This window comes from Sungkyunkwania multivorans (assembly GCF_042675645.1).
GTDB classification, from domain to species: Bacteria; Bacteroidota; Bacteroidia; order Flavobacteriales; family Flavobacteriaceae; genus Sungkyunkwania; species Sungkyunkwania multivorans.
The window spans coordinates 401,998-449,316 of the sequence record NZ_JBHTJH010000004.1; the positions used below are offsets into that span (position 1 = coordinate 401,998).

Below are 47,319 nucleotides of genomic sequence, written 5' to 3' on the forward strand. Positions count from 1 at the left end.
CAAGATATTCAATACGTACGGTTCTTCAAAAATATCTCTATCGTCTAAACATGATTCAATAGGAAGAAAGGAAAACAGACCAAATCCTAAGGTGCCAGTTGCTGTACCATTTGTATTAGTGGCGTATGTGAAGCACTCTGAGCCTCCATCCACGCGATAGCTATCTGAAACACTTTCGTAGGAGAACCTTAACGAAGGGCTAAAGTTTTGAAAGGCCTCAGGCGCATTCACCAAAGAACCAGATAGGCTATAATAATGTAAATACCAATCTCCAAGTAAGGCATCATCTTGAGAGAAGGAATGAATAGGGATTGAAAATAAGAATGATAAAAAAATTACTCGCATGATAAAAAATGCTGCGTTCAATCAAATATATAGTAAGTTTTCCTAATGATTCAAATTGAGCCAAGCATTGTTGGTACTTTACTCAATCAAAAATCAAAAATCGTTATTGCAATCACCCATGCATTGTCTCCTTCTTGCCCAAATTGCTCATCAATTCGGCCTCATAGGTAAGGAGGTCTTGCCATTTCTGGTTCACTTCATCTAAGTTCTCACCATATTTGCGAGCAAATGTTAAGAACATCGTATAGTGATTGGCCTCGCTCACCATCAAATTTCTATAGAAAGTCGCCAATTCTTGGTCGGCGATATTTTCAGAAAGCAATCGAAAACGCTCACAACTCCGAGCTTCGATAAGTGCTGCATATAGCAGCTTATGGACCAAATGGGTAGTTCGGCTGCCACCTTTGGGGAAGAATTTCATCAATTCAATGACATACGCGTCCTTGCGTTCTCTGCCCAAGGTCCATCCTCTTTTGACGATATGGTCATGTACCAATTTGAAGTGTGACATCTCTTCCTTCACCAAGGCGATCATTTCTTGGACGAGTTCGGTCTTTTCAGGAAAACCGATGATCAGCGAGATAGCAGTACTTGCCGCTTTCTGCTCGCAGTAGGCATGGTCCGTAAGGATCTCTTCGATATTCTTTTCTACGATATTTACCCAACGAGGATCGGTGGGAAGTTTTAAGCCAAGCATGAATCAATTGTTTTGACAAAAGTAGTTTAAAATGATGATCCGAAAAAAAGGTGGAGGCGTTAGAGGTCCAGATCGAATTCCTTTCGCAATTTATCGATCAGCGGATTCTTTTCGCGTAGTTTTTCGTATTTCTCCAATGGGGTGAAGGCATATTTCTTCGTGGCCTCTTCATTGACTTCGATAACGAGCGTTACATCATAGTTTTGGAGTTCTTTTCGAATATGTTCCATCAGTGGATATTGCGCCCGCTCCAATTCGACCTTCATAGTGTCGTTGGGAAGTGAGAGATGGATCTCTGTCTCTTTCTTAAGAACAGGAGTATCGACCTCTAGGATCGAGGCCATGATCTTTTCTCCTTTTTGATGAACCTTCTCTACATAGCTGGCCCAGGCTTTTCGCATCGTGTCTTCCGTAAATGCTTCTGTTGGAAGCACCTCCTGTTTCTTCTCTTGGGCATCTAATTTTTCTTGATGGGCCTGTTTAGCCTTGATACTGGAAAGCGACAATCCAGACACTCTTTTTCCAGGAACTTTGATGTCTAGCTTTACGGGTGCCGTTACTGGTTTTTCAATAACAGCGGTGGTTTCTGAAACCGATGGATCTGCCACAAGCGGCGCTTCGACCACAGTTTCACTCTCGGATCGCGATGGTGGTCGTTCTTCTTTTTCAGGGAGTGTGACCTTAATACCTTGCTTTCCAACGTGGGAGGCAGGAATTATGAAGGACTTGCTATTTTTTTTTTCTCCATCAAAAGTGATAGAGGCCAACTGCATTAGACATAACTCCACTAGCAACCGCTGATTCTTGCTGGTTTTGTACTTAAAGTCACATTCGTTGGCAAGGGCAATCCCTTTCATCAAAAATGGCAAGGACGTTTTTTGCGACTGCTCCAAGTATTTTTGTTGCGTGCTCTCACCAACTTCCAATAATGGGATGGTCGCTTCGTTCTTACAGACCATCAGGTCCCTAAAATGACTGGCCAAGCCCGCGATAAAGTGATGCCCGTCGAAACCCTTTGCCAAAGTGTCATTAAAATCGATCAATAGCTGAGGGATATTGTTCTCAAGGATAAGCTCGGTCGCTTTGAAAAAAGTCTCATAATCGAGCACGTTCAAGTTTTCAGTCACGGCAGCTCTAGTAAGATTCTTTCCAGAGAAGCTCACAACGCGATCGAATATCGACAGCGCATCGCGCATGGCACCATCGGCCTTTTGGGCAATGATATGCAAAGCATCGTCCTCGGCTTCCACACCTTGACTTTCTGCAATGTATTTTAAATATTCTTTGGCGTCCTTGACGGTAATTCTTTTAAAGTCGAATATCTGGCAACGAGAAAGGATCGTCGGAATGATCTTGTGCTTCTCGGTCGTTGCCAATATAAATATGGCATGCTTCGGAGGTTCCTCCAAGGTTTTCAAAAAAGCATTGAAGGCCGCCGCAGACAACATATGCACCTCGTCTATAATGTACACCTTGTATTTCCCAACCTGTGGAGGGATACGTACCTGGTCGATGAGGTTTCTTATATCATCGACGGAGTTGTTGGACGCAGCATCGAGTTCAAAGATGTTAAAAGCAAAATCTTCATCGGGATGCTCGGTCCCGTCTTGATTGATCTTTTTAGCCAAAATTCTGGCACAGGTAGTCTTACCCACACCACGCGGTCCACAAAACAATAATCCTTGGGCCAAGTGATTGCTGGCTATGGCATGCTCCAAAGTATTTGTTATAGCCTGCTGCCCCACAACATCTTTGAATGTTTGGGGTCGATATTTACGGGCAGATACTACAAAATGTTCCACAGACAGTGCGTTATCGTATATAGACAAAGTTAAAAATTGAATTAAAAACAGCTATAAAAATGCGAAGAATTGATACAGGAGTTATCAACAAGAGGGAAGTCTACTTTTTCAAGACCACGGAATTTCTGAGGTATATCTCTGATAGTCAACCACAATATTCGAAGGTTCACATGGTTTTTCTAGGCGTTCACAAAGTTTTGGCTTGATTGTTGTTTCTTTTCTTTATGTTTGCCCGCTTTGCGAATGCATAAGTAATTACATTCTTAATACGTGTTTAGAACGTATATCATAATAGGAACTGGTTGAGCGATTTGTTTGTGATGATTCAGATGCTCCAATCTTCCATGAAAGTCGGTGCGGTGGTATCGACTTTCTTTTTTTATATAAAATTTTGAAAGTACAAATTACGTACTTTTGCAGACCAGCAGGCCACCTTATCGCTTCCCTGAGTGATCAGGGGGGAGGAAAGTCCGGACACCGTAGTGCAGCATAGCGGGTAACGCCCGTCACTCCGAGTACTCGGGGGAGGACCAGTGCAACAGAAAGGATGTACAGTTCGGCTGTAGTGAAATCAGGTAAACTCTATGCGGTGCAACGCCATGTAAACCCACATTTGAGGGTTGCACGCCCAAGGTGGGAGGGTAGGCGGTTAGAGGTAATGAGTAATTGTTATCCTAGATAAATGATAAGGCTCGACAGAATCCGGCTTATGGCCTGCTTATTTTACTGAGACAGCAAATCCTTGTGCCGTACATGTTGCGGTATGTGATTTGCGCGGTCGAACCTGCCCGTCCGCAGGCGGTTTCACCCTGATGGAGGTCTGGGTCTGCCTTATCCTTTACCTCGTCTTTGATACCAGATGCTACCACTTGGAGAATAGTTCTATTTTTCTTCTCGCTTTAAAACGGAAGCTTTCCCAGATCCACATTTCCACCCGAAAGTATAATGCCAACTTTTTTTCCTTTAAAAGATGTCCTTTCACGAAGGAGTGCTGCAAAAGGAACTGCGCATGAGGGTTCGATGATGATCTTCATCCGTTCCCAGATCAGTCGCATGGCCTCGATGATCTCTTGCTCTTCTACACGAATGATGCGATCGACATATTTTTGAATGATCGGGAAATTGATATCGCCGAGTTGCGTCTTTAATCCGTCGGCAATGGTGTTGGTCGTTTCATTGAACTCGATCTTTCCGCTTTTTAGCGATCTGTAGGCGTCATCTACCTCAAAAGGCTCACCACCGATGGTCTTACAATCATTTCCAAAGAAATGGGCCGCTAGGGCCGAGCCAGCAATGAGTCCGCCACCACCGACTGGGGTAAAAATATTATCTAGATTGGGTTGATCTTCTAATAATTCCTGCGCCGCGGTACCTTGACCAAGGATCACATCAAGATCATTGGATGGATGGATAAAGGTGGCGCCATATTTTTCTACGATTTTTTTGGCTGCCTTTTCTCTGGCTGTTAAGGTGGGTTCGCATTCTATGATCTGTCCGCCATATCCTTTCACCGCATCTTTTTTTACTTGTGGTGCGTTATTAGGCATAACGATATACGCGTCAACACCTAAGGACCTGGCCGCGAGAGATAATGCTTGTGCAAAATTTCCTGAAGAATGCGTTACAACTCCTCGCTGTTGTTGTTCTTTGGTCAATCGACTGATGGCATGTGCTGCTCCACGCATTTTAAAAGCACCCATCCGCTGAAAGTTCTCACATTTAAAGAAAAGTTCAGCACCAGAGATCTCGTTCAGTAAGCGCGAAGTCAATACTGGGGTTCTGTGAATATGTTCGGCAATCCGCTGATGACAATCCAGTAGATCCTGTTTTTGAAGAGCTTTCATGGGCAAAAGTTACGGATTCCATTCAAAAAAACTAAACACGCTACCGCCATATTTCTTCGCAAAGCTGAACTTCGGGAGTTCGGAAAGATCGGTGTGCTTGCTATGTTCAATGATAAGATATCCTTCGGCTCCCAAAAGCTTATTTTCAAAGACAAGTTTTGGGATCCTTGCAAACTGATCGTGTTCAAAATCGTAAGGGGGGTCCGCAAAAATGATATCGACCTCCAACTTGGCCTTTTCTAAAAACTTAAAAACATCACTCTTTATCGCTCTGATGTTCAACTCAAGCATTTGCGCCGTTTTACCTATATATTGAATGCAACCGGCATTGCTGTCCACACAGGTGATGTTTTCGGTACCGCGACTACCAAATTCGTAGCTGATGTTTCCGGTGCCGGCGAAAAGGTCCAACAACGCCACCTCGTCAAAATAGAAGTCATTGTTAAGAATGTTGAAAAGGGCCTCTTTGGCAAAATCGGTCGTTGGCCTCACAGGAAGTTTCTTTGGGGCGATCAGTCGTTTGCCTTTATATTTTCCCGAAATGATACGCATTATAAATTATTGATCAGGGTATAATGGTCATATCCTCTAACCTGCTTGAGATGCTCGTCGATAGAATAGCGGTCGTTTCGATTTCCGAATTGTACATGTCGGATATAGGTATAGGCCAGTTTGTAGCGTTCGTCTTCTTCGTCGATATCTCCCAAAAAGTATAGTGGTAATTCCTCGGTATTTAATGCCAGCTGTTCAATGGTGAAGAGCAAATAATAAATAAAGTCTTCTTTTGTTTCACAGGTAAAGGAATTATAGAAGTTCAATTTTTTCCCTTTGATCACTATGATCTCGAACTGCTTGCTTTGGATATTCACATACATGGCCGAATGGTCAAAATTGGTGCTCTTGGTCAATACGTTTGCCACTAATATGGTCGCGAAATGCTTGTATTCAAATTCGCCAAAGCAGTCTACAAAATAATTGTTCAAATTCATATAAGGGACATAAACGTTTACCATGTCGTTATTGGGGACAATGTCGAAGGTAATGTAGTCGTTTATGAGGATCTTATTGTTGAACTTGATATAGTCTGCCAACTTTTTGTCATTGAAAAGCGCTTTAGGGACAAAGGTCGCCAGTTCATTCACATAGGAAACGGCCACATGTTGGAAGGATTGATCGAGTAGCTTAGCGTCTTCGAAGATCTCGGATACTTTATTCTGCAGCTTTTCCAAATGTGTCGTCTTATCGAATGGATGATGCTGTAGATCAACGATCGTTTGGGTCGTCGTATCCAGAATACAAAAAGAAAGTCCATTCAAACCAACTTGAATGGACAATTTCTTTAATGTACTATCTATATTATTGCTCGTCTGCTGAGTCATAGGTCGATGGCCAGTTTCCGTTGGTGCTAACTTCTGTTAACGAACCTACGATGATCTCGGGTCCATTGACACCTTCAACAGAAACTAAGGCATTCTCTTGCGCCAATAAGGTCTTGTTTTGGTCGTATAGAATAACATCTTTTTTCACTTTGGCTTCAAATACCGGCAGTGTAAATCCACTTTTTTCCACGGTACCTGCTTTCATAGTGAATTTCTCGTTGTTCTGAGCAAAAGGAACATCCATCATATTCTTATAACGGTTGTCCTCGCCAAACAAAGAGTCTTTTACCGGAACAAATCCAAGGGTGTCTATGATAACGATCTCATTCAGTCTGTCAATTCCGTATGCTTCGTCAAAAGCCATGTAGCTGGAATCTCTACGCTGCGTGATCGTAAATTTTGCAGTATCAATGAAAGTTACCAATGAGTTGAAATCATTTGCGTATTTTCCGGTGACAGTCTTATAAGCAACCTGTGAATCTCTAATATCTTTTAATTTATCGATCACCTTGGCAAATCTTGCCTCTTTGGTTTTATTAAATTCAATAGGACCGTTGATTGACTTGTAGATCATGTATCCGAAAAATGCACTTAATGCCCACAGAACAATTTGTATTGCTATTTTCATTGGTTATGAATAAATTTATTTGACGTTATATAGCAAATCTACAATTTTTTTTTATTTGCCGAAGTTTTTAAGGGAAAATTGATATGTATCTTTGAGGCCAATAAATCATATATGGACGCCAGTTCTTTCTATAAGTTGCTTGTAGCGAAATTTCCTTTTCAGCCAACACAAACACAAGATATTGTATTGCAGCAGCTTGCTGAATTTTTATTTGCCAAAGAGCCCAATCGATTATTTCTCTTGAAAGGATATGCCGGTACTGGAAAGACGACCATCATCGGGGCATTGGTTCAGCATTTATGGCATACAAAAATGAAGTCGGTTTTATTGGCCCCCACCGGGCGTGCGGCCAAGGTGATCACCAGTTATTCTTCAAGGACAGCGTTTACAATTCATAAGAAGATCTATTTCCCGCGAAAAGAAAAAGGAGGAGGTGTAAAATTTGTATTGCAGCCCAACAAGCACAGAAATACCGTCTTTATTGTTGATGAGGCTTCAATGATCCCCGATGCACCCTCGGATTCAAAGTTATTTGAAAACGGATCGTTGCTGGACGACCTAATGATGTATGTGTATTCTGGCAACAATTGCAAGTTGATACTGATCGGTGATACTGCCCAGTTACCTCCCGTGAAGTTAGACATGAGCCCAGCATTGGATGAGGATCGTCTTTCGCTCAACTATAACAAGGATGTGACAAAAATAGAAATGGATGAAGTAATGAGGCAGGCAGAAGGCTCAGGAATCCTTATGAACGCCACCTCCCTTCGCGAACAACTAGAAGAAGGTTTCTATGAGGATTTCAAATTTGAGATCAACGGTTTTTCGGATATAGAAAGATTGGTCGACGGACATGACGTTCAAAATGCCCTGATGGGATCCTACGAAGCGAATGGAAATGAAGATACGGCGATCATCGTACGTTCTAACAAACGCGCCAACCTATTCAATCAACAAATTAGAAGCCGCATACTCTTTAACGATAACGAGTTATCTACAGGCGATTATTTAATGGTGGTGAAAAATAATTATTTCTGGCTCAAAGAGACTTCTGAAGCTGGCTTTATCGCCAATGGTGACATTATCGAAGTAATGGAGATCTTTGCGATCAAAGAGCTTTACGGGTTTCGTTTCGCGGAGGTCAAAGTGCGAATGGTGGATTACCCAAATCAACGCCCTTTTGAAACCGTGCTGCTTCTAGACACGATCATGGCAGAGACTCCTTCGCTTTCCTATGAGGACGGCAACCGCCTGTATCAAGAGGTTTTACAGGACTATGCCGATGAGCGTGCCAACTATAAACGATTTCTTAAAGTGAAGAACAACAAATTTTTTAATGCACTACAAGTGAAGTTTTCCTATGCAATCACTTGCCATAAATCTCAGGGAGGGCAATGGAATACCGTATTCATCGAGCAACCATACCTTCCAAACGGGCCAGACAAGGATTACCTGCGATGGTTGTACACGGCAGTGACCAGGGCTAAAGACAAATTATACCTGATTGGTTTTAAAGATGATGCTTTTGTTACCCATTAAAAATCGTAACTTTCCAGGCTAAGTGTAACTAAACCAGTATTTGCACAACCTATTAGAAAAGGATCATATGGCTTCAGAAACTCTTATTAGTATCTTTCTAGGTGTTGGATTGGCGGCATCGGTCGGTTTTAGGGTGTTTGTCCCTCTTTTTGCATTAAGTTTGGCGGGCTTCTACGATGTTATTCCTTTGAATGACAGTTGGGAATGGGTGGGGAGCCTGGCGGCGGTCATCGCTCTTGGCGTTGCCACTATCGTAGAAATTTTCGCGTACTATATTCCTTGGGTCGATAATTTGCTCGATACTATCGCAGTGCCCTTGGCGGCAATCGCTGGTACGGCAGTCGTAGTTGCCACTGCAGCAGATCTAGACCCCGTGGTAACATGGGCATTGGCCATCATCGCAGGTGGGGGTACAGCAACGGCCATCAAAGGAACCACAAGTGCCGCACGCTTAACGTCCACAGCGACTACCGGGGGTGTTGCCAACCCGGTGGTAAGTACCGTCGAGACCGCGACGGCCTCAGTAATGTCGGTAGCTTCGATCTTCGTTCCCATTATAGCCATTATTCTGGTTGTCTTGATTGCAATTTTGTTTAGAAAAGTATATCGAAAGATTCGCCCTAAAAAGGTCCGAAGCGAAGAGTTCTAAAAAAAAGTGATCTAAAGAGAAAGATACTGGGTTGTGTGAAGCAGACAGGTTTTCATCTTTTAATAAATTCACTCAAGCTTTTTAAATGCAATTCGAAGCGCATCTTGCTTCGCTCGTACATTAAATTGTATTTTTACACCTCCAATGATAAACTTTTATGAAGGCAATTGCAATGATTCCCGCGCGTTATGCTGCTTCCCGATTTCCTGGTAAATTGATGAAGGACCTGGGAGGGAAGACCGTTATCTTACGAACGTATGAAGCTGCAAAGGATACCGGACTTTTTGATGAGGTCTACGTTGTCACCGATAGCGATGTCATTTATGATGAGATCACTACACACGGTGGGAAGGCCATTATGAGCAAAAAAGAACATGAATGCGGTAGCGATCGTATTGCCGAAGCGGTCGAAGAAATGGATGTAGATATCGTAGTGAATGTGCAAGGGGACGAGCCTTTTACCGAAAAGGATAGCCTACAGAAAGTATTGGAGGTATTCAAAACCGATGACAAAAAAGAAATAGACCTCGCATCACTAATGGTTCATATCACAGATGAGGAAGAGATACGAAACCCCAATTGTGTGAAAGTCATCGTGGATAATCGAGGTTTTGCATTGTATTTTTCAAGATCGGTAATACCATTTCCGCGAGCGGAGAATGTTGGGGCCAAGTATTACAAGCACAAAGGAGTATATGCCTTTAGAAAAGAGGCCTTGATGGACTTCTATCGCTTACCCATGTTACCTCTTGAAGCGTCCGAGAAGATAGAGGCCATACGATATTTGGAATATGGCAAAAAGATACGGATGATAGAAACTACCGTCCAAGGAATCGAGATCGATACTCCCGAAGACCTGGAACGCGCAAAAAAACAACTCAATGTATAATCACATCAAGGTGATTGGCTTTGATGCCGACGACACCCTTTGGGTCAACGAAACCTATTTTAGAGAGGCCGAACATCGATTTGCCAAGCTCCTTTCGAAGTTTGAGACCGAGAATAAGATCGACCAAGAGCTTTTTAAAATGGAGATGCAAAATCTACCCCTATATGGATATGGAGTTAAAGGTTTTGTACTTTCGATGGTTGAATCTGCTCTAGAACTTTCTAACCATAGTGTTTCCAATAAGACCATAGATAGCATTCTCAATATAGGTAAGGATATGCTCAATAAACCTGTGGAGCTTTTGGATGGAGTAGAAGAGGTTCTAAAAACCTTATCTCCAAAATACCGGCTTATTCTTGCAACCAAAGGCGATCTTTTGGACCAGGAGCGCAAGTTGGAAAAGTCCAATTTGAGCGATCATTTTCATCACATCGAAGTATTGAGTGACAAGAAAGAGACCAATTATGCCAACTTGTTGAAGCATTTGGATATCAAGCCCTCCGAGTTTTTGATGGTGGGCAATTCGTTAAAAAGTGACATTCTACCCTTGGTGGCAATCGGCGCCAATGCTGTGCATGTACCCTTTCATACGACCTGGGCACACGAAGAGGTGACGAAAGAAGAGACCAATGGCAAACAATATAGGACCATCAATAGTTTAAAGGAACTTCTAAAACTTTTGCCATAAGTGAGGTATTTGGATATCGATAGTTGGAATAGAAAACAACATTTTAGTTTTTTCAATACTTTTTCGGATCCGTATTTCGCGGTGACGGCGGCCGTCGATGTCACCAATGCATTTAAGTATGCGAAGGAAGAAGGATTGAGCTTCTTTGCGGTATATCTTCATGCCTGTATGAGGGCGATCAATGCGATCGAGAATTTCAAATATCGGATCCATGACGAAGACCAAGTGGTCGTATATAACGTCATCCATGCCTCGCCTACCATCCTACGAGAAGATACTACTTTTGGTTTTTCGTTCATCCATTTTAACGAAGATCTCTCTTTTTTCTCGGATAATATTGCAAAAGAAAAGGCCCGTATTTTTAACTCAGACGATCTCTTCCCGCCAACAAACACAGATGATTGCATCTACTGCTCGGCCATGCCATGGATAAACTTTACAGGACATAAAGAGCCTGTAAATGGCAACATCAGGGAATCGGTGCCCAAATTGGCCTTCGGGAAGGCCGAGTTGGTTAATGGGAAGCGATTGATGAATGTTTCTGTGAGCGTCAATCACGCGCTGATGGACGGATATCACGTGGGATTGTTTTTTGAAAAGTTTCAAAACTTCCTCAATCATATAAATTAATATAACTTTGAATCTGCTTTTAAAGCATATTGAATATTTTTGCAAGTGCAAAAGGCAACCGATAAAGCAACGACTGAATGACGTTTAAGAATTTTCCGATGGTACCTCGTGTGGTCTACGGGCGAGGTAGTTTTGATCAGCTCCAAGAAATATTAATTCCAAAGCGGACTCAAAACGATGCGCCTTTTGTGTATTTGGTAGATGATTTTTTTGAGGGGAGAGAAGCTTTTCTAAAGCGCATCCCACTTGAAGAGAACGATATGCTGATATTTGTGTCCGCCAACGAGGAGCCAAAGACGCAGCAGGTAGATACATTGAGAGATAAGATACTAGCAGATTCGACGGTTTTTATCGCGGGTATTATTGGTATCGGTGGCGGAACCATCCTAGATCTTGCAAAAGCGGTAGCCTTGATGCTCACCAACCCCGGGAGTTCTGCAGATTATCAAGGATGGGACCTCATAAAGAACCCGGCAGTATATCATGTTGGGATACCTACCATCTCTGGAACAGGTGCCGAGGTTTCTCGTACAGCGGTTTTGACGGGCCCTGCAAAGAAACTAGGCCTAAATTCAGATTATACCACTTTCGATCAGGTAATTTTGGATCCTGAGTTGACCACAACGGTCCCAAAGGACCAATGGTTCTACACCGGTATGGATTGCTATATCCATTGTATTGAATCCCTCAACGGTACTTATATCAATGCCTTTAGTCAAAGCTATGGCGAGAAGGCCTATGACCTCTGCCAAGAAGTATTTTTAAAAGATATCCTTTCGCCAGAAGAGGCACAAAACAAGTTGATGATGGCCTCATGGCATGGAGGCATGAGTATTGCTTACAGTCAAGTAGGGGTTGCCCATGCTATGAGTTACGGACTTTCCTATTTACTTGGAACTAAGCATGGCGTTGGTAATTGCATCGTTTTTGACCATCTGCAAGAATTTTATCCCAAAGGAGTTGCAGAGTTTAAAGAGATGGTCAGGAGACATGGGGTAGCCATTCCAAAAGGGCTGTGCAAAGACCTTACCGACGAACAGTTCGATGTGATGATCGATGTGGCCTTAAGTCTCGAACCACTTTGGGAAAATGCCTGTGGCGAAGATTGGAAAAAGGTGATCACCAGAAAAAAATTGCGTACCTTATATCAAAAGATGTAATATGCGTTGGCTTGCAAAGGTCATTTATCACAAGCTTTTAGGGTGGAAGTTGATCGGTACCTTTCCCAAAGTGGACAAATGCCTGGTCATAGTTGTTCCACATACACATTGGATGGATTTCCCAATTGCCGCTTTGGTACGATCGATCATCAAAGAAGAGATCAATTTTATCGGAAAGAAATCCCTCTTCAGACCACCATTTGGTTGGTACTTTCGCTGGATGGGTGGCGCCCCCGTAAATCGTTCTGAAAATCAAAATAAGGTACAGGCCATCGCGCAGATATTCAAGGAACGAGAGAAATTCCGATTGGCACTCGCTCCCGAAGGAACTCGAAAGAAAGTGGATGAATGGCGAACAGGGTTTTACTTTATTGCCAAAGAGGCGGAGGTGCCTATCTGTATGGCAGCTTTGGATTTTGGTAAGAAAGAAGTAAAATTCTCCGAGCTTTTTTATCCAACAGATGACATGGAGGCCGACTTCAAATTCATGCATCAATTCTATGAAGGCGTGGTAGGGAAGGTGCCAGAGTATACGTAGTTAGGAGTTGAGCGTTGAGCGTTTAAGAGTGCTTCTTTCCATGAAATATATTTTAACCGTCAACTGTCGACTAACAACTGACAACTGATAACTTACGACTGATAGCTGACGACCGTCACCCGTCACTTGCAAATCAGCTTCAGATCTTACTTTTATTTTCTTCTGGACTGGAGCGTTCCTCTTTCTTTGTATTGCCAGGAAAAATCAGGTTGGTGCTGGAAAAGGAGACGCCAAATGTGTTGTTCGCATAATAGACCTGTGAGATAGCATCTTCTACCTGCTCTGAACTCAACTCTCTTAAGGGATGAATAAAGACCGACCAGACGATCTCATCACTGACGGCATATTTGACGTCCAAGGCGGTATGAAAGTTAGCTACCAAAGAATTGAGCATCAATTCCTCGGTAAGTTTCGAAGCTTCTACGATGGGCGAAATAATACGCATGCGATTGTGATTTTCGTCCGTAACACAGATAAGCATGGTCTCTTTGATCAAAAATTGCCAGCGACCCTCATCTCCTTGCACGGTATCTGCCACTTGGTTGATGATGACTCCCAGTTTTTTGTTGTTCATTTCTTGGGCTTTTCCTGAAAAAAGGATGCTGAAAAGTAAGAGAGGAAGAACGATCTTTTTCATAGTAAAAGGTAATTGACCATGCATTGGTCGTACTAACTTATGAAAACCAACGATACAAAACGAAAAAAGACCTCAGAAAAATACCGAGGCCCTTCGAATGTTTGGATAGTTAGATTGCGTTAGTTATGGCTTAATCTGCAGTTTCCTGCATGGTGTGATATACGTTTTGGACATCGTCATCCTCTTCGATCTTTTCTAGCAACTTTTCGACCTCGGCAGCTTGTTCTGGGGTCAATTCTTTGGTCACTTGTGGAATGCGTTCGAAACCAGAAGAAAGGATCTCTATATTCCTCGCTTCCAATTCCTTTTGGATGGCACCAAAGCTTTCAAAGGGCGCGTAGAGTAGAATACCGTCGTCATCTACAAAGACCTCTTCCACACCATGGTCGATAAACTCGAGCTCCAATTCCTCAGCATCTTGTCCTTCTGGATCGATCCTAAAATTACAGGTATGGTCAAACATGAAGGCCACCGAGCCCGATGTCCCCAGACTACCACCACATTTGTTAAAATAGGAGCGAACATTGGCAACGGTACGCGTGTTGTTATCGGTGGCGGTCTCTACCAAAACAGCAATTCCATGAGGGCCATAACCTTCAAAGACCACTTCTTTGTAATCTCCTTGGTCTTTGTCAGAGGCGCGTTTTATAGCCCTTTCGATGTTGTCCTTGGGCATGTTCACAGCCTTCGCATTCTGAATCACCGCACGAAGACGCGAGTTGGAGTCCGGATCAGGGCCACCTTCTTTAACGGCCATTACAATGTCCTTGCCAATTCTTGTGAATGCCTTGGCCATTGCCGACCAGCGCTTCATCTTACGTGCCTTTCTAAATTCGAATGCTCTTCCCATGAGTCAATTTTGATATTAACAAAGGCAAATTTAATAAAATAGAATTGCTAAAAAAATGGCTGTGGATAAAGTTGAAAATGTTGTGAATTAGGCCATACGAAACAGATCAATTGCCATCATCGATCACATCTTCGATCGCTCTGGCCAATTCGAAGTCCTTTTTAGTGACTCCTCCAGCATCATGGGTGCTTAACCTTATCGATACATTGTTATACACATTGCTCCACTCTGGATGATGATTTTGAGACTCCGCCTCAAAAGCGATCCGCGTCATCACGGTGAAAGCATCTTTAAAATCCTTGAACTCTAGAGAGGTTTCGATGGCATTGTCTCTATATTCCCATCCTGGAAGGCTTTCTAAATGCTGCTGAATTTCTTTTTCATTTAATTTTTGCATGTTGGTCAATGATTAGTTCGCATAACTAAAGTTAATAAATAAATTATTATAAATCAGAATGTTACAATCTGGTGTGAGAAATAGGACTTGTTTTAGGTTACCCGTATTTATTTCACCAAATGTCTTAACACGTCTTGGTAAGAGCATTGAAGATGCTTAGGGAGCTTATGGTCTTTAGGCAACACGGCGAGAAAACGGTCGAAATTGGAAGTATAGACGTTCTTATAGATCGGCTTTTTTAATCGCAAAGATTCCACAAGCTCCTCTATAAAATCATGATGATGCACCAAATCGGTGCTGCCGAGATGATAAATCCCGCTGAGGTCCCTGTTGATGATATAATGTAATTGTTGTGTGAGTTTGTAATCGCTGATCACGTTCATTACCAAATTGGGGAACACCTCATAGGCGATATTGTTCTCTAGATGCAGCTTTAGTTCCTTTACTCTAGGTGATTTCACGCCGAATACCATGGGTAGTCTTACGATACTCCATTTTTTTTGTGGTAGCCGCATCAGCATGTTCTCTATCTTGATCTTTAGGCGGCCATAGATACTTTCGGAAAGGGTTTTGTCATATTCGTAGCTAGGGTAGTTGGTAAAGGCATCAAAAACGTTCGCTGATGAAAGAAAGATGACCTTGCAATGATGGCTTTTTACATAGTCGCACAAATATTGATGCATGGAGATCTGTGCTTCAAAATTACCTCGAATGGCCGAGACAATGATGGTAGGTCGCAGCTTGGAGACGATATCTTCGATCGAATCCCGTTCCACATCAAAATTGAAGAAATGTTGATTATTTACGAACGATTTATTCGTGAAATAAGTACCATAGGTGTCCACGTAGGCACATAGCTCTTTATAGAGCGCATTACCTATAAATCCACTGGCTCCTATGATCAATACTCTGGTCAAGTTCTAATAGACTTTTGGGCTACGTTGGTAGCTATTTTTTATAAAATGGCGGTCTTACGACCTTGGCGGGTACGGCATTCTTTCTTATCTGAATATAAATATTGCTTCCCTCATCGGCGAAGATCGCAGGTACATATCCCATTCCTATTCCTTTACCAAGGGAAGGAGACATCGTGCCCGAGGTTACCTCTCCGATCTTATTTCCGTTGCTATCCACAATATCATAGCCGTGACGAGGAATGCCACGGTCTTCTAACTCAAAACCGATAAGTTTACGCGCTGGGCCTCGCTCTTTTTCTTTCTGCAAATTTTCTGAATTGATGAAATCTTTGCTGAATTTGGTGATCCAACCAAGACCTGCCTCGATAGGCGATGTTGTGTCATCTATGTCGTTCCCATAAAGACAATAGCCCATTTCTAACCTAAGCGTATCTCGTGCCGCCAGTCCGATCGGCTTGATACCAAAATCGGCTCCTGCCTCTAGCACCTTGTCCCAAATTTGCTTCACCTCACTATTCTTGCAGTAGATCTCAAATCCACCAGAACCGGTATATCCAGTTGCCGAAATGATCACGTGTTCGATACCGGCAAAATCCGACACTTCAAAATGATAGAATTTTATCGCTGAAAGGTCTATAGAGGTCAGTGACTGCATGGCCTCGACGGCTTTCGGTCCTTGGATGGCCAATAAGGAGTAGTTCTCTGAAAGATCTCTCATTTCTGCTCCGACATCGTTGTGAGCGCTTATCCAATCCCAATCTTTTTGAATGTTGGAAGCATTGACGACCAATAGATAGGTTTCTTCCTTTACGCGATACACGATGAGGTCATCAACAATGCCACCCGTATCATTGGGGAAACAACTGTATTGCGCTCTACCCACCGTTAGTTTGGATGCATCATTTGAAGATACTTTTTGAATCAGCGCTAAGGCATTTGGACCTTCGACCAAAAATTCACCCATATGGCTAACGTCGAAAACACCAACCGCATTACGGACGGTTTCATGTTCTATGTTCACTCCTTCATATTGTACTGGCATATTGTATCCAGCAAATGGAACCATTTTGGCACCAAGGGCGATATGCGTATCATTAAGTGCTGTATCTTTCATAATGACCTAGTATTTTTTGGGTGTATCGATCACATTTAACCCATTGTTGATTTTCAAAAACTCGCGCTAAGGTATTGAAAAATTATGGTTCGATTTTTCCATTCTTCCACAAGTTTATTGTAAATAAATGTTAAGGGATTCGTGCGCTTCACGATAGAATTAGTAATTTTCTAGTTCAATCGTTAAGATATATCATGAAATCAATTATTGCAGCTATTTTTCTCTCTTTCATGGGGGGTGTGTTTGTTTTTGGACAAGAGGTGCCACAAGATTATCTGTCGGCAGATTTTCATAAAGGCCGAAGGGAGGCGGTACGCAACATGATGCCTCAAAATAGTGTGGCCGTTTTCTTCGCAAATCCAGAGCGCAACCGATCGAACGATGTGGATTATATATATCATCAAGATCCAGATTTCTATTATCTAACAGGTTATAAGGAGCCAAATGCCGTGCTGTTGATCTTTTCTGAAGATCAGCGTGACGCAACGGGCAACACCTATGATGAGATGATCTTTGTGCAGCCAAGAGATCCGAGAGCGGAACAATGGAACGGGAAACGACTCGGAGTGGAGGGCGCAAAGAAACAATTGGGTTTTGAGGTGGCGTTCGAGGGAAAGGACTTTTTTTCTGTGGGCATAGACTTCAAGTCCTATGATAAGGTATTGTGCTACGAGTTCAAGAACGATTATCGAAATTCTGATCGCAACAATGCGGACTTATTCGATCTGGTGAAGCATTTTAAGGTCAAAACCGACTATCCGTCAGATTATGACCCTACAAAGCAACGCATTTATACCACCATCGCAGCTACGGATATAGAGAACAGTGCGAGTGTGGCCCAAAATCTAGGCCGCTATCTTAGCTATTACAAGAGCTTGAGGGAAGATGAACTGCTCAATGGTTATGCCAACGCTGTCGATAATGCCAGCAGGAAGGAATTCAAGGACAAGATACAGTTGAAGGTGCAGCATAGCAATATTGAGACGGCCGCCCTTGAAGAGATCATGAACACCTTGCGCGAGACCAAGTTGCCCGAGGAAATGGCCTTATTAAAGAAGGCAGTTGAAATTTCGGCGGTGGGACAAATAGAGATCATGAAGGCCATGCATCCCAATATGTCTGAAACCGAGATACAGGGAGTGCATGAATTTGTCTATAAAAAGTATGGCGCGGAGTATGAGGGATACCCGTCGATTGTAGGTGGAGGTAATAACGGATGCATCCTGCACTATATTGACAATAATAAACCCAAAGTAGGAGAGGACTTGGTTTTAATGGACCTTGGAGCTGAATATCATGGATATACCGCTGATGTTACGCGTACAATTCCTGCAAGTGGCAAGTTTACCGAAGAGCAAAAGACCATCTACGATCTCGTTTACGAAGCCCAAGAAGCGGGAATTGCTGCATCGAAAGTAGGGGCACCATTTCAGGCTCCTGGTAATGCGGCGAGAAATGTGATCAATAAGGGGCTCATCGCTTTAGGCATCGCTAAGAATGACAATGACGCTCGTCAATATTTTCCTCATGGGACCTCTCATTACCTAGGATTGGACGTGCACGATAAGGGCACCTATCAGCTGTTCAAAGAGAATACCGTGATCACAGTAGAGCCTGGAATCTATATCCCAGAGGGAAGTCCTTGTGATGAGAAATGGTGGGGTATTGCCGTCCGCATTGAAGACGACATCCTAATCACCAAAGATGGGCCGGTGAATCTTTCTTCGATGGCCCCTCGCAAATCTGAAGAGATCGAAAAGCTCATGGCACAGAAAAGTGCGTTGGACGATTTTGTTCTACCGAAATTAGATTGAATCATTAGTACCTTAGAATAAAAACGCCTCCAATAGCGGAGGCGTTTCTTTTCAAGTAAGCTTTTTATCAATGTTTTACAAGCTTGGTCGTGGTCATCATGCCATCGACCATAACGTTGCAAACATAAATACCCTTACGCAAGCGTCTGCTGCGCATATCAAGGGTTATCCGATGTTTACCTTTGGCCAAAGTCCCTTGATAGATCATGGTGGAAGTACCCATGCTATTGGTCAATTGAACCTGCACGTCACTTCGCTCTTTTGCCACCTCTAAGCTGAGTGTGGCAGTCTCTTTGAAAGGATTAGGGGAAAGCGCTGGTTTCGTTAGTTGAAGGGAACTATCATTATTTAGACTTCTGGCTGCAGATGGAAAACTACTTGGCGGATTGGTATTCCATCTATTATTATAGTAATAAGGTTTGTTGTTACAGCCATAGAGATCTTGCGTTTGGTTACCACCATTATTGCTGAAGATAATGTTGGTACATGCCGCGCCATTGAGCGTGAAGCTTCTCCAACCATTGCCAAGAGATTGCATTTGCGTCCCTGGCCAACCACCAGAAGTCGGTTGATTGTTTGCCCAAGTATAAGCATGGCTTTTATTGCGAACATAAAGCGTTACCGAATTTCCTCCAGTTCCGGGCTTATCAGCATAGAACTGTCCTTCATAATAATAAGGCGCCTCTTTGCAAGCCACGAGATCTGCAGTCTGTCCAGCACCATTGTTGCTAAATATGATGTTTGTACAGTCCCCAGGAACTGTGGTTCTATACCAATTTCCGCCATCGCTGGTCATATTGGTACCTGGCCACCCACCCGAAGTTGCCTGTTGCTGGTCATTCCAAGTGTATGCTGTCGTATAATTGTATGCATATACGGTAAAGGATGAGGGAGGAGGTATATTTCCTTCTTTCCAAACAGCATAGTTATTTCCAGAAGCTACCAATTGCCAATTGCCTTGTGGGCTCCAGTTATCGGGCCCCATCTTTACGGCGATTCTATGATTGTCACCCGAAACTATAGCTGCATAGCGTCCATTTTCGGCTGTCACAATTTCTAAAGCACTTTGGCTGTGGATACCAGCTGCTTTTCGTACTCCGATAAGGTCTACAATTTGCTGTTTCACGCCGTTCCCCCAATCAAAAAGATGTGGCCAGTAGATACACGGTACTCCAGGATGTGTAAGGAGATAGGCATAGGTTTGTCCTACATTATTTCCGTTCAAAACATTGTTTGGAGTGTCATAGCGCGGTGTGTCGTGGTTTTCTACGAAGGTGGTATAATTTCTTGGATCCCATCCAATACCACCAGATGCTTGCCCGTTAGTGGCCAAATAAGAGTAATTGTTATCCCGTATGCTTGCTTTTAAGGTGAAATATGTTGGAAAATCGAAGGCGTTAGAGCCTGTAGCGTCGATCCAGTCCTGCACTACTTGTTTGTTGCTATTGTAATTTTCTCCAACAGAGTAGGTTGGGCTAGTGGCATTGTTATACTCCGTAAAATAAGAGGTATCGAAGCCGTGCACAAAGTCATATCGCCATCCTTTGTATCCTATTGCCTTAAGGTTATTAAGAAAATCTTTGATGCTTTGGCGTACATAGGTCTGTGTGTGATCGATATCACGTGCTGCTTCATAGGGTGTACCAGTATCACCGTTTCCTCTCGGAAATACATTCGAATATTCTGGTTGGCTCCATACTTCGTCATTGTTGGTGATCGAATTGGTTCCCCATTGTGGGTTCATGAAATCCACCCAGTTTGTATTTCCCACACGATGATTGATAACGATATCGGCAATAGGCTCGATTCCTTTAGAATTCAAAGCCGAAAGCATGGCGGTGTGTTCTTGTAGATTCCCGTAGCTATTGCTGAAGTTGTTCAGTTCGCGCGGAAGATACCCTTCTAGGGAACCTGCATCACTTGGTGGTGGCAGCCAGATCATATCGATACCCATGTTGGAGATCTCGGTTGACATAGCATTGACAATATTGTACCAGTCACCGGGATTGTTGGCGGCTGCCTCCCAATAAAAGCCTTGGAGAAGTACACGGTCGTCATTCGGGGTCTGCGCATAAGAGTAAGAAAAGAAAAAAGAAGATGCTACCAACAGTAGCGCTTGCGAAAACGTTATTGTGCGCTGTAACGTTTTCGCTAAGGGGTTCATAAAATTTGTCATGGTTAATTAAGAATAATTTAGTTATTGGTATGCTTACTTGAGTTATTGGCAATTTAGATATTAAAAATTAACAGGAAAAGCAATGAAAATTACTACAACGTTGTAGTGTTAAAAAAAAGCTTCGAAATCGTAAAATAAAACAAAAAAGAAGATAAAATGTTAGAAAAATGACTGCCGAAAACGTTTGCATTTGGTAAGATAAAGGTTACAAATACACCAAACGTCGATGTACAATTGTTGAGATCATTAGATGTGAAGATGATGTAATTTGAATTGACCCCGATCTCGAATCGGGGTCTGCCAAGACTCTTGGGAGTCTTTCACGGATGTTCACAGAAGCAGAGAACCACCACTGGAAGTGATGGTTCTCAAACAAACAACTCAATGAAATTTATGATTCATGAGCTTTGATAGATGAATTGTACAAGTTGAATTGACCCCGATCTCGAATCGGGGTCTGCCAAAACTCTTGGGAGTCTTTCACGGATGTTCACAAAAGCAGAAAACCATCACTATAAGTGATGGTTCTCAAACAAACAACTAAATTCTAAAACCTTCTAAAAGATTAAAGATATCGTGAATGTCAAGTTCTCGATACTTCGCTTCGCGAAACTCGAACTGACATTAAATATATGGTTAGAAATAATATCCATTCTCAGCGGCAACTTTGTCTGCAATCTGGGTACGTAATGCAACAACATTAGGATGGTTTGCATATTTCGTGAAACGTTTTAATCCCATTAGCATCATGCGTTGCTCATCACCTTCCGCAAAAGAAATGATCACTTCTTTTCCTTTGGTATTGATCGTTTCAACAGCGTTGAATAAGTTCAACTTTGTCATGGCAATTTGAATGGCTTGAGAATCTTCTCCAAAGCGCTTAGCATTCTTTTCTGTTCTAAGCAAGGCAGATTCAGCCATATATATCTGAATAAGAATATCAGAAGCGGCCATCAATAATTGTTGGTGCTCTTCTAATTGAGGCCCAAATTTCTGAACTGCAGAACCTGCTACCATCAAGAATGCTTTTTTCAATCTTTTTATGATATCTTTTTCTTCAGCAAACAATTCGGAATAGTCGGGAGTATCAAAAGAAGGAATTCCCATCAGCTCATCAGCGACTTTCATTGCCGGTCCTAATAGGTCGATATGACCTTTCATTCCCTTTTTAACAAGCATCCCTACGGCCAACATCCGATTGATCTCATTGGTTCCTTCATAGATACGGGCGATACGTGCATCTCTCCATGCAGATTCCATCGGAGTGTCTGCCGAGAATCCCATTCCCCCAAAGATCTGGATTCCTTCATCCGTGCTAAACTGCACATGCTCTGATACGGCTACTTTAAGAATCGAACATTCAATGGCGTATTCCTCCACACCTTTTAATTCGGCTTCTTGATGCGAATTTCCTTCGGCATGACGGATAGCGATACGGTCTTCGATATCTTTTGCAGCGCGGTATGAGGCAGACTCATCCACATAGCAAACCGTCGCCATTTCGGCAATCTTAGATTTGATGGCACCAAAATTAATGATCGGTGTCTTAAACTGAACGCGCTCATTTGCGTATTTGGTAGCCTCACCAATAATTCTACGCTGGGCATCCAAACAAGCTGCAGCCAATTTGATTCGTCCAACATTCAAAGCGTTCATCGCTATCTTAAAACCGTTTCCTCGCTCAGAGAGCATATTTTCTACAGGTACTTTGCATTCGTTAAAAAATACCTGACGCGTAGAGGAGGAGTGGATACCTAATTTCTTTTCCTCATCACCTAACGTAATTCCATTGCTTGGATCGTTCTCTACAATAAAGCCGGTGATATTCTTGTCGTCTTCAATTCGAGCAAAAACGATGAATAGGTTGGCAAACCCAGCATTGGAGATCCACATTTTCTGACCAGAGATCAAATAATGCTTTCCATCATCGGATAATACAGCCTTCGTTTTTCCGGAATTCGCATCAGATCCTGCGCCTGGTTCTGTTAAACAATACGCACCAAACCATTCGCCAGTAGCCAATTTTGGCACATATTTTTTCTTTTGTTCTTCATTGCCATAAAGAGTGATCGGCATGGTGCCGATTCCCGTATGTGCTCCAAAAGCAGTGCTGAACGATCCTGTAGCTCCCGAGATGTAATCGCAAACTAACATGGTCGAAACGAAGCCCATTCCAAGTCCATCATATGCTTCTGGTACAGAAACGCCTAATAAGCCAAGCTCACCTGCTTTTCTCATACACTCTTCGGTGTAGGCATAGTCTTTCTGTTCAAAACGCTCCCAATGTGCCCAGATCTCACGATCTACAAATTCTTTGGCGCTATCTCGCATCATCTTTTGCTCCTCAGAGAAGTCCTCTGGAGTAAATACATTCTCGGCCAAAGTTTCTTTTACTAAGAATTCTCCGCCGCGTGTTAAGTCCTTTTCTATAGTGTCCATTTTGATCTATTTTAAATTTTGTGTTTTGAATGTTGGATTAGTGTATTAAATTTTCTTGGGATGTCTTCACAATTTTTGTAATAACATTGATAATTGAATCTATTTGTTTTAATTCTTCATCACAATCTATATCTACAATCTTCGAAGCTTTAATAAGTCGCAACCAATATTTAGTCTCTCTAGCTTCTTTTGAGGCAATTGCCATTTTTGAAATAAAATCTTTTTTTGATTGTGCTGCTGTTGCTTCACTAACATTTGCCCCTATGCTTGTTCCACTTCTTAAAAGTTGTTTTGACAAAACAAACTCGTTGTTAGATTTTAAGATCTTCTAGAGTTCAATGATTGAAAGTGCAAACTGAAAAGACAAATCGACTATTAAATTCTCTTTCTTCATTGAATAATTACTCATTCAAAATCCAACATTCATCATTTATAATTAATTTAAGAACTCAAAGATCCCCGCTGCGCCTTGTCCGGTACCTACACACATGGTGACCATACCATATTTCCCTTTCATGTCACGTCGACGCATCTCATCGAATAGTTGAACGGAAAGTTTTGCTCCCGTACATCCAAGTGGGTGACCGAGTGCAATTGCCCCTCCATTTACATTGATGATATCTGGATTAAGGTCGAGCTCTCTAATGACGGCCAGCGATTGCGAGGCAAAGGCCTCATTCAGTTCGATCAAGTCGATATCGTCCTGTTTTAACCCTGCTTGCTTCAATGCCTTTGGGATGGCCTTTACTGGGCCTATACCCATGATCCGAGGTTCTACACCTGCTGCCGCATAATTCACCATTCGGGCGATAGGTTCTAGATTCAACTCCTTTACCATTTCTTCGCTCATGATCAACACAAAGGCAGCGCCATCACTCATCTGTGAAGAGTTTCCAGCCGTAACACTTCCACCAGCGGCAAATACCGGACGAAGTTTGGCCAAGGCTTCTTTATTGGTACCCTTTCTGGGTCCTTCATCTTTAGAAACCGTATACGATCTTGTGGCTTTTTTACCATTTTCGTCCACATAGGTTTCTTCTACCTCGATAGGAACGATCTGGTCTTGAAAACGATCTTCAGCTTGTGCCTTTAAGGCTTTTATATGGGAGTTAAAGGCAAATTCATCTTGGTCTTCGCGAGATACTTTGAACTGGTTGGCAACGGCCTCCGCCGTGTTCCCCATTCCCCAATAGTAGTCCTCGTGACCAGAATTTACCAGGTCATAGTTCAATTCGGTCTTATAGCCTGTCATTGGCACGGCACTCATACTTTCTGCGCCACCAGCAATGATACAATCGGCCATTCCAGCTTGGATCTTCGCCGTTGCCATCGCGATGGTCTCCACTCCCGATGAACAAAAACGGTTCACGGTCACTCCAGGAACGTCAACAATGTCCAATCCCATCAAGGAGATCAAGCGCGCCATATTCAATCCCTGCGAACCTTCGGGCATTGCGTTGCCCACAATGACGTCATCGATACGCGTTTTGTCCAATTGTGGCAGTTCTTTCATCATGTATTCGATGGTCTCTGCTGCCAGCTCATCCGTTCTTTTAAATCTGAACAACCCACGTGGTGCTTTCCCAACGGCTGTTCTATATGCTTTAACTATATATGCTGTTTTCATTTGTTCTTTTTTTGAATAAAGACGAAAAGAGTAAAGAAGAAAGACTAAATGTCTAAACCTCCATGGAAACCTGAAATCATCTTTTGCAATTGTTGAATTCTATTTTCTAATTCTTCGAAAGTTTCTTTAGTAATATAACTTTCAATGGCAGCGACATTAAGTTGTGTTTCCCATTCAAAAGCAGAACCTAAGCTATTTTCTAAATATTTTCTGAAATGCTTATCAGTACTTTTGCTGCTTCCTTCAGCGATATTGGAAGGTATTGAAACAGCACATCGTATCATTTGAGATGTAAGGTTGAACCTTTCAATATCTGGAAAATCTCTTACCATTTTATAAGTTATTGTAACGATTGACATTGCTTCCGTCCATATTTTCAGTTTTCTGAAGTTATGCTTCATCGCCACCAGTCTTTAGTCTTTGTTCGTTCTGTCTTTTTTCTTAGTTGCGTAAAGGTTTCCCAGTTTTTAACATATGCTGGATACGCTCTAGCGTTTTTCTTTCGGTACAAAGTGAAAGGAACGCCTCACGTTCTAGGTCTAAGAGATACTGCTCAGATACTCTGGTCGGTTCAGAAAGGTCTCCACCAGCCATAACATAGGCCAATTTGTTGGCGATCTTCTTGTCATGCTCAGAGATATAGTGACTCGCTTCCATGGAGTCTGTACCTACCAAAAACATTCCCAAGGCCTGCTTACCAAGTACTTTGATGTCCTTTCTTGCCGGAGGTTGGGTATATCCTGCTTCGGCCATCAGTAAGGCATGCTTCTTGGCTTGAGCGATCTGACGATCTTTATTAACAACGATGACATCTTTTCCTTTTTGAAGGATCCCTAGATCATAGGCCTCATAAGCCGATGTTGCTACTTTGGCCATCCCGATCGTGAGAAAGTACTCTTGAAGTACGTTTAGCTCCACGTCGTTCTTTCTGAAAGTATCTTGTGCTCTTAAAGCAAATTCTTTAGATCCACCCCCGCCAGGAATTACACCGACACCAAATTCTACCAATCCAATATAGGTCTCTGCTGCCGCAACTACTTTATCGGCATGCATCGAAAGCTCACAACCACCACCAAGGGTCATTCCGTGAGGAGCTGCTACCGTTGGGATTGCAGAGTATCGCATACGCATCATGGTATCTTGAAACATCTTAATGGCCATGTTGAGCTCATCATATTCTTGCTCTACAGCCATCATAAAGATCATCCCAATATTTGCTCCAACCGAAAAGTTTGCTGCTTGATTACCAACGACCAATCCTTGGAAGTCTTTTTCAGCAAGGTCAATAGCTTTATTGATGCCTTGAAGAACGCCACCACCGATAGTATTCATCTTAGAGCGAAATTCTAAGTTCAAGATGCCATCACCAAGATCATGAACAACCGATTCGGCATTCTTCCAAACCGTTTTGCTCTCTCGGATATTCTCGAGGATGATAAATGCATCTTGCCCTGGCTTTTTGGTCTGCGTCTTTGCAGGAATATCATAATAATATGTTGCGCCGTCTTTAACTGTATAAAAGGAAGTGTTCCCAGCGGCAACCATTTCGGTCACCCAAGCAGCTGGCTCTAGACCTTCGGACTTCATTAACTCAATTCCTTTTTCAACACCAACCGCATCCCAAATCTCGAAGGGTCCATTTTCCCAACCGAAACCAGCTTTCATGGCATCGTCTATACGATATAATTCGTCCGATATCTCTGGGATCCTATTTTGAACGTAGGCAAACATGGCCGCAAAGTTCTTGCGGTAGAATTCACCTGCCTTATCTTTTCCTTTCACCAATACTGGAAAACGGTCCAAAACATTATCGATGGTTTTGGTCATTTCCAAAGTGGCGAACTTGGCACGTTGGTTTGGTCTGTATTCTAAGGTATCAAGGTCCAATGAAAGGATCTCTTTCTTTCCACCTTCCCCTGTCACTCTCTTGTAGAAACCTTGCTTGGTCTTGCTACCAAGCATTTTGTTCTCCATCATGTGCTCGATGAAATCGGGCAGCTTAAAAAGCTCGTGGGCTTCGTCATCTGGACAGTTTTTATAGATTCCGTTGGCCACATGAACCAAGGTATCCAATCCTACCACATCAACGGTACGGAAGGTGGCGGATTTAGGACGCCCGATAACTGGTCCTGTCAATTTATCGACTTCTTCAATGGTAAGTCCAAGGTCTTTTACCTGGTGAAACAGGCTTTGGATACCAAAGATCCCTATTCGGTTACCGATAAAGGCAGGCGTATCTTTTGCTAGCACCGAAGTTTTTCCGAGGAATTTTTCGCCGTATTCCATTAAGAAATCGGTAACCTCTTGTTTACAATTTGGTCCTGGCACCACTTCGAAGAGTCGCAAGTAGCGTGGAGGATTAAAGAAGTGTGTTACAGCAAAATGCTTTTGAAAATCATCACTTCTACCTTCATTCATAAACTTGATCGGGATACCCGAAGTGTTGGAAGTGATCAGCGTACCAGGGGTGCGATGTTTTTCTACCTGCTCGAACACTTTTTGTTTGATATCCAAACGTTCAACAACCACTTCCATTACCCAGTCCACATCCTTGATCTTATGAAGATCATCTTCAAGGTTCCCAGTGGTGATCCTGTCTGCAAAATTTTGAGAGTAGATAGGAGAGGGCTTTGACTTTAGCGAAGCCGCTAGGCTGTCGTTTACCAAGCGGTTGCGCACCGCTTTATCCTCTAATGTAAGGCCTTTTGCCTTTTCCTTGTCATTCAGTTCTCTTGGAACAATGTCTAATAAAAGCACTTCCGCACCGATATTGGCAAAGTGACAAGCGATTCCGCTTCCCATGATACCCGAACCGATTACAGCAACTTTCTTGATTCTTCTTGTCATTGAACTTAGTTGTTGGTATTAATTAGTCGTTATTTTTTGATTGTAGATCTTTTTGGATGAAATAAGATCATTGATCACTTCCGCTACCTCATAGAAATGATTTAATTTTTCATCCGAAATATGTTTTCTAATGGTTTCATTGAACGTAAGGACCACTTCTCTTGAAACTTCGCGTTTTTCTCTTCCAAAATCTGTTAAATGTATCAATACGCCCCTGCCATCCTTGGGATTAGGCCTTCTTTCTATCAACCCTCTTTCTTCCATCGATTTTAAGGTACGAGACAGACTAGTGGCTTCCATCCCCATTCTAGGGCCAAGCGCAGTAGAAGGGGTGCCTTCCTCTGGATCGATGCTTAATAATGCAAATCCGGTGGCCATGGTGCTGTCAAATTTCCCTGCCTCCTCGTTGTACATTTTGGCTACTGCTTGCCAAGTCGCTCGTAATACGTAATCTATGGTTTTGTCTTTCATAAAAAATTGATTTCAAATATACGAAAAATATTATGCACGCATAGTAAATCGTATATTTTTTTTGTCGTTTTGATAATTTAAAGATATGAATTATGGCAGAGTCATAAAAAAACTCCTCAGTTATTGAGGAGTTCTAGATAGTTTGGTTAGTATGAGCTTATAATTCGTGCCCATATATCTTACTATAAAGGTCGCGATATTTTTCCTTTATAGGTTTTCGCTTCAATTTCATCGTTGGGGTCAAATGTCCTCCATCTATGGTCCAAACATCTGGGGTAAGTTCAAATTTCTTAATTCTCTCCCATTTTCCGAATCTCGCATTGTACGTATCTATTTCCTCTTGAATTCTTTCTATGAATTTCTCGTTCTTTACGAGGTCGGCATCATTGCGATATTCGATATGATGACGTTTTGCCCATTCCTTTGCAAATTCAAAATTGGGTTGTACAAATGCAGCGGGCATCTTTTCACCTTCTCCAATGACCATGATCTGCTCGATGAAACGCGATTGTTTCATTTCGTTCTCTATTAACTGTGGTGCCACGTATTTTCCACCAGAGGTTTTAAACATCTCCTTTTTGCGATCCGTGATTCGCAAGAATCCTTCGCTATCAAATTCCCCGATATCCCCAGTATGAAAATATTCTCCTGTCATCACTTCGGCAGTTTTTTCTGCGTCTTTATAATAACCTTGCATCACGTTAGGACCTTTACAGAGGATCTCACCATCTTCGGCGATCTTCACTTCGACACCGTCAATCACTTTACCAACGGTCCCGATCTTCCAACCGCGATTGTTACGGTCATTTACGGTGATCACTGGTGAGGTCTCGGATAGGCCATAACCTTCCATCACAGGAATACCTGCCGCGCCAAAAACTCTAGATAGTCTAGGTTGTAGCGCCGCGCTACCAGACACCATGAGTTCTAAGTTGCCACCAAGTCCTTCTTGCCATTTACTAAAGATCAACTTGCGCGCGATGCCCAACTTAAAGTTGTACCAGGCTCCGTTGGCGTTATATGGTTCGAATTTCAATCCTAGTTCAATGGCCCAAAAGAATAATTTCTTTTTAATTCCTGATAGGTCCGCACCTTTTGCATAGATCTTGTCATACACCTTTTCTAAGAGGCGAGGTACAACTGTCATCGTATTTGGTTTGACCTCTTTAAGGTTGTCACTGATCTTTTCTATAGATTCTGCAAAAGAGATCCTGATACCGCTATATTGATATAGATAGGTCACCATCCTTTCAAAAATATGGCAGATAGGCAAGAAACTCAATGCGCTTGAACCCGGTTGTAACGGTACTCTCTTATGGCTCGCCAAAACGTTAGAAACAATATTGTTATGTGAAAGCATCACCCCCTTAGGTCTTCCAGTAGTACCAGAAGTATAGATGATAGTAGCTAGGTCTGATGGTTTCACCGCATCTTTCCTTGCGATGAGTTCCTCTTGATTGCTTTCGTCCTTTCCCAACGCTAAAACCTCTGTCCAATTCTTACAGCCAGCGATCTCATCAAAGGAATACACTTCTTTGAGCGAAGGAACATTTGCTTTAATGGCATTGATCTTATCGAGTACCTCGGTACAAGAAACGAAACAATACTTGGCTTCGGAGTGATTAAGAATGTACTCATAATCATTTTCTGATATCGTGGGATAGATCGGAACGTCTTGGGCACCAATCTGCAACACGCCGATATCTGTGACATGCCATTCTGTACGATTGGTCAATGAGATGATGGCAATTTTATCATTTGGCTGCACTCCTAATCTTAATAAGCCACGACTCATCTGATTCGCCTTGTCTATATATTCTTGAGTGGAGGTTTTTACCCATTTGTCACCATACTTGGTCACCAATGCATCAGGCATGTTGTGGTGCTCTAATTGATAATAAGGAAAATCAAAAAGACGTGTAACGTTCATATCTGTCTGTTGGATTATGATAGGAATTGCAAATTAGAAAAAATTAGACCTTTCTTCCAAAGAAAACATAAAAAAAGAGCCTTTGTATTGAACGCTCCGCAATAATTGAAGTGATCGTTCATTTATTGCCTGATGATTATTAGAGCTTTCGTGCCTTTATTGTAGCGATATGTTTGGAGTAAATATCATTCTACCTGAATGAGGTTACGAATTGGTAAATTTCTTATATTCTTTGCACCAAGGCGAACCATAGAGCATCTCTCTTCTAACCTCCAATGATTCTTTGAAGCATCGCCCTCAATTGGTTTTAGAAGGCCCAATTTCTGTCCGTCATATTTATTTTGACGATAACATGATAAGAATGTGTGCCAAGTGATGAAGATCACGATCAGGAAGCATGATGTTTTTTTCAATTTAATGCCAATAACTCATCTGCCTTTTCGATGTTCTTTTTATATCATTGCTCTTCCCCGATATGTCTTTTGTAGAATTCCCATACTTCTTTGGCGACATTCCTTCCCAACTCTAGTCCGGCTACGTTATCTGCCTGTATATGATATCCTCCTAGAACTCTTGAGATTCCAGCCATCTCGGCCGTCTCTGTGAATGTCGGAAACTTTAAAGTAACGGTATCACCTAAATGATCGGGTTCTGTCATTGCACCAGCGACCAACTGGACCTCTGAGCCGAATAGATCACTCCCTGTCCACATTTTTAAAGCTTCTCCACAGCCACCACTAATGGTGCTATGTCCAGAAACATAACTCGGAAAAGGTGGGCAGAGGAAGGTTTCAGGAGAATAAGGTCTCCATTGTTTTCCTTCCATTTCTACAATTCCTTTTCCTTCTCCTCCCCAAGCCTTTATTTTTTGCTCATCGTAATATTGGTGCACCAATGCATATGGTCTGGCATAGTCATAGAACATTTTGGAATCCCAAGAAGCTATGAATGCGTCCATTGCAACGACCTGATTGAAAAAGTACATCTTTACATCTTGGTCCAGGGTATGGTTGTCTCGCCTTGAAACATCCTGCGCAAACTTCAACCAATGCCCTGCTTGCTGAACTGATTGCGGACCATCGCGCATAAATTCTACCAACGCTTTTTGATCATCAGTGAGATTTGCTTGCATATAGATCACTTCCTTCACCTCTTTTTCCAGCTGTTTAGAACCTATCATCGGTGGTGGCCCCGGGCGAAATTGGTCGCCAGACTTTAAGGCTATGGGTTTGACTTTGTCCCAAAATGGTGTAAGACAACCTGGAGCAAATTTCCCTCCTTTTCCATCCGAAAAATATTTGGGCTGCCAGCGATTGGGATCGACATTCTTGTCTGCAGAATTGACAGGTTCGTATCCAACATAGTTGAAATAAGGCTCCCCGTTAGAACCTTTTTCTTCACCATATTGATTGGCACCGTCTCCTTTACGCGCTTCGATCACTGCCTTTGCTGCTAAATTTCCTATTCCTTCGGGCGTGTTGGGGTCCAAGGATTCGTTAGCGGGGTCTAACCCCAATTCTTTCATAAAATTTTCAAACAGCGCTTTATCGGAATAATAATATTCGTTCATTGTCCTAAATGCGGCATAACTGATGGCGATTTCCTTATTTTTTAGGGTATGCTCATCTGCAGGTCTTCTTTCAACATCTTCTAAATACACAGGTAGGGCCTTATCATCAAACCGAGACCATGCGTCGAATACCGCTACGAATATGAGGCCTAAATATCTCGAGGTCACTGTTGGACGTGGTTGAAAACGCTCTGTGTCATTGGCCGTTGCGGTCAAGGCCATCTCTCCCCATTTGTAAGCTACATTGTCAACACCTGAGGGTTCTGATACAGCAATGCTATCTTGGTCTTCTTTTTTGTTGTCGCTCTGTCTGCAGCCTATAGAAAAGAATGTAACAAGTACTGCAATTATTAAATAATTTGAATTCATTTCTGTGATTGGTGGTTAGGATTGTTTTTTAAATTCGGGCATTAAATTATAAATATTTTATAATTTCAACTAGCGATCGAAGAAGTATTTATCATGTATAACGCGGATATCTCCATGTCGATCAAAAGACCACCTATTCTACGTTGGGCATTGTTTTATCGCTCTTGTCGATATTTAGTTTTGGGACCCGTATGATCTCTACGGTGGTAGAGGCCAATTGCACTTTACCATCTGTATTTTCTATTTCTTTTCTTATAAGCTCATTCAAAACATGTTTGGTGTATCGTCTTTTCTTATAATCGACGATATATCGCAAATTGAACTGTATCCAGTTGTCTGTCATCTTTAGCGCAAGCGTAGGTTGTACTTGGGCATCTTCGATGTAGTATTTATCTACCACTGTCTTCCATTTCGAAATTGAGTCGTCCACATATTTGGAGAGTTGCTCTGAGGCGATTCGGATGATGATGTCTTTGGCTAGCGCTACATCGGAACCGTAACGGATGGGCAGATCGAATTCATCCCAAATGAAGGGAAAGTCCTTAGAATAGTTATATACGGGGCCTTTAAAGACGAAAGCATTGCTCAATTTTACAATTCTGCCGCTATAATTGTCGCTACTTACCCATTCGCCTATTTCCATCATGGTCGTGTAGATACTATCGATATCGATAACGTCACCCTTGATGCCGTTAATTTCAATTCGGTCCCCAGGTTGATATACTTTGACAAAGAAGATGTACACCGACCCTGCAATACTCAAGATCAGTTCTTGTAAGGTAATGGTGATGCCCGCCGTTAATAATCCAATGGCGAGGGCCACATCCTTTATATTTCCAGTGAAATAGGAAATTGAAAGCAATAGAATAAGGAAATATCCCAAAACCTCGATTCCTTTTTGGGATTTGTATCTGGTGGTTGAATCTGGCAGGTTCTTTCTAAGTAGCCTCCTTAAAAACTGTATGATGCCAATGATGAATATGACCCAGATCAAGTACTTGATAAGTGCTGTTGAAGTTGGATGGTCTAACATCCATTGTTTTATTGCCTCAATGGACTTCACAACTTATTTTTTATGCCTTTACAAATCATAGTTTGCTAATTACTGCCACCTTACAAGATCAAATATCATCCCGTGTGAATACGACAATGCTGTCAATACAGCATATATATTTAAAGGTATAAATTTTATGCTTAAAATGCGTCCGTAATACATATACCATTGATACAAGATTTAAATAGGTGTTACACAAAAGCTATGAACTGTCGCAGTCGACAACCCTTTTCAGATTATCCTTCTTTTGATGGATCATTGTTGTTACGAATGCATTGTAATTCTTTCTAAGGCTTCTAGTGTGCCCATAGAAGTTGTGCTAAGAAGACTGAGGAGAAGGTGTTGCTTCTCCATAAGAATGGAATGGTTGATCTTTTAAGGCATCGTTTCTAAGGACTTTTTATCGATTTGTCACACTCGATGTATAAAAATTGTCTAATTTATAGAATATGAAGAGTAAGCTAAACATATTAGTCGACAAAGCAAGTTCAGGCGATAGCGATGCTCTGGAGTTGGTCGTTCTTGAAATTCAAGATCTGGTGTATAATCTTTCACTCAAAATGTTGCTCTTTCCAGAGGATGCCAAAGATGCCACCCAAGAGATACTGGTAAAGGTGATCACGCATTTAAGTACATTCAATCATCAAAGCGATTTTAAAACGTGGGTCTATCGGGTTGCAACCAATTATTTGATGAGTTTTAAAGGGAAAACGTCAAAGGAGTTTGCCATGCCGTTCGTAGATTATGCAGATCTTATCGATTCGGGGCAGTCAGATGTTATACGATATACTACAAATGAGGGAGAACTTTCGCTACTGGAAGAGGAGGTGAAGGTAAGTTGTTCCCAGGGTCTACTTTTATGCCTAAAGCCAGAGGATAGGTTGGTGTACATTCTATCCGAAGTTCTACAATTCAATGGAAAAGAAGGTGCCGAAATCCTCGAAATAACTCCTGAGAATTTCAGAAAGAAGCTTTCTCGTTCTCGAAAGAAGATCAGAAACTTTTTGAATGGCAAATGTGGTTTGGCAAACCCAACCAATGCCTGTAGGTGTAGTAAAAAGGTCGACTTTTTGATCGATCAGCAGATCATCGACCCCAAGCGTTTGAGATTTGCCGAATTTACTCAGAGGAGTATCGATCTGGTAAAGCAGATCGACGATCTAGAAAGGTCGGTGGCCATCTATCGTTCAGTGCCCAATATTACTTCTCCCAAAGAAATTATGAAAACCATAAGGAAAACGCTCTTAATCAAATAGTCTTGTGATACATCAAAAATTCGTTTTTAAACAGTTTGTGATCATTACATTGGTGGTCAGTATATGGATACATATTTCTGAAGTCTTCAGATACTTTATCTTCGTAATGCCAAGGGTGAAGGCGTTCTTTGATGAAAGAAAGGGAATCGCCGAAATGGATTTGGGTATTTTTTCTGTTTGGGGTCTTTGGGATACCTTGCTGACGGGGATCCTGGTATTTGTCTTTTGGTTGTTTGCCAATGTATTCGGAAACAACACGAGATCTGTTTTGCTCTCTGCAATCATTGTTTGGGCAGCCGTATTTGTAATATTCTGGGTTGCCGCGGTCAATATGGGCTTTTCAAATTGGAGTATTCTTTTGATTACACTCCCATTGAGTTTGTTGGAGATGATCATTGGGTCTTGGCTAGTCTCTAAGCTATACGCCAGTTCGCGCTGGGCCGTCAAAGACGTTTCCACTAGCCTAATGTCGACATTATTCTAATGCCTGCTTATGTTCTTTCTTGATCTCCTTTGCGATTTCTTGTGAATCTCCGTGATGGTAGTGGCGGTCTTGATTTGGGTGTATATCTTTTTGGCTTGTGAGGTACGATTCATATCGCACTCTTTTTCTCTATCCGACTAGTATAGCAATCGTTTAATTATCGTCTCGAACGCTTGATGTTTTGAGATCATATAATTCATCTTTGAATTTAATTCTATCGTCAACGTATATTGCCAAATTCTTATATGTTCTTTTGATTCCATAAAGTCTGACCAAGGTGGCTTCTTCATTTAGACGAATGATGACATTGTAACTCTCCAATGTTCCCAAAACAGATAATTTGCGCGTTTCTTTATCAAACTCGATCTCTTTTGAGGAAAGCTCAATGGCACCGATAGTATCGAGGGCAATCGTAGCTTCAGACATCATTCCGTATCGAAGATAAAGCCTATTGTTTTCGATTGATATCGGTCGTTGAAGCATTGATCTTAAAAACCCAAAAATTTGAATGTCAGAATAAATGCTTAGCGCAGTGAATATCCAAGCTACAGAGTCATTCCACTTTGCGATCAAAATATGAAACGTTACAGTTTCGATGGCCACAATAAAAATTATGGCAATCAGTAAGGAAATGGTCCCGCTGTTTTTGTGGTACGTAAATTCGTTGTCATTCAATGTTCTCTTTTTCCAAGAAATGAACCCATAATAAAAGACGGCGATTTCGGTGGCCACAGCAAGCGCTATGGCTCTTGGGAGTATTTTATAACAACTCTTTTTTAAGGTTGAAAAGAAATCGAAGGATTCGTTTCTCTCTAAATTGAAACGTTTAACTACTTTCCGCAGCTTGTAGATTAAAAACCACAAAATGGATAATTCAACTACTGGCAGTATCCAGACCTTAAAGAGATCGAGATAAAATTGATTTTCTGATGGAAGGATCAAAGAAGCGACGATCACACCCATGATAACAAAGGGAACAATCGTGGTTTTTGGAATGGAAGTTCTTCTAATCAGTAAAAAGTAGATGATAGGTACAGTCAATAACAGATCTACGGTAATGCCGATAGATACAAGGTCTGGATTTGTTTTAAATGCTGACGATCTTGCGATAGCTACCGTCATTACCATCATGATCAACGGAATCCCAACTACAATAAGGCCTCTATGAAAGTTTAAAGTTTGCTTATAGACCATCACTGTTTGTTCTTTAACTCTCGCATTCGCATTGGCATGGTATCGATGAGCTGAAAAAGTTCATTCTTCTTCAACGGCTCTGTCTTCTTTAGTTTTGTTCCTCCATCAAGACCGATCAACCGTATGTTGAATTGATCATCACTGTCGAATCCTTTGAGGTTTGATGTATCTGCGACTTCCCAAGAGCGACGAGGCTTCTCATTTTGATAATCGGTAAATCTGATGCGATCTCCTACGATTTCGTAGAGGACTATTTTCCGCTCTTTCAATGCTTTTTCCGAGCCATCGAATTCTTTGAGTTGCTCTTTATATCTAACCGATGATTCACTAACCGCCTGTATGATAAGCACCCTATTCTTCCATTGGTGCTCCTTCAAATTCTGACCGAAGACATTGGTGAATATCACAATTCCTATAAACGTCAATGTGGTTTTCAATTTTTACTTTTAAGTTACGTCATTTTTTGTTCTTAGCAATCATGAAATTCGAACGATGAACGATATTCCATAAGTACCCAAGGTTGGTACTTGTCGCAGTTTGATTTAACCATTGGCAATGACTGCTTACAACATTTTTTACACATTACACAATAGCTTGTTTTTTTACATTTGATATTGATATTGATAGTGGTCTCTTACTGTCTTGACCTGTGTAAATTGGCATGGTACCAGTCTTTTTTATAGTAGCGCGTGTTATTTTTTAACTTTGGTAATGTATCTAACCGGACGAATTTATATTTCACAGGTTTTCTAGTATAGATACCATCTTCATAGGCTATTTCGATAATGGAGTCATTCAGTACTTTTCCCTTATACCACCATACGTTAGTTTTGATCAGTTTTTTTGTCTCACCATAATGCTCTATGATGATGGAATCCTTCTTTACTTTCCACCAGTCGAGTTCTTTGAAGACCGGATCTTGAGATGCAATTGATTTTTTCAATTCATCATAGGTGATCATCAGGGTGTAGCCATTTTTTGTTAAGAGAAGGACCTTTCTGGTAAGGTCTACTTTTTTTGAATCGTCTAAATGTGCATAAAAACCGTCAGTTCTTAACAGGATATCGGTATTTTGGTACACAGGTTCTTTGTATACGCCGTAAAGATCTTTTTGAATGAACCAGGGACCTGTGCCACAGCTATAGAACAGTGTATTGATAGTGAGTAGAAATATTTTAGTCAATCTATTCATTGCTTTGACATACGCTTCTTCAAATATTCGAATCATTATGAAGGTGTCGCTCTCTTTTCTTATTGAATCAATCTACTGTTGTATCGCGCAAGAGCGTTCCCAAAATGAACAGGTCTTTCATTTGATAAAAGCTGTTTCTTTCATCGATACAAAAGTGATCGCCAGGCAACTTCAGCTGACATCATGAGTGGCTATGTTATGGTGTCATTATTTTTCATCTTCATTAGGTTCATGATACTGTTTTAATCGCTCTCTGAGATATACAAAACTTGCCTCGATATTGTCAAACAGATCTGCCTCGGGTACCAAGTCTGGGATGATATCAACTGCTTCCAACATATCTTTTGGCTGTGATTTAAGTCCAACGATGATGACCTCTATCTTTTGTTCCCGCAGATCAAAAATAATATCTTCTAAGGTATAAAGACCTGATTGATCTATGTATGGAACGCGGTCCATTCTAAAGATGATTGCCTTGACATCGGTTGGTAGTGCCTTGATCTGATCTTTGAAATAGGAGGTAAACCCAAAAAATAGTGGTCCGTACAAATGCTTGATGATCACTTTATCCTTATAGTTCTCGTAGAAGGCTATTTCATCTTGCCATGGTTTGGAGCCGTCAAAATCGGTAATGTTGCCTACTTCCATTCCCTGTTCGCTGAGGTCACCAGATTTTTTCATGAACAGCAAACACGCTAGCGCAACCCCGATTCCTACGGCTTGAATCAAACTACCGAAGGTGGTGATCAACAATACCAAGATCAATACGACGGCATCGGCCTTGGGGACTTTTTTCAAGTGCTTTAGTCCTTTGAAATCTACGATCTTAAATCCAATGGGAATAAGGAGACCTGCTAGGACGCAAAGAGGGATATGTGCAGCGAGTTGTCCTAGGCCAAGTAATACAGCCAGTAAAAAGACACCATGTAATATTCCTGATAGCCGAGTTTTTCCACCTGCATTGATATTGACCACCGTTCCTTTAGTGGCTCCAGCTCCTGGGATTCCTCCGATGATGGCGGCCAACATATTACCGATACCCTGACCTATGAGTTCGCGGTTACTGTTATGTCGGGTCTTTGTCATATTGTCTGCTATGACAGAGGTCAATAACGAATCGATGCTTCCTAGGACGGCAAGTACGATGGCATATTCTATGATGATGGAAAATGCGCTTGGATCGATCTCTAAAATACCTCCTAGCTGAAGCGACGGCAAGCCCGATGGGATCTCCCCGATCAGAGGAACGTCGATCTTGGCAAAATAGGCGATGAGTGATGCGGTGATCAATGCGACCAACGCACTGGGAATGGCCTTCGTGATCTTTGGAAAAAGATAATACACGGCAATGGTGATCCCTCCTAACAATAGCGCATAAGGGTTAGCCTCGGAAAAAAGTCGGGGTAGATCCTGCATGACAGCTAGGGTCGACTTGGCCGAACCTAAACCCGAAAAGGGAAATAATTGTAAGATGACGATGATAAGACCTACGCCACTCATAAAGCCTGAAACGACCGGATAAGGAAAGTATTTTACATAGTTGGCTATATTTAAGAACCCAAATATTATTTGAAACAGTCCGCCCAACAAAAAGGTAAGTACGATGATGCCCATCGCATTCTCCAAGGTCCCGTTCATTTCAATTGCAGCGGCCACCAAGGTAGCAGAAACTACGGTCATGGGACCTGTTGGACCGCTCGCTTGCGTTGCGGTGCCTCCAAACAAAGCGGCAAAAATACCTACGGCGATGGCCCCATACAAACCAGCGGTAGCTCCCATACCCGATTGTACCCCAAAAGCCAACGCAAGGGGTAGGGCGACTACTCCTGCAACCAATCCCCCTGTAAAATCTCCTTTCAGATTCTTGATATTGTAAAATGTATTCGACATTGTTTTGTTTTAATTGATATCCGATTAAATATACTTGATCTTCGTCTAAAATTAAGCTTCTTTTTTGAGGCTTACGTCTTTAAAGATGTTCTCCATCCAAATCCAAAATATTTTTGTCTATGAAGTTTTTAGTTCCAATAGCATCACTGATACAAAACATATCTTGGAGGTATGAGTCCATTGAGTCGCATATAAACGAGCATTTGCCCCCTATGATGGGTAATGTGGTCGGCGAGTAGCATAAATATTTGACGTTTCGTTCTATCGTGTCCAAAATATTCTAATCGGTCGTTTAGATGATCTGGGTCAAATTTCTCGATCAGTGCTATGCTTTCCTTAAAAGTTTTATCGATGAGTGCGATCATTTCATCTTTGGATCTGTCAGCGACCTTGTAAACCTTGTCAGTACTCCATTCTCTGGCTTCTCGGTCACCTAATAATGATTGGGAATGCCAATCCATGGCAAATCCGATATGCATCAAGTTCTCTGCGAATGATAAAGATTCTGGCGACGCCTTAAAGCCATAATTATCCTCTGGCATCGTTTCAGCCACCAGAAGGAGGTACTTGCGTGAATTTTCGAATCGCTCCAAGTATTCTTTTATGAAATCGCTCTGTTGAGAAAACAAGGGTGTCGAGATCAAAGAGAATAGGGTTGTAACGATGTACAGGATATTTTTCATGGTGATCAATTTAAGGATTCGGTTTTGTCTCAAGATGCTGAAAATCCTTTTGGACAAACAGCAATTGAATCTTTAGACGAAAATAGGAAAAGTTTGGTTATTGATAATAAGCACAAACCTCTAGAGCTATCACTAGAGGTTTGTATTTATTTAGACCTTGATCGATACCAAGTTGGCCCTGATCATTTTTTAATGAACTGCTTTACAAAGGTTACATTTCCCGTTGTGGCTTTAACGATGTAGAGACCATTGGTAAGCATGCTGACATCTATTGCATCGACTCCATCCTTTAAGTCAGTATTTAGCAAGCTTTTACCATCCAAGCTATAAACGGTCACTTGAAGCTCCTCATGATCTGCAAGTTTAATATTCAATTGCTGTGTAGTTGGATTGGGATAGAGCAATAGCTCTTTGGTATTCTCATTTTGGGCAATATCATCGGTAGAAAGGATGAGATTGTTTTGAAAAATATGAAGTGCTGTGAATGCATATAAAAGAGGAGCATTCCAGTTAATGGTCACCTCATTTGTAGAGTAGGAACACCAAGTATCTACATACGATCTTGCGGGCGCATTACTGGCATATCCAGTACACCCATCTTGTTGTCCCGAGTGCGGTCCCCCAGCGACCATTCCAGGTACGGGCGCTGCTACTGCATCTGCTTCCGAGATTCGATGATGAGGATTTAGCATTGGAGTGTCACCAAAACCACTTACAAAACAGTATCCGGTTGCGTTACGACCCAACAGATAGTCCGATGCGGTAAATGCGGCACTGAGTAAACTCTCGTCTCCTGTCATTTGATATCCCATCAATAAGAGCATCAATTGGTTGGATGCCTGTCCATTGCTACCCCAGCTAAAGTCTCCAGAACCCATTGCTACTCGCATGGGTGACCCGTTTACTTTTGTTTTTAGTTGATCCACAGTTTCCAATAGTTTTGCATTGGCAGCATTTACATCGATTGCGCCCGCGAGATCCGACTCATGTGCGGCAATGGAAATAAGTGCTAAGGGAGCGGTATACCCCCAAAAAGGTACCCCATTTCCTATGGCCGAAATGTTTATAGCGTTACCGTAGGTCTGATCTCCAGTGGTGATGAACAACTCTACCGCAGCCCATTGAAATTCATCTGTTACATTGTTGTCACCATATTCTCCTGTAAATACATCCGCGGGTTGCTGGTAATAAATTGTGGGATTGGCCAAGGCCCAATTATATGCATTTACCGAAGCAGCAAGTAATTGCGCACTATAACCAGGAAGTTGCGTTTCATAATCAGCGTAGATCCGAGCGGCAACGGCCGTCACAGCTGCCAGATTAAGAGCCGCTGCGGTTGTTTTTTGTACAACATAACGATCAGCCGTATAATCCTCTGGCATGATGATACCAGCGAAGTTAAGCCCTGTTAACTTGTGATAAACACCACCATCTTCTGGATCTTGCATTGCTAACATCCAGTCCAAATTCCATTTTACCTCGTCTAGAAGGTCGGGTAATTGGTTGGTGCTTTCAGGAATATCAAAGTTCCTTCCTTGGAAATAACTTGTGAAGTGCTCGAAGGCCGCCAACAAGGTATAGGTGCTAATACCGCTATTTACGATGTATTTGTTATAATCTCCAGCATCGAACCATCCCTTTGGCGCCGATATAATGGTGCCTGCTGGTCGTGTAGGAGAAGCTGCGGAAGGATGCACGATCACCACATCATCAGGTAAACCAGAATTTCTTGCATATGCTCCTCCATACGCCGCTGTAATTTCTGTGGAAGCACGATTGAAGTAATAGTATTTAAAGGCTGCGTCACTTAATGCCTCATAACCGCTTTCTGTAATGGTAAGATCAATGGTGTCTCCATTTGCGACCAAGGTGTAGTTCCCTTCAGTATCGATCGCCGATATATCGATCGTTGTCACATACTCTCCTGACTCTGTCCATACTTGATTTGTTCCAGTAGTTCCAGCAAGTACTTCGCCACCAACGTCATCAAAAACACTGAACGCGATGGGGGCAAAATCTCCTTCGGCTGTGATGTTGATAAGCTTTTCTCTGCCCGTATGATATGCAACTTGATTATATCTTATGGATGGCGGTGTTGGTTCTGCTTCTTCCAAAGGTTCTCCAATGGAGATCCAATCGATCTCGACAGTTCCATTGTATCCGCCCACAGCATCATTGACAAAAACGATGAGATTCGCTATACTTGCTGGATTGACGGTGCAAGGTGCCTCAGCGCTAGTACATGGACTTCCTCCATAGCCCCCATCGAGAAAGTCACCTACAAAATCATAGGTGTAAATGGCAAAATTTTCTGTGAGCGTTGCATAATTTGCCTGCAAGTTTGACAAATATCCGTCAGTGTCTTTAACATCTATTCGTAAGACAGGGGCCCCAGTCCCTCTGGCCTTTATATACAATTGGGGCATGGCGGACATGTCGAAAGTGGTTAGAGTGCCTCCATTATGAACGTCATATTGCAAGGCATTGTAAGCGCCGGCGCTGCCGTTGCCATCTATTTTTAAGTTGCCGTTATCTAAACTAACGTTATAGGCACTATTTGAAGCCATCGTTAGATTGGCATCAAAATTGTCCTCGTATATCGCTTGCGCTTGAAGGGAATATCCAACGCAACACAAGCATAGAGACAAGACGAATAATGCATTCTTTTTCATTTTTTCTTTTTTTGTTTTTCACAAAATTATGGCTATCCAGTTATAGCTACAATCTCATATGTGCCAAAAAAGCAGAATTTTGTTGCTATTTGACCAATTTTATGATGCGTCGTTAATTTTATAACAAGCTCTTTTTGAATTGGCACTCGGAAAAGGTGGGTGTCGAAATTGGACATGCTTGGACCTCTATTTATAGTCGTTTTAAAAAGACGCTATATGGGTTGACTGTAAGAGTATGTTTTTTTTAGGGGTAGGTGCTACCTTTCCGATTGGCAACTATGCTCAACGTTTGAACCAATGTCTTAATTGCTTTTTTATTTGTAAAGCACATCTTGATATCTCCAATGACGAGGGTCTCTTATTGGCAAATAAATATCTGTTTTTCTGAAGTATCGCTAAATGCTTCCTCGTCAAAATTTCCAAACTTGTGAATGATATCAAAACCATTCCATTTCAGATAAGAATCCAATTCTTGAGGGAAAAACAACCTCATATCCAAATTTTGGATCGAATCGAACTTGCCATTGATATAGTAATGCCATTCTATACGATTGATCTGCGATCTATTTTCATAGTGCATAGTTTCCTTTATCAAAACATCTCTTCCATCTTTGGTAGTATATTCGGCAATTTGTTTTTGTTCTTTTTCACTTTCAACCATGAATTGAATATTTGGATTAAAGCAATCGAACAAGAACAACCCCCCTTCTTTGAGATGGTCTTTTACAGTTTTTAAAGTCTTAAAGAGATCTTCATTTTCGTACAGATGATGTACTGAATTAAACGGAATAAACACAAGATCATATTTTTCTTGCATATCTAAAGTCCTGATATCTGCTTCGATAAAGGGCACTTCCAAGCCTGCTTTGGCGGCTTTTACTTTTGCGTGTTCAAGCATGGAGGCCGTATGATCCACACCACAAATGTCATAGCCATCCTTGGCAATGGGAAGCGTAAGTCTGCCAGTGCCACAACAAAGCTCTAGTATACGGGCATTCTTATTTTTGGGCAGCCAGCGCCTGTAGAATTCCAGATCGGCAAGGTCGGTATTCATTCCATCGTAAATATGTCCATCATAGATAAGATCACCAACTTTGTAATTGCTATTCATCGCGTTCTTCAGAATTAATTGATAAAGGATGTTTTTTGTTCATTCGAATGAATCAAAGAAAAATAAGGCTTCAAGCTTTGCCTAAGCATCATTTTGGGATGTAAGGTATATTTTTTTCGCTTCTTGTGAGCTATGGTTTTGTGATGGGCGTATTTTTCCCCAAGTGGTTCGAGGAATAGGGGAGTAGGAATGCCCCGCCCTGATTTTGGTTTGAACGCTATGTAAGCATCGTAAGAAGAGTGTCTTTTTTGATCATTGAAGCGATCAATCACAGCATTAGTTGTATACAATTCTATCTATAGGGCTCAATTCTTGCTCGAACGACAGCATTAAATTTCTGCTTCTTTTTAAGATGCTACTGAAAATTATCTGGTGATCTTGAGTTGAAAGAATTTGTTCTTTAACACCGTTCTTTGTTGGCGGTAGTTATTTCGCAACCTCGAATGTTCTTTTTTTGGAATTAGGCGGTATTGAAGACTTATCTAAATTCAGAGACCATTCGGCTTCGTAACTCTCATCGCCATAAATTTTATCTTCAAGAGTTTCAGAGCTATTCAAAAAGCTATTTAATTCTTCTTAAGATACTCTGATGACATTTCCAATCATTCCCATATTTCTATTTCGTTATTTATTGGGCCAAATTGTTTATGGACATTGTTGTAAAGTGTTATTTTTCTAACCATTTTATCCATTTTTCCAATGTGATTTGGTCAGAGAGCATAGTTTTTGACTCATAATCATAAAATGGTTCAAACTGCCAACCTTCTGTTCCTACGCATCCTATTTGAGTCCATTTATTTATAAAGTCAATGAAGTTATCGCCAAGTATTTGACCGTGAAACTCATCTCCGTCGTGACTCAAATAAACAACCTGATTTCCGTTCTCTGTTTTATCTCCGAAGGCTATGATATCACCATTGGGAATATCTAAAAATGGAACTTTGTTATACCAGACTTTATCATAGTCATCCTCTGGATTCGAGTAGCACTCAGCTATCCATTCTTGGATATTGATATAGTCGTTCCTTAGTGTTTGAAAATCCCATAAATAGCCACGTCCAGCACCACAACCAATTTGCCGAAATTCGCCATTAGGCTCTGCTCCTGAAATTTGCCAATACATTAAAATTCCAGACGAATATTTGGTCAATACTTCTTTGAAATCAGCAGGATATTCAAGATTCAAGTCATTTTCTAGGATTTCGAATGCTCTTTCGGAAACAGGTTCCTTTATTCTTAATTCAGAATAATCCCAATTCCTTTTTTTCGCAATATTTAGAATCCACTTGATTCTTTCAATCCAATTATCCCAAATGTCTTTATTCATTCTTGTTTTTTCGTAATGCTTTACAACGGTCTCGGCTATGACCTTGGCGCGGATAGGGCATGAGCCGCGCGAGGGTCTTATTCTCCGTAAAAGGCGAATGCCGAGTTTGTTTTTTGTTTTGGGTTCTAATTTAGTGAATTGTAGGAAATACTATTTGTCGTTCGAATGTAGCAATAGATTATAGGCGTTGCTACCCTTTGTTCGAGTTCCCAAATGTTTCTTTTAGAGATGATACTATTCTTTCAAGGATACTTTTTGATTTCACATTTGGTTGCTTTTCCAGTAATTCTGCCTTCAAATAGAAGCCATAAATAGTATTTGAAAATTCCCCAGCGACAAATTCAATTGTTTCATCGTTTGTCGTTATCCAATATTTTGTCAATTTTTTCAAGTCCCCGTATTTCGGATCTTTCACAATGATACTTTCATAGTCTGAATTCCATTTATGCTCCCAGACGTTAATTCCGTTTATCTTCAATTCCTGACTTTCTGGAACCACAGTGTAAAATTTCCAATCTGGGTTTTCTTTCATACCATATAAAGGGTGACGATCTCGGCAATGATTCTGGCGCGGACACGGCATGAGCCGCGCGAGGGCCTTGTCCGCCGTAAAGGGCGAATGCCAAGACTGGTTTTTGTTTATTGGATTAAATATAGTGAATCGTAGGAAGTTTCTTTTGCTTGACCAACAAGCGATGGATCATAGGCGTTGTTGGCATTAGTTATTTATTCCAAAATTTCAAGAGTACTTTCAACAACAAAGTCCGTATAATTCGCGGTAGTCCTAATTTTAATAGAGTCCTTGAAGATTTGGAATATTTCCACTTTATAAATATTCCCAATTTCTTCTTGGTCGATTTGTTTATTGTGATTCCGGTGATTTTTTAATATGTAGGTACAGTCGTTAATCCATTCCACCTCTGCATAATAATTAATTCCGTCAGCAATTTCCACTTGTTGGTTGTCCGTCCGTTCGATAATGCTTGTCCCAACTTCAGAAGTTAGGCTGAACTTCCCGTTCCTAAAATCCTCGCAAGATTTTTCCTCAGAACAGCTTAGAAAAATAAGAGATGTAATTGCTAAAAAAAATTTTTGCATAATTAATGCCAACGGTCTTGTATAAGAACCGTTTTAATGGTTTTTATACGTTGTTAGCTACAGTTTTTTTCGATTCCGCTTTTGATACGTCCATACTGCTGGCTCAAGTCAGGGTCGTTTTTTATGAATTCAGCTTTTTTAATTGACTCCTTGGCCTTATCACAGTTCAGTGATCCTTTCAAATTTATAAAGCTAATCCACATATTTGCATAAGCTTTCCAATATTCCGAATCGCAATCTTGCAACATTAATTCAAGAGTGTTTTCCGCTTTCTCGAACTCTGATAGTAGAACCAACGTTCTCGACTTGTTTATATGATTAGGGTAATAGAATTTGTCGATACTAATGCCATGGTTGAAGTAACTTAAGGCAGCTTTGTAGTCCTTTTTTGCTAACGAAATTGTGCCAAGTTCATTTAGGGTTATGGGGCTCTTTTCAATCGCGAAAGATTCTTTGAGGTGTTTTTGAGCCTCTTCAAAGTCACGATTTTCAAATGATTCTACTCCAAGAGAATATAATTCAATGGCTTTTTCGTCAGCAATATTCTGAGTAATATGCTCGTAAGGATTGTGGCGTTTATCCGTTTTAGTTGCTTTATCTAGCTTACATGACAAAATCGAAAGAAAAATTAGTAATAATGGTATGTGTTTCATCATCGATTTTTCAAATTGTAGCTAACGGTCTCGGCTATGATTTCGTTGCGGAAAAATCCGCAGGATTCTTTCCGCCGCAGCCGAAAGATAGCAAATAAGCGTTGAATTCCGATAAGGAATTCAACCGCAATGAATTATAGCCATTGTTGTACAACGTATTTATTCTTTTAATAAAGATTCCATTTTGTTATTAAAAACAGAAGTTATTTCCTCCCATTTTAAATCAACTTCTTCAATCGTACAGTCTCCTCCTAAATGAACAATGACAACTTTTTTATCAGCAATATTTTCCATTCCAACTCCATAAACTGGTGCATATCCGCCAGAATTTTTCAGTAACACATAGTTATCAGATTTAAAAAGTTCAGTTGCTATGATTTCAATCCGCTTTTTTAATCCAACAGTTTCTTTTTCAGTCAGTTTTAATGTTTTGCTATTTACAAACGGCATTATGCAAGATGCAATAGTATTTAAATCAGATTCAAGTTTTTTTGTCAGAGCAATTTTCTCTAAATCTTTAACTGGTAGATTAAGAACATAAGAAACTTGTTCATCAGCACCTTTTACTTCATTCAATTCGTCAAGAAGTTTGTTTTCTTGAGCCGATATCATCGAAGATAAGCTTAATAAAATCAGTATAAATATCGTTTTTCTCATATGTCTTGTCCTGAAATATGGCTACAGGTTAAAATTGATTTACGCTGTTTTTAAATATACCATATTTGGTGTTCTATAGTCTAAAGATAAATGTAATCTGAT

The 47,319-nt window shown here is 41.4% G+C and carries 44 protein-coding genes and 1 other RNA gene (1 of these 45 only partly in view); 11 read left to right on the forward strand and 34 right to left on the reverse strand.

Annotated elements, in window-relative coordinates; translation table 11 throughout:
* The 3 genes from ACFQ1M_RS04800 to ACFQ1M_RS04810 form a co-directional block, all read right to left on the reverse strand.
* Positions 1–345 carry the 5' end (the start) of a T9SS type A sorting domain-containing protein gene (locus ACFQ1M_RS04800; protein ID WP_386404679.1) on the reverse strand. Its footprint begins 765 nt before the window's first position, so only the first 345 of its 1,110 coding nucleotides appear in the window; it begins with the start codon at positions 343–345; the stop codon falls past the left edge of the window.
* 112 nt (positions 346–457) lie between these two features.
* Positions 458–1,042 (reverse strand): tRNA-(ms[2]io[6]A)-hydroxylase, encoded by a 585-nt coding sequence (gene miaE, locus ACFQ1M_RS04805; protein ID WP_386404682.1) that lies wholly within the window; start codon positions 1,040–1,042, stop codon positions 458–460.
* Positions 1,043–1,101: 59 nt separating this feature from the next.
* Positions 1,102–2,844 (reverse strand): DNA polymerase III subunit gamma/tau, encoded by a 1,743-nt coding sequence (locus ACFQ1M_RS04810; RefSeq protein ID WP_386407059.1) that lies wholly within the window; start codon positions 2,842–2,844, stop codon positions 1,102–1,104.
* A gap of 421 nt (positions 2,845–3,265) precedes the next feature.
* Here ACFQ1M_RS04810 and rnpB point away from each other — a divergent pair.
* Positions 3,266–3,569: RNase P RNA component class A (gene rnpB / locus ACFQ1M_RS04815), an RNA gene on the forward strand.
* A gap of 174 nt (positions 3,570–3,743) precedes the next feature.
* On the opposite strand, the gene ACFQ1M_RS04820 is transcribed toward rnpB, so the two are convergent.
* From ACFQ1M_RS04820 to ACFQ1M_RS04835, 4 genes are read right to left on the reverse strand one after another with little or no spacing between them, the layout of a single operon-like run.
* The gene (locus tag ACFQ1M_RS04820) at positions 3,744–4,688 is read right to left on the reverse strand and encodes a threonine ammonia-lyase (protein ID WP_386404685.1); all 945 of its coding nucleotides are present in this window, start codon (positions 4,686–4,688) and stop codon (positions 3,744–3,746) included.
* A gap of 9 nt (positions 4,689–4,697) precedes the next feature.
* Positions 4,698–5,240, reverse strand: a complete 543-nt coding sequence (gene rsmD / locus ACFQ1M_RS04825; protein ID WP_386404688.1) for a 16S rRNA (guanine(966)-N(2))-methyltransferase RsmD — start codon at positions 5,238–5,240, stop codon at positions 4,698–4,700.
* Positions 5,240–6,067, reverse strand: coding sequence for a DUF3822 family protein (locus ACFQ1M_RS04830; protein WP_386404691.1), 828 nt, complete (start codon positions 6,065–6,067; stop codon positions 5,240–5,242). Before ACFQ1M_RS04830 ends, rsmD begins: the two co-directional genes overlap by 1 nt.
* Positions 6,045–6,695, reverse strand: a complete 651-nt coding sequence (locus ACFQ1M_RS04835; protein ID WP_386404694.1) for a hypothetical protein — start codon at positions 6,693–6,695, stop codon at positions 6,045–6,047. Before ACFQ1M_RS04835 ends, ACFQ1M_RS04830 begins: the two co-directional genes overlap by 23 nt.
* A gap of 111 nt (positions 6,696–6,806) precedes the next feature.
* On the opposite strand from ACFQ1M_RS04835, the gene ACFQ1M_RS04840 reads away from it, so the two are divergent.
* From ACFQ1M_RS04840 to ACFQ1M_RS04870, 7 genes are all read left to right on the forward strand, one after another.
* The gene (locus ACFQ1M_RS04840) at positions 6,807–8,234 is read left to right on the forward strand and encodes an ATP-dependent DNA helicase (protein ID WP_386404697.1); all 1,428 of its coding nucleotides are present in this window, start codon (positions 6,807–6,809) and stop codon (positions 8,232–8,234) included.
* Between the two features lie 67 nt (positions 8,235–8,301).
* Entirely contained in the window at positions 8,302–8,883 is a 582-nt protein-coding gene (locus ACFQ1M_RS04845) for a DUF4126 domain-containing protein (RefSeq protein WP_386404699.1), read from the forward strand.
* A gap of 157 nt (positions 8,884–9,040) precedes the next feature.
* On the forward strand, positions 9,041–9,772 hold the full coding sequence (kdsB, locus tag ACFQ1M_RS04850; protein ID WP_386404702.1) for a 3-deoxy-manno-octulosonate cytidylyltransferase: 732 nt from the start codon (positions 9,041–9,043) through the stop codon (positions 9,770–9,772).
* Complete coding sequence (locus ACFQ1M_RS04855; RefSeq protein WP_386404705.1) at positions 9,765–10,460, forward strand: HAD family hydrolase; 696 nt, start codon at positions 9,765–9,767, stop codon at positions 10,458–10,460. The genes kdsB and ACFQ1M_RS04855 overlap by 8 nt, the downstream gene beginning before the upstream one ends.
* Positions 10,461–11,090, forward strand: a complete 630-nt coding sequence (locus ACFQ1M_RS04860; RefSeq protein WP_386404708.1) for a CatA-like O-acetyltransferase — start codon at positions 10,461–10,463, stop codon at positions 11,088–11,090.
* A 77-nt stretch (positions 11,091–11,167) separates the two neighbouring features.
* Positions 11,168–12,250 (forward strand): iron-containing alcohol dehydrogenase family protein, encoded by a 1,083-nt coding sequence (locus ACFQ1M_RS04865; RefSeq protein WP_386404711.1) that lies wholly within the window; start codon positions 11,168–11,170, stop codon positions 12,248–12,250.
* A 1-nt stretch (position 12,251) separates the two neighbouring features.
* Positions 12,252–12,788: a 1-acyl-sn-glycerol-3-phosphate acyltransferase gene (locus ACFQ1M_RS04870; RefSeq protein ID WP_386404714.1), complete on the forward strand. Its 537-nt coding sequence runs from the start codon at positions 12,252–12,254 to the stop codon at positions 12,786–12,788.
* Positions 12,789–12,927: 139 nt separating this feature from the next.
* Here ACFQ1M_RS04870 and ACFQ1M_RS04875 read toward each other — a convergent pair whose 3' ends face one another.
* The 5 genes from ACFQ1M_RS04875 to gcvT form a co-directional block, all read right to left on the reverse strand.
* Complete coding sequence (locus ACFQ1M_RS04875) at positions 12,928–13,425, reverse strand: hypothetical protein (RefSeq protein ID WP_386404715.1); 498 nt, start codon at positions 13,423–13,425, stop codon at positions 12,928–12,930.
* Between the two features lie 130 nt (positions 13,426–13,555).
* Positions 13,556–14,275, reverse strand: a complete 720-nt coding sequence (locus ACFQ1M_RS04880) for a YebC/PmpR family DNA-binding transcriptional regulator (protein WP_386404718.1) — start codon at positions 14,273–14,275, stop codon at positions 13,556–13,558.
* Positions 14,276–14,381: 106 nt separating this feature from the next.
* The gene (locus ACFQ1M_RS04885) at positions 14,382–14,672 is read right to left on the reverse strand and encodes a 4a-hydroxytetrahydrobiopterin dehydratase (RefSeq protein WP_386404721.1); all 291 of its coding nucleotides are present in this window, start codon (positions 14,670–14,672) and stop codon (positions 14,382–14,384) included.
* Positions 14,673–14,779: 107 nt separating this feature from the next.
* A complete protein-coding gene (locus ACFQ1M_RS04890; protein WP_386404724.1) occupies positions 14,780–15,589 on the reverse strand; it encodes a sugar nucleotide-binding protein in 810 nt (269 codons plus the stop codon).
* A 31-nt stretch (positions 15,590–15,620) separates the two neighbouring features.
* The gene (gene gcvT, locus ACFQ1M_RS04895) at positions 15,621–16,703 is read right to left on the reverse strand and encodes a glycine cleavage system aminomethyltransferase GcvT (RefSeq protein WP_386404727.1); all 1,083 of its coding nucleotides are present in this window, start codon (positions 16,701–16,703) and stop codon (positions 15,621–15,623) included.
* 194 nt (positions 16,704–16,897) lie between these two features.
* On the opposite strand from gcvT, the gene ACFQ1M_RS04900 reads away from it, so the two are divergent.
* Positions 16,898–18,517, forward strand: coding sequence for an aminopeptidase P N-terminal domain-containing protein (locus ACFQ1M_RS04900; protein ID WP_386404730.1), 1,620 nt, complete (start codon positions 16,898–16,900; stop codon positions 18,515–18,517).
* 67 nt (positions 18,518–18,584) lie between these two features.
* Here ACFQ1M_RS04900 and ACFQ1M_RS04905 read toward each other — a convergent pair whose 3' ends face one another.
* The 10 genes from ACFQ1M_RS04905 to ACFQ1M_RS04950 form a co-directional block, all read right to left on the reverse strand.
* Complete coding sequence (locus ACFQ1M_RS04905) at positions 18,585–20,681, reverse strand: starch-binding protein (RefSeq protein ID WP_386404733.1); 2,097 nt, start codon at positions 20,679–20,681, stop codon at positions 18,585–18,587.
* 648 nt (positions 20,682–21,329) lie between these two features.
* Entirely contained in the window at positions 21,330–23,132 is a 1,803-nt protein-coding gene (locus ACFQ1M_RS04910; protein ID WP_386404735.1) for an acyl-CoA dehydrogenase family protein, read from the reverse strand.
* 37 nt (positions 23,133–23,169) lie between these two features.
* Positions 23,170–23,430 carry a four helix bundle protein gene (locus ACFQ1M_RS04915; RefSeq protein WP_386404738.1) on the reverse strand — a complete coding sequence of 87 codons (261 nt, stop codon included), beginning with the start codon at positions 23,428–23,430 and terminating at the stop codon, positions 23,170–23,172.
* A 138-nt stretch (positions 23,431–23,568) separates the two neighbouring features.
* Positions 23,569–24,759, reverse strand: a complete 1,191-nt coding sequence (locus ACFQ1M_RS04920; RefSeq protein WP_386404741.1) for an acetyl-CoA C-acyltransferase — start codon at positions 24,757–24,759, stop codon at positions 23,569–23,571.
* A 44-nt stretch (positions 24,760–24,803) separates the two neighbouring features.
* Positions 24,804–25,160: a four helix bundle protein gene (locus ACFQ1M_RS04925; protein WP_386404744.1), complete on the reverse strand. Its 357-nt coding sequence runs from the start codon at positions 25,158–25,160 to the stop codon at positions 24,804–24,806.
* Between the two features lie 40 nt (positions 25,161–25,200).
* Positions 25,201–27,606, reverse strand: coding sequence for a 3-hydroxyacyl-CoA dehydrogenase/enoyl-CoA hydratase family protein (locus ACFQ1M_RS04930; protein WP_386404747.1), 2,406 nt, complete (start codon positions 27,604–27,606; stop codon positions 25,201–25,203).
* Positions 27,607–27,624: 18 nt separating this feature from the next.
* On the reverse strand, positions 27,625–28,077 hold the full coding sequence (locus tag ACFQ1M_RS04935) for a MarR family winged helix-turn-helix transcriptional regulator (RefSeq protein WP_386404750.1): 453 nt from the start codon (positions 28,075–28,077) through the stop codon (positions 27,625–27,627).
* Positions 28,078–28,234: 157 nt separating this feature from the next.
* The gene (locus ACFQ1M_RS04940) at positions 28,235–30,007 is read right to left on the reverse strand and encodes an AMP-dependent synthetase/ligase (RefSeq protein ID WP_386404753.1); all 1,773 of its coding nucleotides are present in this window, start codon (positions 30,005–30,007) and stop codon (positions 28,235–28,237) included.
* Positions 30,008–30,464: 457 nt separating this feature from the next.
* Complete coding sequence (locus ACFQ1M_RS04945) at positions 30,465–31,946, reverse strand: vanadium-dependent haloperoxidase (protein ID WP_386404756.1); 1,482 nt, start codon at positions 31,944–31,946, stop codon at positions 30,465–30,467.
* Positions 31,947–32,079: 133 nt separating this feature from the next.
* Positions 32,080–33,009: a mechanosensitive ion channel family protein gene (locus ACFQ1M_RS04950; RefSeq protein WP_386404759.1), complete on the reverse strand. Its 930-nt coding sequence runs from the start codon at positions 33,007–33,009 to the stop codon at positions 32,080–32,082.
* 440 nt (positions 33,010–33,449) lie between these two features.
* Between ACFQ1M_RS04950 and ACFQ1M_RS04955 the strand changes: the two genes are divergently transcribed.
* Complete coding sequence (locus ACFQ1M_RS04955) at positions 33,450–34,256, forward strand: RNA polymerase sigma factor (RefSeq protein WP_386404762.1); 807 nt, start codon at positions 33,450–33,452, stop codon at positions 34,254–34,256.
* 4 nt (positions 34,257–34,260) lie between these two features.
* Positions 34,261–34,740, forward strand: a complete 480-nt coding sequence (locus tag ACFQ1M_RS04960) for a hypothetical protein (RefSeq protein ID WP_386404765.1) — start codon at positions 34,261–34,263, stop codon at positions 34,738–34,740.
* A 153-nt stretch (positions 34,741–34,893) separates the two neighbouring features.
* Here the strand turns inward: ACFQ1M_RS04960 and ACFQ1M_RS04965 are convergent, their stop codons facing one another.
* From ACFQ1M_RS04965 to ACFQ1M_RS05020, 12 genes are all read right to left on the reverse strand, one after another.
* Complete coding sequence (locus tag ACFQ1M_RS04965) at positions 34,894–35,934, reverse strand: hypothetical protein (protein WP_386404768.1); 1,041 nt, start codon at positions 35,932–35,934, stop codon at positions 34,894–34,896.
* Entirely contained in the window at positions 35,934–36,371 is a 438-nt protein-coding gene (locus tag ACFQ1M_RS04970) for a DUF4174 domain-containing protein (RefSeq protein WP_386404771.1), read from the reverse strand. The genes ACFQ1M_RS04965 and ACFQ1M_RS04970 overlap by 1 nt, the downstream gene beginning before the upstream one ends.
* A 197-nt stretch (positions 36,372–36,568) precedes the next feature.
* Positions 36,569–37,126: a hypothetical protein gene (locus tag ACFQ1M_RS04975; protein ID WP_386404775.1), complete on the reverse strand. Its 558-nt coding sequence runs from the start codon at positions 37,124–37,126 to the stop codon at positions 36,569–36,571.
* 207 nt (positions 37,127–37,333) lie between these two features.
* On the reverse strand, positions 37,334–39,016 hold the full coding sequence (locus tag ACFQ1M_RS04980; protein ID WP_386404778.1) for a SulP family inorganic anion transporter: 1,683 nt from the start codon (positions 39,014–39,016) through the stop codon (positions 37,334–37,336).
* A gap of 143 nt (positions 39,017–39,159) precedes the next feature.
* Positions 39,160–39,699 (reverse strand): DinB family protein, encoded by a 540-nt coding sequence (locus ACFQ1M_RS04985; RefSeq protein ID WP_386404781.1) that lies wholly within the window; start codon positions 39,697–39,699, stop codon positions 39,160–39,162.
* A gap of 182 nt (positions 39,700–39,881) precedes the next feature.
* Positions 39,882–42,371, reverse strand: a complete 2,490-nt coding sequence (locus tag ACFQ1M_RS04990; RefSeq protein ID WP_386404783.1) for a glycoside hydrolase family 9 protein — start codon at positions 42,369–42,371, stop codon at positions 39,882–39,884.
* Positions 42,372–42,729: 358 nt separating this feature from the next.
* Positions 42,730–43,482: a class I SAM-dependent methyltransferase gene (locus ACFQ1M_RS04995; RefSeq protein WP_386404786.1), complete on the reverse strand. Its 753-nt coding sequence runs from the start codon at positions 43,480–43,482 to the stop codon at positions 42,730–42,732.
* 667 nt (positions 43,483–44,149) lie between these two features.
* Positions 44,150–44,809, reverse strand: coding sequence for an SMI1/KNR4 family protein (locus ACFQ1M_RS05000; protein WP_386404789.1), 660 nt, complete (start codon positions 44,807–44,809; stop codon positions 44,150–44,152).
* A 190-nt stretch (positions 44,810–44,999) separates the two neighbouring features.
* Positions 45,000–45,341, reverse strand: a complete 342-nt coding sequence (locus tag ACFQ1M_RS05005; RefSeq protein WP_386404792.1) for a hypothetical protein — start codon at positions 45,339–45,341, stop codon at positions 45,000–45,002.
* 194 nt (positions 45,342–45,535) lie between these two features.
* Positions 45,536–45,907: a hypothetical protein gene (locus ACFQ1M_RS05010; protein ID WP_386404795.1), complete on the reverse strand. Its 372-nt coding sequence runs from the start codon at positions 45,905–45,907 to the stop codon at positions 45,536–45,538.
* Positions 45,908–45,960: 53 nt separating this feature from the next.
* A complete protein-coding gene (locus ACFQ1M_RS05015) occupies positions 45,961–46,563 on the reverse strand; it encodes a tetratricopeptide repeat protein (protein WP_386404797.1) in 603 nt (200 codons plus the stop codon).
* Between the two features lie 156 nt (positions 46,564–46,719).
* On the reverse strand, positions 46,720–47,217 hold the full coding sequence (locus ACFQ1M_RS05020; RefSeq protein ID WP_386404800.1) for a hypothetical protein: 498 nt from the start codon (positions 47,215–47,217) through the stop codon (positions 46,720–46,722).
* Positions 47,218–47,319 lie beyond the last annotated feature (102 nt).

Excerpts from the sequence above, each read along its gene's own strand:
- miaE (WP_386404682.1), bottom strand. The coding sequence starts at position 1,042 with ATGCTTGGCTTAAAACTTCCCACCGATCCTCGTTGGGTAAATATCGTA.
- ACFQ1M_RS04820 (WP_386404685.1), bottom strand. The coding sequence starts at position 4,688 with ATGAAAGCTCTTCAAAAACAGGATCTACTGGATTGTCATCAGCGGATT.
- rsmD (WP_386404688.1), bottom strand. The coding sequence starts at position 5,240 with ATGCGTATCATTTCGGGAAAATATAAAGGCAAACGACTGATCGCCCCA.
- ACFQ1M_RS04830 (WP_386404691.1), bottom strand. The coding sequence starts at position 6,067 with ATGACTCAGCAGACGAGCAATAATATAGATAGTACATTAAAGAAATTG.
- ACFQ1M_RS04835 (WP_386404694.1), bottom strand. The coding sequence starts at position 6,695 with ATGAAAATAGCAATACAAATTGTTCTGTGGGCATTAAGTGCATTTTTC.
- ACFQ1M_RS04840 (WP_386404697.1), top strand. The coding sequence starts at position 6,807 with ATGGACGCCAGTTCTTTCTATAAGTTGCTTGTAGCGAAATTTCCTTTT.
- ACFQ1M_RS04845 (WP_386404699.1), top strand. The coding sequence starts at position 8,302 with ATGGCTTCAGAAACTCTTATTAGTATCTTTCTAGGTGTTGGATTGGCG.
- kdsB (WP_386404702.1), top strand. The coding sequence starts at position 9,041 with ATGAAGGCAATTGCAATGATTCCCGCGCGTTATGCTGCTTCCCGATTT.
- ACFQ1M_RS04855 (WP_386404705.1), top strand. The coding sequence starts at position 9,765 with ATGTATAATCACATCAAGGTGATTGGCTTTGATGCCGACGACACCCTT.
- ACFQ1M_RS04865 (WP_386404711.1), top strand. The coding sequence starts at position 11,168 with ATGACGTTTAAGAATTTTCCGATGGTACCTCGTGTGGTCTACGGGCGA.
- ACFQ1M_RS04870 (WP_386404714.1), top strand. The coding sequence starts at position 12,252 with ATGCGTTGGCTTGCAAAGGTCATTTATCACAAGCTTTTAGGGTGGAAG.
- ACFQ1M_RS04875 (WP_386404715.1), bottom strand. The coding sequence starts at position 13,425 with ATGAAAAAGATCGTTCTTCCTCTCTTACTTTTCAGCATCCTTTTTTCA.
- ACFQ1M_RS04880 (WP_386404718.1), bottom strand. The coding sequence starts at position 14,275 with ATGGGAAGAGCATTCGAATTTAGAAAGGCACGTAAGATGAAGCGCTGG.
- ACFQ1M_RS04885 (WP_386404721.1), bottom strand. The coding sequence starts at position 14,672 with ATGCAAAAATTAAATGAAAAAGAAATTCAGCAGCATTTAGAAAGCCTT.
- gcvT (WP_386404727.1), bottom strand. The coding sequence starts at position 16,703 with ATGAAAGATACAGCACTTAATGATACGCATATCGCCCTTGGTGCCAAA.
- ACFQ1M_RS04900 (WP_386404730.1), top strand. The coding sequence starts at position 16,898 with ATGAAATCAATTATTGCAGCTATTTTTCTCTCTTTCATGGGGGGTGTG.
- ACFQ1M_RS04905 (WP_386404733.1), bottom strand. The coding sequence starts at position 20,681 with ATGAACCCCTTAGCGAAAACGTTACAGCGCACAATAACGTTTTCGCAA.
- ACFQ1M_RS04910 (WP_386404735.1), bottom strand. The coding sequence starts at position 23,132 with ATGGACACTATAGAAAAGGACTTAACACGCGGCGGAGAATTCTTAGTA.
- ACFQ1M_RS04920 (WP_386404741.1), bottom strand. The coding sequence starts at position 24,759 with ATGAAAACAGCATATATAGTTAAAGCATATAGAACAGCCGTTGGGAAA.
- ACFQ1M_RS04925 (WP_386404744.1), bottom strand. The coding sequence starts at position 25,160 with ATGAAGCATAACTTCAGAAAACTGAAAATATGGACGGAAGCAATGTCA.
- ACFQ1M_RS04930 (WP_386404747.1), bottom strand. The coding sequence starts at position 27,606 with ATGACAAGAAGAATCAAGAAAGTTGCTGTAATCGGTTCGGGTATCATG.
- ACFQ1M_RS04935 (WP_386404750.1), bottom strand. The coding sequence starts at position 28,077 with ATGAAAGACAAAACCATAGATTACGTATTACGAGCGACTTGGCAAGCA.
- ACFQ1M_RS04940 (WP_386404753.1), bottom strand. The coding sequence starts at position 30,007 with ATGAACGTTACACGTCTTTTTGATTTTCCTTATTATCAATTAGAGCAC.
- ACFQ1M_RS04945 (WP_386404756.1), bottom strand. The coding sequence starts at position 31,946 with ATGAATTCAAATTATTTAATAATTGCAGTACTTGTTACATTCTTTTCT.
- ACFQ1M_RS04955 (WP_386404762.1), top strand. The coding sequence starts at position 33,450 with ATGAAGAGTAAGCTAAACATATTAGTCGACAAAGCAAGTTCAGGCGAT.
- ACFQ1M_RS04965 (WP_386404768.1), bottom strand. The coding sequence starts at position 35,934 with ATGGTCTATAAGCAAACTTTAAACTTTCATAGAGGCCTTATTGTAGTT.
- ACFQ1M_RS04975 (WP_386404775.1), bottom strand. The coding sequence starts at position 37,126 with ATGAATAGATTGACTAAAATATTTCTACTCACTATCAATACACTGTTC.
- ACFQ1M_RS04980 (WP_386404778.1), bottom strand. The coding sequence starts at position 39,016 with ATGTCGAATACATTTTACAATATCAAGAATCTGAAAGGAGATTTTACA.
- ACFQ1M_RS04985 (WP_386404781.1), bottom strand. The coding sequence starts at position 39,699 with ATGAAAAATATCCTGTACATCGTTACAACCCTATTCTCTTTGATCTCG.
- ACFQ1M_RS04990 (WP_386404783.1), bottom strand. The coding sequence starts at position 42,371 with ATGAAAAAGAATGCATTATTCGTCTTGTCTCTATGCTTGTGTTGCGTT.
- ACFQ1M_RS04995 (WP_386404786.1), bottom strand. The coding sequence starts at position 43,482 with ATGAATAGCAATTACAAAGTTGGTGATCTTATCTATGATGGACATATT.
- ACFQ1M_RS05000 (WP_386404789.1), bottom strand. The coding sequence starts at position 44,809 with ATGAATAAAGACATTTGGGATAATTGGATTGAAAGAATCAAGTGGATT.
- ACFQ1M_RS05005 (WP_386404792.1), bottom strand. The coding sequence starts at position 45,341 with ATGAAAGAAAACCCAGATTGGAAATTTTACACTGTGGTTCCAGAAAGT.
- ACFQ1M_RS05010 (WP_386404795.1), bottom strand. The coding sequence starts at position 45,907 with ATGCAAAAATTTTTTTTAGCAATTACATCTCTTATTTTTCTAAGCTGT.
- ACFQ1M_RS05015 (WP_386404797.1), bottom strand. The coding sequence starts at position 46,563 with ATGATGAAACACATACCATTATTACTAATTTTTCTTTCGATTTTGTCA.
- ACFQ1M_RS05020 (WP_386404800.1), bottom strand. The coding sequence starts at position 47,217 with ATGAGAAAAACGATATTTATACTGATTTTATTAAGCTTATCTTCGATG.